The sequence below is a fragment of the Agrobacterium sp. 22-209-1 genome, from assembly GCF_053522485.1.
This window is the reverse complement of record NZ_JBNWCH010000011.1, coordinates 57,672-113,970: the sequence shown is the minus strand read 5'-3', so window position 1 is coordinate 113,970 and position 56,299 is coordinate 57,672. Positions and strand designations below refer to the sequence as shown.

The following is a 56,299-nucleotide window of genomic DNA, read 5'->3' as shown; positions in this document are numbered from 1 at the left end:
CCTCGCTCATCCAGCCGGCGAAGGCCAATGGATCATCGACGACAAGGCGGAAGCCACCTTGCGTGAACTGGGCGAGCGCGGCGACATCATCAAGCGCATCCACCGCGGCCTCACCGAAAGCGGGATCGAACGGGCGACGGCAGACTATGTTCTGGCCGGGGAGGGGACCGAAAAGATTGTCGGGCGGCTGGTCGCGCGCGGGCTGGATGATGAGCTTTCCGGTTCTGCCTATGCCGTGATCGACGGTGTTGACGGCCGCACCCATCATGTGCGCCTGCCCGATCTCGACGCGGCCGGCGATAGCGCCTCCGGCTCGATTGTCGAACTGCGTTCCTATGAGGACCGCATCGGCCGCCGTCGCATGGCGCTGGCCGTCCGCTCCGATCTGTCGATAGAAAGCCAGATACACGCCGATGGTGCGACCTGGCTCGACCGCCAGCTTGTCGGCAATCCGACCGCCGAACTGGCTGAAGGCGGTTTCGGCGGCGAAGTGAAAGCTGCGCTGGAGGCGCGCACCGAACGTCTCGTTGAGGAAGGGCTTGCAAGACATGACACCGAAGGCGTTACCTTCCAGCGCAATCTTCTTGCGACCTTGCGTCGAAGAGAGCTTGAGCGCGTTGCTGGAAACCTGTCAGCCGATACTGGCCTGTCATGGCAGAGAAGCGAAGCAGGCGAGCATGTCTCGGGCATCTATCGCCAGCGCGTGACACTGGCCTCCGGCCGCTTCGCCATGATCGATGATGGTTTGGGTTTCCAGCTCGTACCCTGGACGCCTTCGATCGAACCGCATCTGGGCCGTCAGGTCAACGGCATTGCCCAAAACGGCGGCGGTGTTGATTGGTCGTTCGGGCGCAAAAGAGGAATCGGTCTGTGAGAGCAATGTGTGAAATCCGGTGATGATGGTGAGCTCTTTGAGACGCAGCATGGACTCGACCTGGATGAACAGGTAATGGATCAGGAGAAAATTACCTACCGGTAGGTGCGAAGCATCCGACGCGTTGAGGTGTCCACTGCGGCTTCTTCATCAAGCAGAAGAAAGGCCGATGAAATCGGAGGCGCAACGCGGTGCACAGTGTATGGAAATGTTCTGCAACACGCCAGTTCGCTTCATGAATTTTTCTGCGGATTGACGTGATGTGCGCACGGGAGACCGCATGATATAGGTATAGTGCTATCCTTGGTGTGATCTGTACACTGCTTGACACAGGAAGGTGTTGCGATGGAACATGAGCTTTGCCCATTTCGCGAGGATCATAGAGATCGACGCAGCGCTAGCTTGTGCTCAGCAAGAGAGTTTGCGGATGAAGTCATCGCCATTTAGGGACGATTGGTGAGGAAGTCTGGCTTCCACATCAAGAATTATTGCATGTCGGTCGTCGCCATAGCAGTCTGGCCAACAAACCTGAGACATGTTCCCCGTGAATATGAATCGTGTGCCTGGCGGCAGCAATATTTCATGCTCCCAGCCACCGATGAAGAGAGCAGGGAAACCACCCGGCAAGCGAACGCGCGCGATGTATGATGGACTGTACAGTTGGTGACCGTGATATAGTGCGACTGCGGAGCTGAGAGATGTAGCTGTAAAACTGAGATGCGGCTTGAGCTCTTGGCCTGCAGTTAGTTTGGCGTAGTGCAGGTGCGGGGCATTACCGAAGCCGTGCCAGACAGTAATAGGAAGCATCGTTCGGTTGGACCAGGATGCACGCGCGAGACACAACATGTTCTGCCAATCGTCTGGATTTCTTTCGCGGGCTTCCGGACAGGCAAAGAGACTCGAGTGTTTTGCGCTTGGGCCGCTCCAATGCGACGCTGCGTTACGAACAGCTCCGGTTGGGAGGTCCCCTAAATGAGGAAGCGCTAAATAATGTGCTACTTTTAACTGTGCTTGACGAGTTGTGTGAGGCTGATGGATTAGCTTGGTGAGATCCTGTCCGCTTTTCCAGTCGTGATCGTGAATTCCGAGGTCGCGCTCGATACGGTGGGAAACGTAGTGTTCGGCGGCGCTGACAAGAGCGACGTCGGCCATTTCGAGTTCACTATTCACATAGCGGGCACTAAATTCTTCGAATTCACGGCGTACACTGAAAATGATTCCGCGCTGAGCCATCCATTGTGGATCAATCGAAAGATGCGGGTCATCGTACCAGTGCCGGTCTCTGCGTGTCGCTTTGAAACAATCAAAAAAGTCGGCGACAGGCATATCCAGCCAGCGCAGCGCTGATTCACGCTGCGCTCTGGTGCCATTTTTTGACAAAACCTCTATAGCAGAGTGGATGACTCGCTCGGGGTGACTTCCCCACGCTTGTACTCGCGGACCGGGTGTTGGCGTTGGCAACGCTTCAATACGTGCGAGTGTTTTGTGAAAATCATCCGATGGTCGGCTGCGGGCTAATCCGAGAACCCTTTCGAGAAAACTGCCCTGAAAAATGTGCGCGTATGTCGCTACTAGCGGAATATAACGACGATGGCTGTCATCTCGGTCAAATCGCTTTACTCCCGCGACGTACTCCAAACCATCCGTGTCGCGCTCGACTTCGACGACGTAACCGTTTGACAATGATCTGATTTCAATGGGTCTTTGGTTCCAGACATAAAAGTCTCGTAACACCATTAGGTTACTCTCAAATGCGACTTTGGATCAGAGAAACCTAGCTCGTGGTTGTCTTTGAACGTATGGCCCGCCCCGTCTGCAAGGGGTAATTTGAAGATCGCTCTGCTCAGTCTGCGTCAACGTATCCGGTCTCGGGATCAAGTCCCGGCCAAGATGGAGATTCGCGCAGTCTGGTCCTCATAATCACACCGGCCTCGATCGGCCGTTCAATGGTTCAGGTTTCCAGGCTGCCGTTCGACTGTCAGGCCATCTTCTTCTCACCACGCGCAGATTTCCGCGACCATCAGATCAGCATCCGATGATCTCCTGTTTCTACGCCGCTGCGATTGCCGGATCGAAGCTACGCTCCTTGCGCAGCACCGCCCAGACAATGCGCGCGAGTTTGGCGGCCAGCGCGACGACGACGATGTTCTTGTGCGCCCGCTCCAACAAACCTCGAGCCCAGCGGCCCAGGGGTGTATCCTGAGCCATGATGCGCGGCAGGACCGCGCGAGCACCATGGATCAGGTTTGCTCGCAGGTAGCGGTTGCCGCGCTTGGATATGCCCAGCAGCCGGGGCTTGCCTCCGGTGGTCGCCTGCCGGGGCGTGAGGCCCAGCCAGGCGGCAAGATCACGCCCGCGCCCGAAGCTTGCTGCATCGCCGACCGCGGCAACAAGCGCGGTGGCGTTGACGACCCCGATACCGGGGATCGTCGAAAGGCGACGGGCCGTGTCGTCGTCACGCGCCATGCGCACGAACTCAGCATCGAAGGCAGCAATCCGTTCGTCGAGGCTGCGCCACTCGGCGCGCAGGTCCTCGACCAGAAGGCGCATGCGTGATGACAGCCGAGGATCGTCCTCATCGGCGAAAACCCCAAGCAGATCTTCCAGCTTGCGGCGACCCTGGGCAACGACGATCCCGCGCTCCAGCAACAAGGCGCGCAGGTGATTGATCAGCGCCGTCCGCTCCGCCACCAGGCGCGAGCGCGCTCGATGCAGCGCCTGGATGTCGGATTGCGCTTCGCTCTTCACCGGCACGAACCGCATCGTCGGCCGCGTTGCGGCTTCCGCGATTGCCTCGGCATCGTGGTCGTCGTTCTTGTTCGCCTTCACATAGGGTCGCACATACTCCGGCGACATCAGCCGGATTGTGTGGCCCCTGGAACCCAATACCCGCCCAAGGTGATGCGCGCCGCAGCAGGCTTCCATCGCCACGATGCAAGGCTCTATCTTGCCGACAAAGTCCAAAACGCCATCGCGACGAAGGCGACGGCGCAGAACCACAGCGCCGGTCCCATCGAGACCGACAAGGCTGCAGACGTTCTTGCCAAGATCAATTCCGAGCACAAATATCGACATTGTCCGTTCCTCTCTCTTTCCAAAGCGGAGCAATCCTAACCGATTGCTCCGGAGAGGGGCGGGCCATCCCATAATCACAGTTCATCCTTTACTTGGCGTACTGAACCAAAGAGAAAAGAGCTAGCCCCTTATTGCGCATCGAGCAAATTTGAGGGCGTTGTCGATTACGCAAGAAATATGGTCGAGGCGTGTGTGTCCACCGTTCATGGACACTACCTGATTTTTTACGCCGAACGCGATGCAGGTGTTGCGGTGATCGCCGCCCGCATCTTGATTGGCTCGACCTGTAAGGCTGACAACGAAAATCGCCTGTCTTTTTAGGTCGGAGCGCGAAGCACAATAAAAGCTCCTTGAAAGGGTGTCCGTTAGCCATCTTCTATTTCTCCCGTCATTTTTGCGGGAGAAGCCTTGTCTGCTACCAAGATCCTTTGGGGTCCAATCCTGACCGTTCTGTTCATCGTGTTCGCCTCCATCTGGAGCGCGACGCAATGGACCGCGTGGCAGCTTGGCTTTCAACCCCAATTGGGCGAGCCGTGGTTCCAAATAGCCGGTATGCCGGTCTATCCACCACACGCAATTATCTGGTGGTGGTTCTTCTACGACGTCTATGCGCCGGACGTCTTCATGACGGGCGGGATCATCGCGGCGTCCGGCGGTATCATCGCCATTGTCTTTGCCATCGGCATGTCCGTATGGCGGGCGCGGGAGGCCAAGGATCTCGCCACCTACGGTTCGGCCCGATGGGCGACCGAACCGGAAATCCGCTCCGCTGGATTGCTTGGTCCGGATGGTGTAGTGCTTGGCCGCTACGACGGTGAATATCTTCGTCACGATGGTGTCGAGCACATACTCTGTTTCGCCCCAACGCGATCCGGCAAAGGCGTCGGTCTGGTCGTTCCCACGTTGTTGACATGGCCGGGTAGTTGCATCGTCCACGATATCAAGGGCGAGAATTGGGAACTGACGGCAGGTTGGCGTTCCCGCTTCGGTCGCGTCCTGTTGTTCGATCCCACCAATCCGGCTTCCGCGGCCTACAATCCGCTGCTGGAAGTGCGCCCGGGAGACGCGGAAGTCCGCGACGTGCAGAACATCGCCGATATTCTCGTTGATCCCGAAGGCATGTTGGAGCGCCGCTCCCATTGGGAGAAGACATCCCATTCGCTGCTGGTCGGCGCGATCCTGCATGTTCTCTATGCGGAACAGGACAAGACGCTGGCAGGTGTCGCTTCCTTCCTTTCCGACCCGAAACGGCCTATCGAATCCGCTTTGCACGCCATGATGCTGACCAATCATCTCGGCGAAGCCGGTCCGCATCCTGTCGTCGCATCGGCGGCGCGCGAATTACTGAACAAAAGCGAGAACGAACGGTCGGGTGTCTTGAGCACCGCCATGTCGTTTCTCGGGCTTTATCGTGATCCTGTTGTGGCGAAGGTAACGTCTCGCTGCGACTGGCGCATTGCCGATCTCGTATCGTCCGATAAACCGGTCACGCTCTACCTCGTCGTGCCGCCATCCGATATCAGCCGCACCAAGCCGCTCATCCGCCTGGTGCTCAACCAGATCGGGCGTCGGTTGACGGAGGACCTGCATGCGAAAGATCGCCGCCACCGTATGCTGATGATGCTCGACGAGTTTCCGGCCTTGGGGCGGCTGGACTTTTTTGAATCCGCTCTCGCCTTCATGGCAGGCTATGGCATCCGGGCATTCCTCATCACCCAGAGCCTTAATCAAGTGGAAAAGGCATATGGGGCGAACAACAGCATCCTCGACAACTGCCACATCCGCGTCGCCTTTTCCACGAATGACGAGCGGACGGCGAAGAGGCTCAGCGACGCGCTCGGCACAGCCACCGAAATGCGGGCCATGAAGAACTATGCCGGCCACCGGCTTTCGCCCTGGCTTGGGCATTTGATGGTTTCGCGGCAGGAAACCGCTCGCGCTCTATTGACGCCCGGAGAAGTCATGCAGCTTCCGCCAACCGACGAAATCGTGCTGGTGTCCGGCCTGTTTCCGATCCGCGCCAACAAGGCGCGGTATTTCGAGGACAGGCGCTTGTCGGAGCGTGTTCTTCCACCGCCCGTGGTTTCATCATGCACTCCCGGTAACGTTAGTGTCGGCGATTGGGCCGGACGCATTGCCGTTGCGCCGCCCGATCCCCCTAAACCACTCTTCGGCACGGCGCTGCTGTCGACGCTGGACGAGAGCGATACCGCAAACTCCGGTATTCGCCGGGAGCCGGATTTGCCGGAGCATCAGGACGTCGCCCCATCCAAAGAGCCGGTCAATGAGTTCGAACTGTTGGAAGACGATCCCGATGACGAGGCGATCCGCTCTCGCACTTTGCGCCGCCAGATGTTTGGCGTGGCGCGTCAGGTTTCGCTCGATCCGGATGATGGGCTGGAGTTGTGACCGTCATGAAAGAGCAGCTTTCCATTTATCTCGAACCCGATCTTCTCCGCGCCGTGATCGCTCATGCTGATCGGCATAAGGTTTCGAAATCAGTCGTTGCGGAAGCGGCCATCGCATCTTTCCTGTCGCCGGATGCGGCGGAGCGGCAGGAAGCGGCGATCACCCGTCGCCTTGACCGGCTAACTCGCCAGCTTCAGCGCTGCGAGCGCGACATTGGTATTTCCGTCGAGACGATGGCGCTGTTTGTCCGCTTCTGGTTGATGGCCACGCCGGCGCTTCCCGAAGCCTCACAAGCCGCCGCCCGAGCCAAGGGGCTGGAGCGATACGAGGGCTTTGTCGAGGCGCTCGGTCGGCGTGTCGCAAACGGCAACTCCTTCTTGCGAGAGGTTTCAGAAGATCGGGGCGAAGCAATCGAGAAAAATTCAGAGTAATAGGTGAAGCGCGTTACGCGGCTTCTTTGCCCACTACGTTTTTCGAGGAGCATGGAAGCGGAAGCGCATTGCTGATCGAAGCAGCGTTGCTGGACTGCGATTGTCGCGCGCGTCGTTCAAAAGCGAAAATCCCCTGTCTTTGTAGGTCGGAGCGCGATTAGCACCTTTGCCTTGTTGCAAAAGGCAGTTTCCTGTCTCTTCTAATCATCCCCGTTAGCGGCACGAGAAACCTCGCCGCGAGAAACGGGGACCAGCGTGGCACACCATCTCCATCATGACAGGGGCGTCATCTCTCGCAGTGTGCGGATGTTGCGCACTGCGCTTGGACCTTCGATCGTTCCCTACCTTGAAGATCCCACCGTTGTCGAGGTGATGCTGAACCCGGACGGCCGCTTGTGGGTGGACCGGCTGAAGGAAGGGCTTGCCGATACCGGCGAGATGCTGTCGCCGGAAGACGGCGAGCGCATCGTGCGGCTGGTCGCCCATCATGTCGGCGCGGAAGTCCATGCCGGCAATCCCCGCGTTTCGGCCGAACTTCCGGAAACCGGCGAACGGTTCGAGGGGCTGTTGCCGCCCGTCGTTGTGGCCGCGACCTTTGCGATCCGCAAGCCCGCCGTCGCCGTGTTCACCCTGTCGGATTACGTGGCGGGCGGGATCATGACGCAAGCGCAGGCCGACGTGCTGCGCATCGCCGTCGAAAAGCGAAAGAACATCCTTGTCGCCGGCGGCACCAGCACCGGCAAAACCACCTTAACGAATGCACTTCTGGCTGAAGTCGCCAAAACCGCAGACCGCGTGGTGCTGATCGAGGACACGCGGGAACTGCAATGCGCTGCGCCGAACCTTGTCGCCATGCGCACCAAGGACGGCGTGGCCTCGCTCTCCGATCTGGTGAAGTCGTCGCTGCGCCTGCGCCCCGACCGCATTCCTGTCGGCGAGGTGCGCGGCGCGGAAGCGCTCGATCTCCTGAAAGCATGGGGCACCGGCCATCCCGGCGGGATCGGCACGATCCACGCCAATACCGCCATCGGCGCGCTGCGCCGCCTCGAACAGCTCGTGCAGGAAGTGGTGATGACGGTACCGCGTGCGCTGATCGCCGACACCATCGATCTCATTGCCTTTCTCTCCGGCCGTGGCTCCGCCCGCCGCCTATCCGAAATCGCCCTCGTGGACGGGATCGATCCCGTCACCGGCGATTACCGCACCTTGTCCGCTCAACTTCCTTCCGACCGCCAACCCCTCCCGAAAGGAGAAGACGCATGAACACGCTTGCCCTTTCCGTACCTTCCGCCCTTCGCCGTCTCCGCGGCCGCCTTGTCCACGCGACGGCGCTGGTGTCCGTTGTGTCCGTCACGCTGCTGGTGGTGGCACCCGCCCACGCTTCCGGTTCCTCAATGCCATGGGAGGAGCCGCTTCAGCAGATCCTCGAATCCATCGAGGGGCCGGTCGCCAAGATCGTCGCGGTCATCATCATCATCGCCACCGGCCTTGCACTGGCCTTCGGCGACACCTCGGGCGGGTTCCGCAAGCTGATACAGATCGTCTTCGGCCTGTCCATCGCCTTCGCAGCCAGTTCCTTCTTCCTGTCCTTCTTCAGCTTCGGCGGCGGGGTGTTGGTCTGATGGAGGACGTTCGCGGCTTCTTCGCGCCGGTCCACCGGTCGCTCACCGAACACATCCTGCTCGGCGGCGCTCCCCGCACTGTGGCCATCGTCAACGGCACTTTGGCCGGGGCCGTCGGTCTTGGCCTGCGGCTCTGGATCGCCGGTCTGGTGATCTGGGCCATCGGGCATTTCTTGGCAGTCTGGGCGGCACGGCGCGACGCGCAATTCGTGGACGTCGGCCGCCGACACCTGCGCTATCCGGCGCGCATGGGCGTGTGAGGGGAGATAGCCGATGCTGAACCTCTCCGAATACAGAAACAAGAACGCGGCGCTTTCCGACTTCCTGCCGTGGGCGGCGCTGATCGCACCGGGCGTCGTTTTGAACAAGGACGGCAGCTTTCAGAGGACGGCACGGTTTCGCGGTCCCGATCTCGACAGTGCAACGCCGTCCGAACTGGTGGGCACCACGGCCCGGCTCAACGGGGCGCTGCGCCGTCTCGGTTCCGGCTGGGCGATATTCGTCGAGGCGCAGCGCAATCCGGCCACCGAATATCCCGAGAGCCTGTTCGCCGATTCCGCATCGGCCCTGCTCGACGTGGAGCGCCGGGAGCAGTTTGAAGAAAGCGGCCTTCTCTTTGAGAGCAGCTATTTCCTCACCTTCGTCTGGCTGCCGCCCGCCGAAGAAGCCTCGCGCATGGAAGGCTGGCTCTACGAGGGCCGCGAGCGCTCCGGCGTTGATCCGTGGGAATTGCTGAAGGGCTTTATCGATCGCACTGACCGCGTATTGCATCTGGTCGAAGGGTTCGTGCCGGAAACCGGCTGGCTCGATGACACGGAGACGCTGACCTATCTGCATTCGACCATTTCCGCGAAACGCCATCGCGTCCGTGTTCCGGAAACGCCGATGCACCTCGACGCGCTTCTGGCCGATCAGCCGCTTGCCGGCGGGCTGGAGCCCCGTCTTGGCGATTTCCACCTGCGCACGCTGACCGTGATCGGGTTCCCGACCGTGACCTTTCCGGGGATACTGGACGACCTCAACAGGATCGCCTTTCCATATCGGTGGAGCACGCGGGCGATCATGCTCGACAAGACCGACGCCACCAGACTGGTGACGAGGATCAGGCGGCAATGGTTCGCCAAGCGGAAGTCGGTCGCGGCCATCCTCAAGGAAGTGCTGACCAACGAGCAATCCGTTCTTCTGGATTCGGATGCGGCCAACAAGGCAGCGGATGCCGATGCCGCGCTTCAGAATCTCGGTTCCGATCAGGTGGGCGCAGCCTATGTCACCGCAACCGTCACCGTGTGGGACGCCGATCCGCGCATTGCCGACGAAAAGCTTCGCCTCGCGGAAAAGGTCGTCCAGTCCCATGACTTCACGGCCATCGTGGAGACAGTGAATGCGATCGAGGCATGGATGGGCAGTATTCCCGGCCATGTCTATGCCAATGTCCGCCAGCCGCCCATCTCGACCCTGAACCTTGCGCACATGATGCCGTTGTCGGCGGTCTGGGCGGGGCCGGAGAAAGACGAACATCTCGACGCGCCGCCGCTGTTCTATGCGAAGACCGAAGGGGCGACGCCGTTCCGGTTTTCATTGCATGTCGGGGATGTGGGGCACACGATGGTCGTTGGTCCCACAGGTGCCGGCAAGTCGGTCCTGCTGGCGCTAATGGCCCTCCAGTTCCGCCGTTACGAACGCTCGCAGGTGTTCGCCTTCGATTTCGGCGGTTCGATCCGCGCCGCCACGCTTGCCATGCGCGGCGACTGGCAGGATTTGGGCGGCTCGCTCTCCGATGATACGGCGATGATGAACACCGTGTCGCTCCAGCCGCTTGGCCTCATCCACGACACGTCGGAACGGGCATGGGCCGCCGACTGGCTGGTGGATATTCTGATCCGCGAAGGCATCATCATCACCCCGGACGTCAAGGAGCATCTCTGGACGGCGTTGACATCGCTGGCATCCGCTCCGATCGTGGAACGCACGATCACCGGCCTGACGGTCCTTTTGCAATCGTCGGCGCTCAAGCAGGCCTTGCGCCCGTACTGCATCGGCGGTCCCTATGGCCGCTTGCTCGACGCGGAAATGGAATGGCTTGGCGACGCGTCGGTTCAAGCCTTCGAGACCGAAGGGCTGATCGGCACGGGTGCCGCCCTGGCCGTGCTGTCCTATCTCTTCCACCGCATCGAATCCCGTTTCGATGGTCGCCCGTCATTGCTCATCATCGACGAAGGCTGGCGAGCCCTGGACGATGGCGGCTTCGCCCAGAAAATCAAGGAATGGCTGAAGACGCTGCGCAAGAAGAACGTCGCCGTTGTCTTCTCTTCGCAATCGCTGGCCGACATCGAGGCGTCACCGATAGCGCCGGTCATTGTCGAAAGCTGCCCGACGCGCATCTTCCTCGCCAATGAACGGGCCATCGAACCGCAGATCGCATCCGTCTATCGGCAATTCGGCCTCAATGACCGGCAGATTGAGATTGTCGCTCGCGCCACGCCTAAGCGGGACTATTACTGCCAGTCGCGCAGAGGCAACCGGCTGTTCGAGCTTGGCCTTGGTTCCATCGCTCTCGCGCTCTGCGCATCGTCGGACAAGGCCGCCCATGCCCTGATCGACGAACTCATGAAGGACGGCGCAAAGCCGTATTTCCTCGAAGCATGGCTTGAGGCCAACGCGCTTCGCTGGGCCGCCGATCTTGTCCCCGATCTCACCAATGTCATCGACCTGTCCGCTGCCAGTGCGACTGGTGCGACTCGGCCGGCGGGCCAGTCTCCCATTTCCCCAACATCCGAAGAGGAGATTGCTCCATGACGAACATCGCCCGTCCCCCGCGTGCCCATGTTCTCGCCTGCGCCGTCAGCGCGTCCGCCATCCTGTTTCCCGTCACCTTGCCGCTTGCCGTGATCGCGTTCACGTCGTCTCCGGCACTGGCATGGCGCATTGTCTATGACCCGACGAACTACAGTCAGAATCTGCTTTCCGCCGCCCGCGCGCTGGAGCAGATCAACAATCAGGTGACGTCTCTCGCCAACGAGGCGCAGATGCTCATCAACCAGGCCAAAAACCTGACCAGCCTGCCGACCTCGCTCCTGTCGAAGATCGAAGGCAACTTTTCCGAGATGTCGTCGCTTCTCAACGAGGCGGACCAGCTCGCCTACAATGTCCAGAATATCGAAACGCAGTTCAACGCCACCTATCGCGATTTTGCGTCTGGCGACCGCACCGCGGCGCAACTGGTCTCTTCGGCGCAACAGCGCTGGCAGCAATCGGTATCGGCCTTCGAGCATTCGCTGAAGGCCGGAGCCGTCGCGGTAGGCAATATCGAAGGTACGCAGCAGCAGACCAGCGAGCTTGTCACCGCCAGCCAGTCGGCCGTGGGCGTGCTTCAGGCGACACAGGCAGGCAACCAGCTTCTCGCTGTGCAGGCGAAACAGATTTCCGACCTGACCGCCATGCTGGCCGCACAGGGCCGGGCCAATGCGCTCGAACAATCCCGGCAGGCCGCAGCGCAGGAGCAGGCTCGCGAGCAGTTTTCCCGTTTCATGACCGGGACTGCCTACAGTTCGTCCAGCGTTCGCATGTTCCACGATTGAGGAGCTTGCAACGATGGACCTGAAGATCGCCGCTCGGATGATCGCCGTCTTCGCAATTGGTGCAGGGCTGATCGCCGCAATCACGGCCTTGCATGACGATGAAGACAGGCCCGATGCCGACGCCCCCCGCATCGAGCGTCCGGGCGGCGACCCTGCTCGAAAAAGCGAGCTTGTCCGTTGCCGTGACCTCGGCACGGCCGCGCTCGAAGACACCGCCTGCCGCAAGGCATGGGCGGAGAACCGCCGCCGCTTCTTCCACATGGACAAGCCGGACCGGTCGACGCCGCCGAAACAGAACGCCGTCGAGGGAGAAACCCGATGAACAATGTCGGTGTTATCGACCGTTTCCTCGAAACCTTCACCAGTTATATCGACAGCGGTTTCGGACTGTTGTCCGGCGAGGTTGCCTTCCTGACCTCAACGCTGATCGTCATCGACATTGTGCTGGCCGGCCTGTTTTGGGCATGGGGCGCGGATGAGGACATTATCCAGAGGCTCGTGAAGAAGACCCTTTATATCGGCTTCTTCTCTTTCATCATCGGCAATTTCAACAACCTCGCCAAGATCGTCTTCGAGAGCTTTTCCGGGCTTGGCCTGAAGGCCGGTGGATCGTCGCTATCCGGCTCCGAGCTTCTTCAACCCGGCCGGGTCGCTCAGGTCGGCCTTGACGCCGGTTATCCGATCCTCAGTTCCATTGCCGATCTCACCGGCTACATCGCCTTCTTCGACAACTTCATCCAGATATTCATTCTGCTCGTGGCGTGGGTGATCGTGCTGATCGCCTTCTTCATCCTCGCCATCCAGATTTTTGTCACCCTGATCGAGTTCAAATTGACGGCGCTCGCCGGCTTCGTGCTGATCCCGTTCGCGCTGTTCAACAAGACGTCCTTCCTTGCCGAAAAGGTGCTCGGCAACATCGTCGCCTCTGGTGTGAAGATATTGGTTCTCGCCGTGATCGTCGGCATCGGCTCCGGCCTGTTCAGCGAGTTCACTGCCGGCTTCTCGGATCAACCGACGATCAGCGAAGCCCTGTCGCTGGTTCTCGGCGCGCTCGCCCTCATGGGCCTGTCGATCTTCGGCACTGGCATCGCTACCGGCCTTGTCTCGGGTGCGCCGCAGCTTGGCGCGGGTGCGGCGGTCGGAACCGGCCTTGCCGCCGCCGGCATCGCTGCCGGTGGGTTCATGACGGCGAAGGCCGGACTGGGGGCGGCAGGCGGGGCGATTGCCGGTAGCGTACGCGGCGGTGCTGCCTTGGCCGGTGGTGCCAGGACCGCCTACGGTCTCGGCGATGCTTCCGTGGGATCGACCGGGACCGGCGGCGGAGCGGCCGGCTTCGCTGCAGTCGTCCATGCAGGAGCCGGCCTTGCCATGAACAAGGGCAGGGATGCGGCCTCGCGCGCCGGGGAATCCATGCGCTCCAGCTATCGTTCCGGACAAGCCGCCGCGTGGAAGGCGACGGGCGGCAAGAACGACGTCAATCCCGGCGGCGCTGGCGGCGGCAAGGCTGCCAACGATCCGGTCTATGCCGCCTCGCAGCCCGCCAAGACCGTTTCCGGTTCCGACATTTCCCCGCAATCCGCATCCGCACCCGATTGGGCGCAGCGGATGAAGCGCAACAGCACCATTCACCACGGCGTGAGCACCGCAGCCCACACGATCCGCTCCGGTGATCATGGCGGCGGCTCCATGTCCGTCTCTCTCAATCAGGATGACAGCAAATGAATATCTTCAAGCGTCCTTCCGTGCGCTATGCCCGCACGCCAGAACCCGAAACGCCCTACCAGCGCGCCGGACAGGCATGGGACGAACGGATCGGCTCGGCCCGCGTCCAGGCAAGGAACTGGCGGCTCATGGCATTCGGTTCCCTCTTCCTTGCCGGTGGTTTCGCATCCGCCCTTGTCTGGCAGTCCACGCGCGGCACCGTGGTTCCGTGGGTGGTGCAGATCGACCGCTTCGGCGAGGCGCAGGCCGTGGCTCCCGCCGTGGCCGATTATCGGCCGACCGACCCGCAGATCGCATGGCACCTTGCCCGCTTCATCGAGCAGGTCCGCTCCATCCCCGTCGATGCGGTCATTGTGCGGCAGAACTGGCTTCGCGCCTATGAGTTCACCACGGATCGCGGCGCGATCGCGCTCAACGATTATGCGCGGTCGAACGATCCGTTCACCAAGGTCGGCAAGACGCAGATCTCGGTGGAGATTTCCAGCGTCATCCGAGCCTCTCCGGACAGCTTCCGTATCGCATGGGTGGAGCGTTCCTATGACAACGGCCAACTTTCCGGCACCGAGCGCTGGACGGCGATCCTGACCGTCGTGATCCAGCAGGCGCGCACCGCCGAAAAACTCCGGGCCAATCCACTCGGTGTCTATGTCAACGCAATCAACTGGTCGAAGGAAATGGGGCAATGAAGACGAATGAATCACGCATGAAGTCGCGCTACGCATCCGGAATGGTTCTGGCGCTGGTATCGGCAACCGTGCTGGCAGGTTGCGCCAAAAAATACATTCCGCCGGAAATCGACTATGACGACGCGGCTCCCGCCATGCTCAGGGCCGATCCGGTTCTTCCGGTCAAGGTGGTCGAGGTGCCGAAGACGTTGCCGCTGCCCGGACAGTTGAAGCCGGTCGATGGCGGGAAGAAGACCCCGGAATCTACCGATCCAAAGGTCCGGATCAGCGCGGCCAACGAGGCGGCACGGATGCAGCCGGTCCGTGACGGCTTCATCAACGCCGTGCAGGTCTATCCGTTCTCGGCCGGCGCGCTCTATCAGGTCTATGCCGCCCCCGGTCAGGTGACGGATGTTGCTCTTCAGCCGGGAGAAACCCTTGTCGGTTCCGGCCCGGTCGCCGCCGGTGACACCGTGCGGTGGATCATCGGCGATACGGAGAGCGGCGCGGGTGCGACGAAACAGGTTCATATCCTCGTCAAGCCGACACGGCCGGATATTCAGACCAACCTTGTCATCAACACCAACCTGCGCACCTATCATCTGGAATTGCGCTCGACGGAAAAGACCTACATGGCGTCCGTCTCGTGGCAATATCCCACCGACCAGCTCATTGCGCTCCGCCGTCAGAACGCCAAGGCAGCGGAAACGCAAGCCGTCGCGTCCGGCGTGGACATCTCGAAGATCAACTTCCGCTATCGCATCGAGGGCGACAGCGCGCCGTGGCGGCCGCTGCGCGCCTTCGATGATGGCGCGAAAGTCTATATCGAGTTTCCGTCCGGCATCGGACAGGGAGAAATGCCGCCGCTCTTCGTCATCGGCGGATCGGGCAATTCCGAACTGGTCAACTACCGCGCCCGCCAGAACTATTATGTCGTGGATAGGCTGTTCGCCGCCGCGGAACTCCGGCTTGGCGACAAGGACACGCAGAAGCGCGTTCGGATCGTCCGCACGGATGGCCGGCCGGCGACGGCCAAGCGCACGGCGCTGTTTTCCTCTGGGGGCGACCGATGAGCGGACAGGGACAATCACCGCAAAGGGATATTGCCGCGCAATTGCGCCTTCGCCCCGAACCGGCGCGTGTCACGCGGCTTTCCCGCAAGGTCCTGATCGGAGCCGGCGGTGTTGCGGGCATCGCCATTGCCGGCGCTCTGCTTTGGGCGCTCGACACCAGCCGGCGCGGCAACCAGTCCGCGACGGAGCTTTACAACGTGGACAATAAGACGCCGGCCGATGGGCTGGCCGGTCTGCCGAAGGATTACACCAATATCCCAAAGCTCGGTCCAGCCCTTCCGGGCGACCTCGGCCGGCCGATCCTGCGGGCGCAGGAACAGGGCAAGCCGGTTGTCGCGCCGAATATCCAGACGCCGCGCGTCGACGCGCAAGAGCAGCGCCGCCTTGCCGAGATCGAGGCTGCGCGGCTGGCGAAACTCTTCACCGACAGCCGGGGAGAGCGGACGACCGGCAATCAGCAGGTCGCATCCGTAGCCGGAACGAACGCCGATACGGCCAACGCTCTCAACCTGCCCGCTGAAACGCCACCGCTCGATTCCGGTTCGGCGCAGAACATGCAGGATCGGAAACTGGCCTTCGTCAACGCGGAGACTGACCGCCGCACCGTCAGCGCCGACCGCGTGCAGGAGAGGGCGTCGCCCTATATCGTGCAGGCTGGCACCGTCATTGCCGCCGCGCTCATCACCGGGATCAAGTCCGATCTTCCCGGCCAGATCACCGCGCAGGTCACGGAGCACGTCTATGACAGTCCAACCGGATCGCATCTGCTGATCCCGCAAGGCTCCCGCCTGATCGGCCAGTACGACAGCCAGGTCGCGTTCGGACAGTCCCGCGTGTTGCTGGTATGGAACCGGCTCATTATGCCTGACGGCACATCCATCGTGCTCGAACGCCTTCAGGGTGCCGATCCCCAAGGCTTCTCCGGTCTGCAGGATGGCGTCGATTATCATTGGGGCCAATTATTCAGGGCCGCCGCCCTCTCGACGCTGCTTGGCATCGGCACCGAGATTGGCTCCAGCAATGACGAGAACGAAATCGCCAAGGCGATCCGTGAAAGCGCGCAGGACACCGCTTCCGACGTCGGCCAGCAGATCGTGCGCCGACAGCTCAACATCCAGCCGACACTCACGATCCGGCCGGGGTTCCCGGTGCGCGTGATCGTTCAGCGGGATTTACTCATGCAGGCATATGGTGCTGCGAAGGAGCCGACATGACCAAGTTGAAACTCTCCGCCATTCCCGACGACCGACCGGTAAAAATCACCGTCGAGCTTCCGGCAGAGGTGTTTCGGGACTTGCAGGCTTACAGCCAATTTCGCATGGGCCCCTTGCAGATTTACAGCCGCAAGCGTTAACCGCGTAGCCTGCCTAATGGGAATAAGACGTAAAACCGCAACATAATGCAACATACCCGAATAAAGTTTTGCAGGAGATAATATAGAGGTAAGGCAGAACGCGGCGCGTAGGCCGCGGACAAATCAGCACCCGAACAGGTCCGACCTACAACAGTTGACAGCCATGGCACTATCCCCGCAGCCGCGGAAACACCGTTGCTCACAAAACGGCCTCACAGACCCAGGCGTGCATTCTGATCGTTGAAGACGACGAAGCTATTGCCAGCATGCTGGTCGATCTTGTCACCGCCCACGGCTTCCAGGCCGCATCGGCGGCGAATGGCAGAGAGATGGACAATACGCTATCACGTCATGACTTTGATCTGATCCTCCTTGATGGCATGCTTCCTGGGGAAGGCGGCTTTAGTATTTGCCGACGCCTGCGGGCGGCAGGAGAGACGCCGATCCTGATGCTAACGGCCTTGCGGGGAGATATCGATCGCATCCCTGGTCTTGAACTTGGTGCGGATGATTATGTCACGAAGCCGTTCAATTCTCGTGAGTTGTTGGCCCGCATCAAGAACATTCTTCGGCGAGCCGCGGATCGACAGCAAGAGCCCGAGGCCGAGCTTGAACCAATGACGTTTTCGGGTTGGACCATCGACCCGCGCAGCCGGCAATTATTCGATGCCGATGGCGCACAGGTTTCCATGACAACGGCCGAGTTCGACCTGCTGTGGGCTTTTTGCTCCCATCCTAACAAAGTTCTCACATGCGAGCAGCTTCTGGCCATGACTCATGCGGGTTCGGCGGGGCCGATCGAGCGTAGTATCGATGCCCATATCAGCCGCGTTCGCCAGAAGATCGAGCCAAATCTGAAGGATCCGACGTTTATCAAGACCGTCCGGTTGGGCGGATACCTGTTTGCCTCGAAAGTGGAACGTGTTCCATGAGGGGGTTGCGCAGCACCTCGATCCGCAAACAGCTCTTTTTCCTTGCCCTCTTGCTCGTCGTTCTTGTGTCGACGGTCGCGGCAATGTCAGAACCTTTTATCTATGGGCGCCACGATAAGGGCATCGAAATTGGTCTCTTTGCGGGTCGCGTGGAGACAATCCTCGAGCAGTTTGGACGCAGCCGAGACCCAGCAGAAGAAGATGCCGTAATTCACCTTGCCGAGCGGATGGGCATTTCGGTACATCGCGCTTCGTCCTCCCAAGCCACCATTTCCTACCAGGCAGGCACGCCGACGCCGCAAGTTCTGGAGCACGTCAAAGAGCTTATCAACGATGGGATCTGGACTTCGATTCGGAATGCGTTTCGCTCAAATAGCGGCCCACCAGTATTGACCGTCAAGGTTGACGACAACAGAGCTCTCTCGTTTGCTATGCCGCAATTTCCTAGCAGCGTCTGGCTGGCACCGGCAATGGCGAGCGGCCTCCTGAAAATCGTCATCCCTCTCATTTTGCTCGCCTATATCGGCAGCTGGCTGATAACAGAACCTCTCGTCCGCTTCGCGGCCGCCGCGCAAAGGGTGAGCATGGACGACCACTCGGAGGAGCCCTTCAAAGCCGAGGGCGCATCCGAAATTCGCAGCCTCGCAGCCTCCCTCAATGTCATGCAAGGCCGAATCCAGACGATGCTGCGAGAGCGAACGAGGGTCCTTCGCGCCATAAGCCACGACCTTCGAACCCCGCTGACAAGATTGCGGATGCGGATCGACCGTTCGTCCGAACCTGAACTCAAAGAGCTCATGCTGGCTGACGTCACCACGCTGTCGTCGCTGATTGACGCGAGCCTGAGCTTCCTGGACAACAGGTTCGAACCACCACGCAAAGTCGACCTGTCGAGTTTGCTCCAGACGATCTCCAACGACTTTGCGGATACAGGCGTCGAAGTCCGCTTCGTCGGTCCGCGCAGGCTCAAATACGCTTGCATGCCGCAGGGCCTGACGCGAGCAGTCTCAAATCTGGTCGATAACGCTTCAAGATTTGCCGAGCACATCGAAATCGAACTGATAAGCAACCAGGACGGCGGCGTGCTGATCCGCGTTTCGGATGACGGGCCGGGGTTGCCTGACGAATTGAAGCATCGTGTTCTTGAGCCGTTCTTCAAGGCAGATGAATCCCGCCAGACAGGGGGGAGGAGTGGCGGCTTCGGACTGGGGCTTTCCATTGCTCAGGGCATCGTAACCATAGGCCACAAGGGTGCGTTCCGGTTGCTCGACCGGGAGCCTAACGGACTTGTGGTAGAGATCGCGCTACCTCCTGTCGAAGGCGTGCAAGCTTCAGCATCGCAAATCGATGTGGTCAAGGCATAGAGCGTTCACGTCCACGCGAACATTTCCCAACATTACTGAAAACACAATAACGTCGCAGTCGGCTATCGCTCGTCCAGCCACATTCGCCACTCGGCGTAACCACCGGCTGGAGCAAAAACGTGAAGATCTTTTCCAAAGCCAGCGCATCCCTTCTCGCTGCCATCTGCGCTCTCGCCAGTTGCACCACTGCTGATCCAACAGCTTATGCCGGGCTTGCGTCCGCGCAGCACCTTAAGGCCGACCCGAGTGACAGAAGCGGCCGCGTTCCTTACCGATACAATAGCGGCGCCAACTGGAAGCAGTATGACAAGGTCATCATCGACCCGGTGACCGTCTATCGAGGTCAGGACAATCAGTTCGTCAAAGTCAGTGAGCAGGACAAGGCCTCGCTGGCCAGCTACATGCAGTCCCAGTTCACGCAGAAACTTCGTACGCGGTTTTCGGTCGTAAATGCGCCTGCACCTGGAACGCTGCGCATCCACTTGACCCTGACGGGTGCAAAAACAACAACGCCAGTCCTTGGGCCATTCTCGCACCTTGATGTTGGCGGTGGCGTCTACAACGCCGTGCAGGCCGCGAGAGACAAGGAGGGTTCGATGACCGGTTCAGTTGCCTACGCTGTCGAGATCTACGACGCGACGAGCAATACTTTGCTGCTCTCCTATGTGACCAAGCAGTATCCGAACGCGATGAACGTGGGAGCCAGCTTTGGCGCTCTGAAGGCCTCCCAGGTGGCGATTGATAAGGGTGCTGACGCGCTTCTAGCGCAGTTGCGCTAGCGGGAACAGTCGCAACATATCTCAATATCAAACGACACACCGCAACAGCGAACAGATGCATGGTGTCATTGTCCAGGGTCAATTTGGCGAGACAGGCCGTGTTCTGCAAGTCGCCCAAGGAATAGCTGCGCACGAACGGCGAACTGAACATCACGGCCTACGGGCGTAGCCAAGGAGGAAGCAAATGAAACGCAATGCAATAGCTTTGGGTGTGGCGGCCATTCTTACCGTTGCTGCTGTGGGACCTGCCCTCTCGCAGGCCGTCAACTATGATGACCGGTTTTCAGATCCCTACGAAGTCGATGGCAATACGGAATCGCGCTTCCTGCATGCGTGGAACCGCCATCACGACGCCGAGAACAGATGGTCCGGTCGCAGGAGCTTTGGTCCCGACGACGTCATCACCTTGCTCGAGGATCGTGGCTACCGGGTGCGGGATGTTCAGGACGTCGGTGAGCGCTATCTGGTCAAGGCGACGCGCGGCAGCGATAACCTGCTTGTCAGTGTCTCGCGTGGCGGCGAGATCATGGGTGTCGTTCACGACAGATATTAGCAAGTCGGCAACTCAACATCTAGGCACGTTCGTCGCAACGCTTGAACCGAGCTGACGCGGTTGAGGCACGCCGCAGTGAGGTGCAGCAAGAATTCTCACTTTGGTCCTCACGAAAGGCAACCCATGTCCGGTCATTTTGAAGGCGACATCATCTCTCCTCCCGAAGCGCCCAGCGCGAGTGTCATCCGTATCGAGCGTGTTTGGCAACACCGCCATGACCTCGAGCTCCCTGTCCCGAAGCCTCGGCACAACCGCGCACGGTTTATGGCTCTGGGAGCCGGGGGGCTTCTACTCGGTGCAACCTGTGTTTTCTCCTACAGCGATCTGGTGCCGACAAACGGTCTCGATCCGAAAGAGGCAATGGCTTCTCATCCCGTCGACCAGGAAATTGTGGCCGCTTCACCCAAGCTGCGAGACGTTGTCGACGCCGCACCCGCAACCGTCCACATCAACGAGACGCAAGTCGCGTCGCTTCCATACGTCGCGATACCAACGAAGCGTCCGTTCTACGAACACGTACAATCCGGAAAACCTGAGCATTCGACATCGACCACGAACTCCTCGGATGTCGTGCATTTCGACAGATGCAAGCCGAGCTGTGAATCCCGGGATCCGCTAGTTGTCAGGATGACGCCGGCCGCGGTCCAGGCTGAACAGGCTACGATCACTAATGAAGCCGCAAAGTTCGACAGCCCAAATCGCGCAATGGAAGTCGGTGCATCCGCTCTGAACGGGGCAGGTTATTTGTTGACCCAAACCGCGGCTCTACCCTTCACGACGCTGAGGCTAGGTCGGGATGCAGTGATCAAAGTGTCTGGATTGGATTGATTTCAACTTGAGCCCGTTGCCGCCGGCAGATCGCCGCGACGCAACTGCGGGCGTGCAATTCCCAAGGATGACCAGAATGAGAACATGGACGGCCATATTGCTGTGTTCACTCGCTATACCAGTCCTGTCCGGCTGCGTAAGCGACGACTACCCCTACGATCGACGATCCGATTATTCGCGGGATTTCTATGGGACCCCAGAGCAACGCGACCGTGCTCGAGAGGCCTGGCAGCGCCAGCAAGTTCGGCGTGACGAGATAAATCGGCGAGACGAGGCCGGTTATCGGGAAACCAGAGAGCACCGCCAATTTTGTCGAAATTCTCCTTCGTCAGTGTTTTGCAGATACGACTAGCGAAATCGATACGCACGGCTAGGCTGGAAGCCGATCCGAACTTCTGGGCTCAAACGGGTTGTTTTGTTGGCAGAGACCGTCATCACTGCGTGTAACAATCATAGCCAAGAGGAAGACCGCGGTGATCCGGCATACAGTTGCATTTAGGTTGAGACATCTTGCCGGATCCGATGCGGAACGGCGGTTTTTGACGAAGCGATGGTGCTGGCCAAGATACCCGGTGTCAGGAACTTTCAGCAGCTACGACAGATAAGTTCGAAGAACACCTTTCACTTTCTGTTTTCTATGGAATTCGACGATCAAGCGGCCTACGACTACTATAATCAGCACCCTGTCCACACTGCATTTGTGCGTGAAAAATGGCAGGCCGAAGTGGCCGAGTTCCTCGAAGGAGACTACATCGATCTTAGATTGATGAAACCACCATTGGCACAACAACTGATGCAAATTGGCCTCCAGCCATACCGGGAGCACCAGCAACTATGTCGCCTCGCCTCGCGCGTATCGAGCTGGTATTTCGGTAGCGCCGATCGCCAGATCCAGATTGGCGTCAAGCGTACTCCGGATTAACCGCGATCATCAACAACAACCGCGTCCAAGCTGCAGAAACATTGCCACACCGTATTTGAACGATGGAGCCTTTTCGCGACCTTTTTCGTCATCAGGTCGATGAATCCCAATTTTGCTGCCAAGATCGTGCCTGGTTGTATGGTCAAAAATTTATATTGCAGTCCGAATTTCTACAATGCTACTGACCCGATCCCATGTCTTGGCGCACCTCTGGTACGCTCGTCACACGTCGCAATCTAATCGAACATATCGCCTTGGTATTGGCTTGGTTTTGACATCGCCAGGTTGTTTGGGTCGTCCATAAGTCATCCAAATAAAGGAAACGACAATGTTCAAAGGCGAATTGACAATCGAAGATGTTCTCAATGACCCGCTTATCCGTCAGGTGATGCATGCTGACGGTGTATCTTCCCAGCAACTTCGGCACCTGCTGCGCAATGCACGCGAGAGATACCTGACCGCGAGCCAACAAGATGGACCAAGGCCTGCCTCTGCGATTGCTTCTTTAGTGTTGATAGAAAGAACTCCATGGTGTCCATCCCGCAGAAGTGCCGCATCGCAACAAAACATAATCTGAAAAGACACTCTGCAACAGACCCTTGCGCCATAGTCGAGTGCATGAGCAGGGCCGAGCCGACCGGCGCGAACTTCGCTCTGCACATTTAACATAGGGACGTTGACATGCAGTTCAGACTTTTGGCCTTCGCAGCGCTGGCGCTATCTTCCGCCGTTCCCGTTCTAGCGGCCGATCTCGTTTACGAGCAACCTGCACCTCCGAGCGAGCAGCAGGTCTACTCCGCTTATGACTGGTCTGGTTTTTATCTCGGTGCACAGGGCGGATACAACTGGAATCAGGCCACCATTCTTGGCTCCAACGTTGATCTCGACAGTGGCTCGTTCGGCGCCCATGCCGGCTACAATTTCCAACATGGAAATATTGTTTTTGGTATCGAAAACGACTTCAACTACAATTTTGAAGATGGCAGCGACGCAACTGTGGAGTGGGATGCGTCGGGTCGGGGTCGTTTCGGCTATGCCTGGGACAGGACCTTGTTCTTCGCGACGGCAGGTGTCGCTGCGGCAGGTGCCAAAGTCGATGTTCCAGGAGCCGGGACGAAGGACGAGATCCTCATCGGCTGGACTGCAGGTGGCGGTTTAGAGCATGCCTTTACCGACAACATCCTGGTGCGCGGAGAATATCGCTATTCGGACTTCGGTAGCAAAGACTTCGGCTCGAGCATTGGAGACTTCAGCGCCACGCAGCATAAGGTACTCTTCGGTGCCAGCTACAAGTTCTGACAAGTAGCGGTCCGATCACCCGATAGCCACTTTTCGGACTGCCATCCTCGCTATTACCCCCGGCGAGGATGGCAGTTCCCCAATAATAGCTCCGCGCAACATATTGCAACAAATTCGAACATAAAATCATACAAATATCAGGTATCGTTCCACCAGAGTTACGGGGGACAGTCTTGATGAGCTCAGAATTCCATGACAGCGGCAAACGCGAAGCCGATTTTCTCAAGCAGCTTGCAAATCCAAAGAGACTTCTGATCGGTTCACACCTGATTTATCACGAGGAAGATGTGAACAGTTTAGCTCGAAAAGTCGACCTTTCACAGTCTGCGTTGAGCCAGCACCTAGCCGGCCTCCACAATTCAGGCCTTATCACTTTCAGGAGACAGGCCCAGTTCCGGTATTACCGCTGCGATCGCCGACCGATATGATCCCCACGCTGGATGAAGCCAATCGTCCCAAAGCGCCGGAGATCGAAGGCGTTACCTCTGAGCAGCACCACCACGGGCGGCGACTCGCCGTGACCCATAGGCTGCATCTGCAACAGGTCGCGCAGGTGGAAGATGTTATCCGCCAGACTGCGGCAGGCCATGCCGATCTGATACGTGCCAGCGAGGCGGTGGCCGATCTGAAGACGACCGCCAACTATCGCCTGTTCAGCAATCTGTGCGGGCGGGAATTTCTGCATCTGACGTTCCACCATACCAGCGACGATGAACATATCTTCCCCGCCCTGATGTGCGGCAGTGAAGGTCTGCGCCGGGTCATCCAGCGGCTGCCCGAGCAGCACGCGGTCATCCACGCTTTGCTGGAGCGGTTGGAAGCCCAGGCGATCGCCCTGCTTGATGCGCCTGAGCAGGAGAGTTTCGTCCGTCTCAAGGAAACTTTTGGGCAGCTCGCCAGCACGGTCCGCTTGCATTTCGGCTATGAGAAGCCCCATGTAACCGCCGTTCGTCTCTCACCACCGCGCTCCCGATGGGGGCGAGCCTGCTTATCATCCCGGCATCGGCGCAAGAGAAGCTCGGAGCTGCGGCCAAGGGTGACCACGCGCGCCGCGATCATTTCACTTCCGAACGGTGCCACCTCGATCAACGAGAACCGCAGACAATTACCACATCGCTCAACGGCTTTACCCGCCGCAATGAACAAGGTGACGAAACTCGCAAGTTAGCGAACACGATGGGAGGGCGGAATTTTTGATCCGGCTTGAAATCAGGGAAAATCCACGACTTTGCCATTCTCTCTCGGCGGCGGCTGGCCTCGCACGGCACCAAATTTGAACGATCGCATTCATGCGGCCGATTCTCAACTACGTTCAGCTCGTGCAACTTCGTCAGGCGTTGATCGTCGCGGAGGAAGGCAGCTTCATTCGCGCCGGCAGGAGACTCAATACGCACTACTCCCATGTGAGCCGGAAGATTCGGGAGCTGGAAGGGTCGGTCGGCATCACGATATTCACCCGCAACGGAAACGGCGTGATGCCCACGCCCGAAGGAGGGGATTTCCTTCGAGGCATTCGCCGAGTCATCGCCGACCTCGAAAGCGTTCTCAATCTCGCCGATACGGCACGCAGAGGAGCGGCCGGAAGCCTCTCCATCGGTTTTTATGTATCGATACTGGATGGGGAACTCTGCGACATCGTTTGTCAGTTCATCCGCGAGCACCCCGACGTGTCCCTGCAATTCCTTGAGGCGCCACGCGCCACGCTGGCCGTCGCCATAAACAACCACACCATCGACGTGAAAATTTCGACATCGCAGGCGCGTACCAGCGATTCCACCATTCCACTATGGACGGAGTGTGTTCTTGCGGCCCTTCGGACCGACCATCAACTTGCTGCCAAAGAGATCATCGACTGGCAGGATCTCGCTACGGAAACGGTCCTCCTTCGTCGCCATGAGCCTGGAGTGGAATTGCGCAATCTCCTGCTGTCGAACATCGGCGATACGTCCCGAATGAGCATCGTTCATCAAGACGTGGAGCGGGACTCCCTGCTGGGGCTTGTCCGCAAAGGCGACGGGCTCGCCCTTGTCTATGAGACGGACGCCGGAATCAGCCATTCGGAGATCGTCTATCGCGAAATAAAGGGCAAATGCTATTCGGCCCGCGTCCGCTACCACGCGCATTGGCGTTCCGATAATACCAATCCGGCACTGAAGAGTTTTCTTTGCCTGCTCCGCAAGCGATACGCTACGGTGGAATGCGGCGGGCAGCGATAGAATTTACGATCCGGCTTGTCCCGATCGCTTCGCTTTGCTGAAACCTTTGTCAGTCGTCATGAGGCGCTGAGCATCGGTGCAACGAGCTTGGCCGGATCGGGCAGCGTGGTTTCTCCCGGCGGTTTTGGCGAGGATGGCCGCATAAGCCCGCAAGTCACTGAATACCGGCGCGGGCAACTCGACGGTGATCTTCACCGGCCGGTCATCGGGAATGCGGAAAGCTTCAGCTTGGTCATGTCGGCTCCTTTGCTGCATTCCACGGCTGCATGAGTAGATCCTTTTGAACGATGATTCGGATCGGTAAGCCCGGCCGGACGGTGAGAGTTGGCTGGATGTTGAGTTGGCGGCGCACGATCTGCTGGCCGACGTCCTCCACGCCGTCCTGCGCGCTTTCGCGGATTGCCTTGGCGATCTCGGTTTCGTCGTTGTCGCTGCCGATGGACGCGCCGATGCCGAGAGGAGAGAGCAGCGGCCTTGAACGGTTGGCCCCAATGGTAGTCGACGCCATCCTCAAGGCCGGAGAAGCCCTGCGGGTCGGTGCCTTGCAACCGTTCAAGCACGATGGATGTGCCGTCCGGCATGATGAGGCGGTTCCAGACCAGCAGCACGCGCGACTGGCCGAACGCGACCTGGCTGTTATACTGGCCGATCAGGCGAGAGCCTTGCGGGATCAGGAGATGCGCGCCGGTCGGGCTGTCATAGACGTGTTCCGTCACTTGCGCCGTGACCTGTCCCGGCAGATCGGACTTGATGCCGGTGATCAGCGACCCGGGAATGACCGTGCCGGCCTGCACGATATAGGGCGAGGCTTTTTCCTGCATGCAGTCGGGACTGACGGTGCGCTTATCGCTCTCCGCGTTGACGAAAGCCAGCTTGCGATCCTGCATGTTCTGCACAGAACCGGCGTCGAGCGGCGGGGTTTCGGCCGGCAGCGTCAGGCCGGTCGTGGGATCGACAGTGGCGCCCGCGCGCGTGGTATCGATCTGATTGCCGGCCGTTCGCTCACCACGGCTGTCCGTGAACAGCTTCGCCAGCCGGGCGGCTTCCATCTCGGCAAGCCGTCGCTCTTCTTCCGGATCGGCGCGCGGCGTCTGGATATTGGGCGTGACCACCGGCCGACCTTCCTCCTGCGCGCGCAGGATCGGCCGGCCGAGGTCGCCGGGAAGCGCGGGACCGAGCTTCGGGATGTTGAGTCTCGCGGCAGGCCCGCCAGCCCATCGGCGATACATCATAGCCTGGAAGCTGTGCACGACCATGAAGGTCGAGGACGTCACCGACACGCTCGACCTGGCGCTTGCCGCATCAGGCTGCGACCGCGTCAAGGTCGAACACCGGCCGCGCCTGCTGTCGGACAACGGCCCGTGTTATGTCGCCTCCGATCTCGGCGAATGGCTGGAGAAATATGCCATCGAGCAGGTCCATGGTGCTCCTGGCCATCCGCAAACGCAGGGAAAGATCGAGCGCTGGCACCAGACGCTTAAGAACCGCATCCTGCTCGAAAACTACTTCTTCCAGGAGGACCTGGAAGCGCAGATCGCGGCCTTCGTCGAGCATTATAACCATCGCCGACACCACGAGAGCCTCGACAATCTCACTCCGGCCGACGTCTACTTCGGGCGTGGACAGACCATCCTGCTTGAACGCGAAAGGATCAAACGAGACACAATCAGACTGCGCCGCTTGAACCACCAAGCCAAAGCGGCTTAAATCAACACGCAAAACGAGCCGCAAACTCCAATCTTCCAAAGCCCGAAAGTCACAAATCATTCGACGACGGACAATCGTGGAGCACACTCAGCACATGCGGATTGGATACTCCCGGTACCATGGTCGATGGCTCGGCCTTTCATTGATGCGAATGGCGCATCTGCCTCGGCGTCGTTCCGTACGTGGTCCTAAATGCCCTGTTGAAATAGCTGATGTCATTGAAGCCCCAGCTCAAGGCAATCTCTGTGACGGACCGCCTCTTGTTGATATCGAGCGCGAAGCTGTCTCTCGCGCCCTGCAATCTCGTTCTGAGAATAAGGCCGCCGGGTGAAATGCCGTTTTCCGCGCAAAGCCGCCTGAGAGACCTTGGGGACATTCCGGCCAGGACCGCCATATCTGTTTGATTGAACGAAGGGTCCCGCACTTTCTCGATGAGACGATCACGCAACCGCTCAAAAAGCACGCGCCGTGGTGAAAGATCTCCGGTCGACGACAGAACGCCGGTGGCAATAAGATCGAAGGCAGTGCGCTCCATCGGCGAAAGGCTGCCTTCGTCGATCTGGCTTCCACGCGCCGCGAGACTCTGGAGGAAGTCCAGCGCGACGGCGCCAGCACCCTGTCTTGCGTCGAACGTCCTGGCTGTCATATTGCCGACGCATGGCATCGTCGAGATCATCCGCTCTCGATCGACTCTCAGCACCAATTGCTTGAATGGCCCGTCAAAACCCAGGGAATAGGGGCGCATGCTTTCGTAAAGGACGAATTCGCCTGGAGCCGTCCGTGCCTGTCGCTCGTCCTGGACGACAAGCCCGTATCCTGATAGCTGAAACGCAACGAGCACCACCTCCTGTTGATCGGCCCGGATATGTCGCCGCGTTCTCTCGGTGAGCTGGGCCGTCGAATCCACCAGGCTCAGGCTATGGCTGTGCGGAAGAAACTCCTGGACCGCGCCATAAAATCCGTCTGTTTCGGCTTTGCTTTCGAGACGTACATAGGTCGACCAAAGCTGTTCCTTCCAAAGCGAAAGTGTATCGGATTTCGCAGACATCATTCGCTTTGCTTTCAATCATCCGGTTCAATGTGTGCATTTTCTTGCGGATTATAACGCAAGAATCGTGCCGCGCATATCAAATGGCCGTCTCCGACAAGAATGGAGGCCAGCCAGCCCAAGTGCGAGGACTTGCGCTGTGGCACCACTGTTCCCTGAGTTAGAACAGAGGGAACCGTCATGCTCACCAAATACAAAGTTGCGGCTGTGCAGGCCGCACCGGAATTTCTCGATATCGAAAAGGGTGTCGACAAGGCGATCGGCCTCATTGAGCAGGCCGCTTCGCAAGGCGCGTCACTCATCGCTTTCCCGGAAGTCTGGCTGCCCGGCTATCCCTGGTGGATCTGGCTCGATTCACCGGCCTCGGGGATGCAGTTTGTCGGCAAATACTTTGCCAATGCCATGGAGATTGGCGATGTCCACTATGAACGGCTGAGGGCTGCGGCGGCAAGGAATTCTATCCACGTCGTGATGGGCTTTACGGAACGGGCAGGCGGCAGTCTTTATCTCGCGCAGGCGCTTTTCAGCGACAGCGGCGAGGTCATCGCCAATCGCCGCAAGCTCAAGCCGACCCATGCCGAGCGCACGGTCTTTGGCGAGGGCGATGGATCGCATATCGCGGTGCATTCGACAAAGCTGGGTCGGCTGGGCGCGCTGTGCTGTGCCGAACACATTCAGCCGCTGTCAAAATATGCAATGTACTCACAAAACGAGCAGATCCATGTCGCAAGCTGGCCAAGCTTCTCCGTCTACCGCGGTGCAGCGTTTCAGCTGAGTGCCGAGGCCAATCTTGCTGCCAGTCAGGTCTATGCGCTTGAAGGCCAATGTTATGTGCTTGCGCCCTGTGCCTTGGTTTCGAAGCCGATGATCGAGATGCTGGTGGACACGCTGGCAAAACAGAACTTGCTGCTTGAAGGCGGTGGCTTCACGATGATTTTCGGGCCGGACGGCTCACCTCTGGCAGACGCTATCCCGGAAACCGAGGAGGGGATAATGTATGCGGATATTGACCTCGGCTTCATTGGGGTCGCCAAGGCGGCCTATGATCCTACCGGCCACTATTCCCGTCCCGATGTCCTGCGCCTTCTGTTCAACAAACGAGAACAGCCACGCGTTCAGTCTTTTGATCCGGATCTTAATGAAATCGAATGAGGACGCTGTTCGGTGCTGGTTCGGAAACGACGCCGGCTTTGGACTTCAAAAAGGAGAAAACCATGAGTAACAAACCTGCTATTATTCTGGTGCACGGCTTCTGGGGTGGAGCGGCGCATTGGGGAAAAGTGGTGCTCGAGTTGGCGCGCAAGGGGCATCAGTCCATTCACGCCGTCGAACTGCCGTTGACGTCTCTGGCCGAGGATGCAGAGCGTACGCGTAAAATGGTGGCCCAACAGAAAGGGCCTGTCTTGCTCGTAGGCCATTCCTACGGCGGCGCGGTCATAACGGAAGTCGGAGATCAGCCGAATGTGGCGGGGCTTGTCTATATCGCCGCCTTTGCGCCCGATGCCGGTGAAAGTCCGGGCGGCATCACCCAGCAGCACCCTCCCGCGGCAATAGCCAATATCGAGCCGGACAGCGATGGCTACCTCTGGCTCAAGGCCGATAGGCTCCATGAAAGCTTCTGCCAGGATATGACGCCCGAAGAGGGTTTCGTTATGGCGGCAACCCAAAAGGCGCCGCTGGCCAGTACCTTTGGAGATGCCGTCACCACCCCGGCCTGGAAGAAGAAGTCGTCCTGGTATCAAATATCCAGCGAAGACCGGATGATTGCGCCTGAAAATCAGGCGGCGATGTCGGCACGCCTGAATGCCCGGAAGGTCATTACGTTAAAGGCAAGTCATGCGTCGCTTATGTCGAAGTCTTTCGAGGTCGCGGGCCTTATCGATGAGGCGGCGGTCGAGTTGGCTCAATAAGAGCAACGAGTTTTCGCGAGAACCATGACCCTACGTCGAAGCCAATTGCTTACACCGTCGTCGTGCGGGGTATGTCAGGACTGGCCATTATTTTCGCTCGGATGTTGTCCGGGTGCTGTTCAACTGGCGTGAACAACAAGACGTCCGTCCCTTCGAGCCGGGCAACTTAGAAATCGAACAATGCGACGACTCCGGATTGGTTGACACAAACGCCGTTAATCCGAGTTCGCTTCCCCAGAACGGAGAAAGCAGATGGATATTTCAAGACGACAAATACTTGGGGCATCCGCTGCTGCCCTTTATCTTTCTCGTCTAGCACAGGATGTGCACGCCGCGGACGCAACGCAATCCGCATCCGGACATGCTTTGCCGGGAAGTCGCCTGACGGAGGAGTTCAAGGTTGCCGCCGTGCAGGCAGAAACCGTCTACCTTGATCTCAAAGGCGGCGTCGACAAGACGATCCGCTTGATTGGAGAAGCTGCAATTGCCGGAGCCAAACTTGTTGCCTTCCCGGAGCTATGGCTACCCGGGTACCCGTTCGGTCATGAATCCGAGCAATGGAAGAAGGCCTATTTGAAGCAATACGTTGCCAACTCGCTTCAGATAGGCAGCGGCGAATGGCGATTACTTTTGGAGGCTGCCGCACGCGAGAAAATTTTCGTGTCGCTTGGGTATAGCGAATTGGACGGCGATTACCTCTATATGGGGCAGGCGTTGATCGGGGCAGATGGCAAGCCTGTACAACTCCGTCGCAAGCTTCGTCCATCTGGCAGCGAAAGAACTGTATGGAGCGATAGCGATGCATCTGGCCTGAAGGTCTACGAGACGGAAATCGGTCGCGTCGGCTCGCTGAGTTGCTGGGAGCATATGCACCCGCAAATGACTTATATCCTGCAGTCACAGATGGAACACATCCATATCGGTGCTTGGCCCATATTACCGGAAGCTAACGGGTTCAATTGGGCAGGTCCTGCAGTCAATCTTGCCGCAGCGCGCTATTATGCAACAATCACCGGTGCCATCACAATCGTGCCCTGCGGTGTCGTTGGCGATGAAGCATATTCGAAATTTCAAGAAATCCCTGCTAGCAGATGGGTCCCCAAGGGAGGAGGGCACGCCAGAATATTTGGAGGCAACGGTGCCGAGATTGGAAACATCTTGCCTCCAGATAAGGAAGGGCTCTCAATTGCCACAGTCGATCCCAAAACGTTTTCGCTGAAGACGGAGGATCCCGATGGCGAATTTTCCTTCGGAGTTCTGCAGTTCATCCTTGATAATTATCCTGGACAGCGTGTTCCCGACAAGGAGCATGGCAACAGAAACCTAGTGCTGATAGACACGTTCTGAAGACGATGTCCAACCTTGCTCAGTAGCATTGACCCTGTCACTGAACTTTCATCCAGCGGCGACTAGAGTCCCGGCGGTTACTCGCGCTGTGGTCTAACTTCGGATAAAGTGCTGTGGCAGGCAAACGCTTTGGCCGGTGGGAATGCGTTGCGCTTTGACCAACCAACACCGGGACCTCCGAGAAACAATGTCTTCCAACCGACCGGGAAACCCACGCACTCCTGTTTATGAGCCGATCATTCCGCATCCGAGCGAATTTTTCGTTTGGCGTAACGATGATTATCCCATGTCGTGGAGTGTCTGGAACGCCCATCCAGAATGTGAAATTCATCTGATCTGTCGTGGCGAGGGAAGCTGCCATATAGGCGATTACATCGGCGGTTTTCGCGAGGGTGATCTGTTTCTTGTTGGCCGTGACCTGCCGCACAACTGGGTGACGCCGTTGGATGGGAGCGACGTGGTGAAGGGTCGCGATACAGTCATTCAGTTTGACGAGGATCGGCTTGCCAAGGCGGAGGCTTTCATTCCTGAGCTGGGCAGGCTCTCAGCGCTTTTACGCGATGCTCGCAGAGGGATCATGTTTCAGGGAGAAACCCGGCGCAAGGGTCGGGAACTCGTGATCGAGATTGGGAAGGCCACCGGCGTTAAGCGGTTTGCAAAGTTTTTGGAACTCCTGCACATGCTCTCGTCAAGTAGTGAGCGCGTGCTCCTGTCGTCGGAGGGTTTTTCTCCGAGTGCCAATGCCGTTGCCAATCGAATAGTCAGCGGGGTCCTTCAGCATATCAATGCGAACGTCAACAACGACATCCGCCTGGCGGACTGCGCCGCACTTGCGGGTATGACCGAAAGCTCGTTTTCCCGCCTCTTCAAGAAGCACACCGGCAATACCTTCATCCGGTATCTGAGCGAGCTTCGGATGGCGAAAGCATGTGAACTTCTCGCACATACCGACCTGCCGGTGACCCAAGTCTGCGACCGGGTCGGATATGACAACTTGTCGAATTTCAATCGAACGTTCCGGCTTTTGCGCGGAATGCCGCCACGAAACTATCGTCAATTGGAAAAGCAGAGAAGGTAACTTATTATCCCTATATTCTCAAAATCGGGGATTATGAGCGCAAAATATGACAAAATATCATCGGTTTTGCGCATGTTGAACGCTAGTTGATTCCCCCCATTTCCTTATCTTTCCACCAGGAAATGAGGGAGGATGTGAGATGGTTTACAATGTAGCGGTCGATAGCAACGCTCTCTACGAGCGCGCACAGACCTCTGAAATCGCCGTTCACCTTAAGAGCGCCACCATCTTTCCAACGAATGTCTTCGGGTGTCCTGATACCGCAGGCTTCGATGTGGTGTTGCGACGGCAATCCCAGCTGATAGTCATTGATCTCCCTAGCTTGGATCCAGACAGTACCCCTTCACAATGCTGGACGGAACTTGCTGAACAGTTCAACTCAATCTCCCTCGGCCTGATCTTTGAGGCGGATACAGGCGGTGATGCCGCGGCGGGCATCATGGCTGATGGAATTGCTGGTGGTGCATTACCCGCTGCAATCGCTGTCATGGGATATGATCCATCATTCGCAATAATGTTCGAATGCGCGGCACGACGCATCGGCGATCCCGCAAATTGGGCGGTCACATCATTGGCATATGGCATCCCGTTCGAATGGCCAGTCATTGCTTTTTTTCTGATGCCGGACGACCCGCAATTACTGGATTGCGTAAAAGCATGCCGTTCATTGGAGAATATTGGCGTCCCGGTGCAGATGCAGATTGTGGCGGCGGGCAGTGAAGCCGGGGGGCGAAGCATAGTTTTTGCCGGTGAGCGCGACCGCTTCTTTCGAGAGCATCTGGTCTCCCATTTCCCGAAAATGTTTTAGCGGCCGACCGCTTCTGATTTTGCAATTCATCATGACACCCAGGGAGGGAAAAATGTCATCACAACGACTAGCCGGGAAATGTGCGATGATTACCGGGGCTGCCCGCGGTATCGGCTTGGCCTTTGCCAAGGCATATGTCGCCCAAGGGGCCAGGGTCGCCATCTGCGATATCGATATGGCACGCGCCGAAGAGGCCGCGAGGGACATCGGCTGCGAAGCAATAGCGATCAAGCTCGACGTCACACAGAAAGATAGCATTGAGGCTGCGGTCAACGGCGTTGTCGACACGCTCGGGCGTATCGATATTCTCATCAATAACGCCGCGCTGTTTACGGCCGCACCGTTGGTGGAGATATCGGAGGCCGATTATCGTCGCGTGTTCGATGTCAATGTCTACGGGCCGCTGTTCACAATGCAGGCTGTCGCAAAGCATATGATCAGTCGTGGCAAAGGCGGCAAGATCATCAACATGGCCTCTCAGGCCGGTCGCCGTGGCGAGCCCCTGGTCGCCGTCTATTGTGCGACCAAGGCAGCTGTGATCAGTCTGACCCAATCTGCCGGTCTCAATCTGATCGAGCACGGTATCAACGTGAATGCGATTGCTCCCGGTGTCGTCGACGGTGAGCACTGGGACGGCGTCGATGCTTTCTTTGCCAAGTACGAAGGCAAGGCGCCCGGACAGAAGAAAAAAGAGGTCGGGGAAGCCGTTCCCTACGGTCGAATGGGCACGGCCGGCGATCTTGTCGGCATGGCGGTCTTTCTCGCTTCGAATGAATCCGACTACGTGGTGTCGCAATGCTACAATGTCGACGGCGGACAGTGGATGAGCTGATGGATCTCTATCTCAAAGACAAAGTCGCGGTCATTACCGGCGGCTCGAAGGGTATTGGCCTTGGGCTGGCGCAAGCCTTTGCACGGGAAGGCTGCCACATCGTTATCACGGCACGCACGGCGGCGGAGGTCGAAAATGCCGCTGAAGCTATCGCCAGCGAGTTTGGCGTAATTGCTCACGCCGTTGCGTCGGACGTCTCGTCGGCCGATGGTTGCCAGGCGATCATCGAGGCTGCGGCTGCGCTGGGCGGCGCCGATATTTTCGTATCCAATGCGGGCACAGGATCCAACGAAACCGTTGCCGAAGCGCCTGACGAGAAGTGGTATTCCTACTGGGATCTCCACGTCATGGCGGCGGTGCGCCTCAGCCGGGGTCTGGCCGACCAGATGGAAGCCAAGGGCGGCGGCGTCATCCTGATGAACGCATCAATCTGCGCAGTGCAGCCGCTCTGGTATGAACCGATCTATAACGTCACGAAGGCGGCTTTGCTGATGTTCGGCAAATGCCTGTCCGTGGAGATGATCAAACGCAATATCCGCGTCAACACCGTTAATCCCGGACTGATCCGCACACCGGACTGGGAAAAAACAGCCCGGGAATTGGCAGGAGATGGCTGGGAGGATTATCTGCAGAAGGTTGCGGATGACAATGCGGATATCCGACGTTTCGGCACGATTGAAGAGCTTGCGGATTTCTGCGTCTTCCTCTGCTCGCCTCGCGCATCTTACAGTGTTGGTTCCGCCTATCACGTTGATGGCGGAATGCTCAAAACTGTTTGAAGACTGCCTGAGCGGGATTTCGCCTTGGTGCGCGCGCCGTTCGCATCTGTGGCAGCCCGAGAGACATTCCAAATGTCTGATGCCGATCTGTATGGCTTTGGAAGCCATACACTCACTTCGAAAACTACATGTTTGACGCAGGTGGTTCTTGCCAGCCGATAGAGCGGCCGAGATCGGTGGTGTGGCATCCGGCAAGGGACAGCGAGGCGACAAATAGCAACGCGAAGCGGATCATAGTCATTCCTTTACTTTTGATGGCGGTATCTTTGCCCGAAGGCGACGAAGAACAATTCATGCCGGCGATGAAAACTGCCACGGTAAAACCATTGAAGATATCGAGTTTGTTTTGAAGAACACGTTCAGCTAATTTGATAGGCATGGATTCGCTGACGATCGATCAATTGCTGGTTTTCACGAGGGCCGTCGACGCTGGCAGTTTCTCCGGCGCTGCTCGGGCGCTGAATCGTGCTCAGTCTGCGATCACCTATTCGATCCAAAAGCTGGAGGACCAGATTGGCACGCCACTGTTTGATCGAAACGAGTATCGTCCAACGTTGACCGCATCCGGCAAGGCGCTTTTACCGAGAGCGCGGCGGATATTGGCGGACGTCAACGAGTTTCGCGGCCAAGCCAAGGCCATGGTTCGTGGGTTGGAAGCTGAAGTGCGCCTTGGACTTTCCGAACTGCTGCCCGTTGCCCAGCTTGCTCCATATTTAAAGACATTCCGTGCGCAGTTTCCTACAGTCGCGCTGCGGATTGTCCGGGAATCCTTTGGACTGTCCGAGATGCTGATCGAAGGCACGCTGGATATTGCGTTGCTTGTTGATCTCGAATTGCCAAATGTCCTTGATAGAACACATCATTCGACCGTCGATCTTGTTGCCGTTGCAGCTCCCGATCATCCATTTGCTCAGACGTCGAGACCGATCACAAGTGACATGCTTCGCGAGGAATTGCAGATCGTATTGACGGATCCGCGCCAACACTCGATGTCCCCAGAATACGGGGTCGCAGCGCTCGATAGCTGGCGGGTCACCGACCTGACGACCAAGCACACTCTTCTGCGTGAGGGGTTGGGATGGGGCAGTATGCCCGAGCCACTGGTATCTGCGGATATTGCAGCGGGACGACTGGTCTTGCTGCAGGTCGAGCGCTGGGATGGGAGCGATCATTTGCCCCGTTTCGACATTGTCGCCGCCCATTATCGACAACGCCCGCCGGGTCCCGCCGGTGCCGAACTGCTTGCAGCGTTAGGTGAGGGCGTTTTTACGCCAGTTTAATCGCCGTCTTACCTGTAGGTCAGACGGCAGATCATGCTCTGGGGAACAAACTGAAGGTTCGATCTCCATCGAGTTTCCCGATGATCATCATCAAAACTATGCCGATTTTTTTGTTTGATCGGCTTTTGTAGTCTTCCGACATCGTTCCCCAACCTGCGGAGACCACAATGTCGACCCTCCAAATGAAAGATCATTCTCTCTCCCCTGCGGGCAAGCCGCTGCGCATCGGCATCTGGCTGGCCCAGATCGTTGCGGCCGGACTGTTCTGCATGTCTGGTGTGATGAAGCTCACCACGCCCATTCCGGAGCTCTCGGCGATGATGCCCTGGACCGGTGAACTGTCACCGGTCTTCGTGCGAGTAATCGGCCTCATCGATCTCGCGGGAGGCTTCGGTCTGATCTTGCCGTCCCTTACGCGCATCCTGCCGCGTCTGACTGTGGTCGCCGCCCTGTGCTGCATTGTGCTTCAGATTTTTGCCGCCGGCTTTCACAGCTATCGCGGAGAGTTCCCGGTTCTCCCGTTGAATGCACTGCTGCTTGGTCTTGTGATCTTCATCTTCTGGGGGCGTTCGAAGAAAGCGCCGATCGCGTCTCGGAGCTGAGCGCTGCCGACCGCCGTCCTCATATCTCAGGAGCGTTCCATGATTTCGACAGAGAGCTTGCAAATGGCCGAGGCAAGACGCGATGATATTGTTGCATGCGCGCCAATCGGAATAGGTGGCGTCACCCTCGTGGTCCGGGATCTGGATCGCATGACCCGCTTCTATCGCGAGGTCGTGGGCCTGGAGCCGATCGTTCAGGAGGGAGCCACGCTCCATCTTGGTGTCGATGGTCGCATCCTCATCTCTCTGCGACACGACCCTAACGCGTTGCCCAATTCACCGCGTAGCGCCGGGCTTTACCATATCGCATTCCTGCTTCCCTCGCGCTACGATCTCGGTGCATGGGTCCGTCATGTGCTCCGGTTGCGAGTCCGCCTGACCGGGGCATCGGATCATCTTGTCAGTGAAGCCATCTACTTGACAGATCCCGAAGACAACGGCGTCGAAATCTACGCCGACCGGCCAAGTTCGACATGGACACGGATCCAGCAAGTCATCCAGATGGGTGCAGGTCCCCTCGATCTAGGCGAATTGTCACGATCGACGACATCCGTCTGGAATGGCATGCCGGCGGGTGCCACGGTTGGCCATGTTCATCTGCAAGTCGGCGATGTCGGTTCTGCTGATGCCTTCTATGGCAAGCTTCTTGGCTTCAAGATCAACGCGGCAGCGCCGACGGTCAGCTTTTACAGTACCGGTGGTTATCATCACCAGCTTGCGGGCAACATCTGGCAGAGCGCCGGAGCCGGCATACGCCGTGAGGGCACGACGGGGCTTGCCGAGGTGGAGCTCCTCCTGCGAGATTCCGAAACATTGGCATCGGTCACCTCGCACCTGACGGATGCCGGCAAACCGCCGCAGGACGAGGAGGGGCACCTGGTCATCTTCGATCCCTGGAATGTCCGGTTCCGCCTGACCTCCGTCGCTGCGGCTCCGGTGACGCGATGAAACTGATCTTCCCTATAGCGATTTCGCCCCTTTTGCCGCTGGCGCGCTGGTCTGGCGAGGTCTGATCCATGTGGACCCTCCTCGAAACGGCCGGCCGCAGACTTCTCTCCCTTTTTCACCCTCCCGAAAGGATAAAACCCATGAACATCCTCCACCTCGATTCCAGCATTTTGGGCGCCTACTCGGCCAGTCGTGACCTGTCGGCTGCCATCGTAGAGCGTCTCGTCGTCCTGAACCCCGATGCCGAGGTCACCTATCATGATCTCGACGCGCAATCGCCGTTGCATCTCTCGAGCGCCCATATGGCCGTGTTTCAGGGCGCGCCTGTTGAGGACGCCTATCTTGGAGCCGACCTGGGCAAAGGCGGGGCCTATATCGAGGAGTTGTTTGCTGCCGACATCATCGTGATTGGTGCGCCAATGTACAATTTTACGATCTCGACCCAACTCAAATCCTGGGTCGACCGCGTTGTTGTTGCCGGAAAGACGTTCCAGTACGGCGCCAACGGTCCCGAAAGCCTGCTTCCCTCCGGCAAGATGGTCTTCCTCGCGTCCACCCGTGGCGGAGTCTATGGCGAAGGTAGCCCAGCGGCTCCGCTGGAGCATCACGAATCCTACCTGCTTGGTGTGCTCGGCTTCATCGGACTGACCGATGTCACGGTTGTGCGGGCCGAAGGCCTCGCGATGGGTGATGATGCCAAAGTAGCAGAGATCACCAAGGCGAAGGGTCAGATCGCAGCCTTTGCGTGACGTCGCCATCGGCCGGAGGTCGTCGCGATGCGACCTCCGGCCAGTTTTATTATTCCGTCGATCTCATCCTCTGTGGCTCTACCGCCGCCTCGTTACCTCTCCCGCACTGACCGTCTTAATCAGCGCGATGATATGTTTTCGGACTTTCGGGTCCTCAATTTTTACGAAAGCACGGTTCAACTGCTGTCCCTCTACCGAAGATACGAACTGAACGAATTCGGGAAGGTCGAATGCGGTGGTTTGGGTTGCCTTTGAGGTAATTTGCTCACTAGGCATGTCCTCGAAAAAATACCGCACAGGGACACCAAGGGCGGAGGCAATATTCTGTAGCCGGCTTGCGCTCACCCTGTTGGCACCTCGTTCATACTTCTGGATTTGCTGGAAGGTAACTCCGAGCTGTTGGCCCAGAGTTTCCATGCTGATGCCAAGCGCTCTGCGGCGCGAACGGATTTTGCTTCCGACATGAACGTCAACAGGGTTTGGTATGGTTTTGCTTTTCATCACGCGGTCCCGACAACGAAGTTAGGGATGTCAAATTTATTTCCGAGCTAGGTCCCAGTGACAGGCGAAGCGTTCATCATTGGCCCTTCTCCATTGCAGAGGTCCGGAACGGCAGCACGAACCGCACTGCCGTCCAGCCATTTACGGTCCAGTGCTTACGGAGGGCGCAGCGCTCTCGCTGGAAATTGCCTGTGCAGTTTTGCCTCTCTGCGTGAGGCCGAGCACGAATACGAAGAACACCGGCACGAAGAAGATCGCGAGGACCGTGGCCGAGATCATGCCACCCATGACGCCGGTCCCGATTGCCGTCTGGCTTCCTGAGCCGGCGCCGCTTGCGATCACCAATGGAACGACGCCAAGCGTAAAGGCGAGCGAGGTCATGAGGATCGGGCGGAAGCGGAGATGAGCTGCCTCCACCGCCGCGTCGAAGAGCGACTTGCCTTCGGCCCTCAGATCTTTCGCGAACTCGATGATCAGGATGGCATTCTTGGCGGACAATCCGATGATCGTGATCAAGCCGACCTTGAAGTAGACGTCATTTGGCATGTCACGCAGCATGACCGCGGCAAGAGAGCCGATGATTCCGAGCGGAATGACGAGCATCACCGAAAGCGGGATGGCCCAGCTTTCGTAGAGTGCGGCGAGGCACAGAAACACGAGCAGGCAGGAAAGACCGAGCAACATCGGAACCTGTGATCCGGACTGGATTTCCTGGAGAGACTGACCGCTCCATTCATATCCAAAGCCTGCCGGCAGCAATCCGGCGATGCGCTCCACTTCTGCAATTGCATCACCGGAGGAATAGCCTTGCGCAGCCTGCCCGCTGAGACGGATTGCCGGGAAACCATTGTAGCCTACCAGCTGAGTGGCGCCCTTTGACCAGCTATAGGTGGCAAATGCCGAAATCGGGACCATGCCACCATCGGTGTTGCGCACATTCATGGTCATGATGTCGAAGATATCGCCGCGCTTGTCGGGCTCGGCCTGGACTGTCACCCTTTGCATGCGTCCCGAGTTGGGGAAGTCATTGGCATAAGAGGAACCGATATTGGTGCTGATCGTCTGGTTTATTTCGGCAAAGGTGACACCAAAGGCGTTGGCCTTCTCCCGATCTATGGTCAGCACCATCTGAGGAGCATCCGCCAGACCTTCTTCGCGCACGCCTGAAAGAACAGGGCTCTTGCGTGCTTCAGAGAGAAATTGATCGCGAGCCGCAGTGAGCGCGGCGGTCCCTCTTTGACCACGGTCCTGGAGACGAAAGGCGAAGCCGTTGGTGGTCCCGAGGCCTGAAATGGCCGGTGGCGAGGTTGCAAACGCCATCGCGTCCTTGATGGATTGGAACGCGCCGTTGAACTTCTGCGCAAGGGCAGGGGCGGCCTGTTCGGCGGTGCGTTCGCTCCAGTCCTTGAGTGTCATGAAGACAAGGGCCGCATTTTCGCCGGCGCCTGCAAAGCTGAAGCCATTGATGGCAACGACACGGGTGACAGCCTCGTCATCCATGACGATCTTCTCCATCGTCGCGACAGATTCGGCCGTGCGTGCTGCTGTAGCGTCCGCTGGCGCCTGGACCTGTGCGAGCAACGTGCCCTGGTCCTCTACCGGCAGGAAGTCGGCCGGAAGCCGCAGGAACATATATGCCGTAGCGCCCACCACGACGAGATAGACGAGCATCACTCGCCCACTCTTGCGTAGCAGGCTTCCAACCCAGTTGCTGTAGCCGCGGGACGATGCATCGAATTTGCGGTTGAACCAGCCGAAGAAGCCTTTCTTCGCGTGTCCATGACCTTTCTCGACGGGTTTGAGAAACGTGGCGCATAGGGCGGGTGTGAGTGACAGTGCCAGAAACGCAGAGAACAGGATCGACGCGACCATGGTCAGTGCGAATTGCTTGTAGATGACGCCGACCGCACCGGGGAAAAACGCCATGGGGATGAAGACCGATGTCAGCACCAGCGTGATGCCAATAACCGCACCCGTGATTTGCGTCATGGCTTTCTTTGTCGCGTCCTTGGGAGAAAGACCTTCCTCCATCATGATGCGCTCGACGTTTTCCACCACGACGATCGCGTCATCGACGAGAATGCCGATCGCCAGGACCATGCCGAACATGGTCAGCACATTGATGGAAAAGCCGAGAACCAGCATGACGGCGCAGGCGCCAAGAAGTGCGATTGGGACGACGATCGTCGGGATGATGGTGTAGCGGACGTTCTGCAGGAAAAGAAACATCACCGCGAATACGAGAACGACGGCCTCAAGCAGCGTATACAAGACCTTCTCGATGGAAATCGAGACAAATGGCGTCGTGTCGTAAGGAATGGAGTATTCGATGTCCTGGGGGAATGACGGCGCTAGCTCATCCATCCGCTCGCGGATGGCGGTCGCCGCTGAAAGCGCGTTGCCGCCCGGGGCGAGTTCGATCGACGCGCCGGAGGCCGGCTTGCCATTGATTCTGACCGAGGTGTTATAGCTCTCGGCGCCCACCTCGATGCGGGCAACGTCGCGCAAGCGGACCGTAGAACCGTCCGGCTGCGCGCGAAGGACGATCATTCCAAATTCGTCAGGGGAGGTGAGCTGGCCCTTGATAAGCAGCGAACCCGTGGTCCGACGTTCGGCGCCAACCGGAGCGGCGCCGATACGGCCGGCGGCAACTTGCGCATTCTGTGCTCTGATCGCCGCTGTTACATCGTTCGGTGACAGGTTGAACCCGAGCAACTTGTCGGGATCGACCCAGACACGCATCGCGCGCTCGCTGCCGAATTGCTGGACATTGCCGACACCGGGAATACGACGCAGCTCGCTGGCGATGTTGCGGCTCATATAGTCGCCGAGCGCGATGCCGTCGGTCGACCCGGACTTCGAGGTCAGGGCAACAAGCAGGAGTGTACCGGAGCTGGCTGCATCGACGCTGATGCCCTGCTGCACGATGGACGCAGGAAGCCTCGCCTCGACGCGGCGAACGCGGTTCTGGACTTCGACGGCTGCCGTGTCGACGTTGATTCCGGCCTCGAACGTGACATTGATGGTGATTGTCCCGGAGGCATCCGAAGTCGACTCGTAATAGAGCAAGCCCGGTATGCCGTTGAGCTCGTCCTCGATAAGACGGGTGACGCCTTCATAGGTGTCTTCCGGAGAGGCGCCGGGATAGGTGGCGGCGATCCTGATCTGCGGTGGCGCAACGTTCGGATATTGCGAGATCGGCAGCATTGTGACGGAGATAGCACCGGCCAGCATGATGGCGATGGCGAGAACCCAGGCAAAGACCGGGCGGTCGATGAAAAAAGCAGCCATAGGAGATCAGCCCCCGTTTGCAGTTTGAGGGGCAAGGGCAGGATTGCTCCAGGGTTCAGGCTGCACCTGCGCACCCGGCGCTATCCGCTGGAAACCTTCGACAATGACACGATCGCCAGCGCTGATACCTTGAAGTACGACCCATCTGCCATCGAGAATCCAGCCGAGCGAGACCGGGCGGATCTCGACCTTGTTATCCGCTCCAACGATGTAGGCCTGGGCAATCCCGGCGGTATCGCGCTGGATTGCTTGCTCGGGTACCGCAAGAGCACCGTCAAGGGCGGCCTGCTCGATCCGGCCGCGCACATACATGCCGGGAAGCAGGTTCGTCTCCGGATTGGGAAACTCGCCCCGAAGGATCACCTGGCCGGTTGCCGCGTTCGCGGTCGCTTCCGAAAACAGAAGTTTCCCGTCGTGCGGATAGGGTCGTCCTTCGGCAGACACCAGCTTGAGGAGCGCGCTGCCGGAGGCATCGGCCTCCAGTTTACCCTCGGCGACGGCATTTTTCAGCCTGATCAAATTGTCTGCAGGTTGAGTAAAATCGGCGTATACAGGATCGATCTGCTGGATCGTGGCCATGACGCCCGATGTCGGACTGACCAGCGAACCTTCGGTCACCAGCGCCCGGCCAATGCTGCCGCTGATTGGCGCGCGAATCTCCGTATATTGCAGTTCGAGCTGGCCTGTTCTCAGATCAGCGCGGGCACGTTCGACATCAGCGTTGCTCTGCGCCAGTTCGGCGACGGCAGTATCTCTGTTCTCGAGACTTGCGACACCATTCTGGGAGAGCTGTATCTGGCGATCGGCCTTCTGTTGCGCCAGTTTTTGCCCGGCGATAGCGGAGTCAAGTGCGGCCTGCGCCGATGCAACCTTCGCCTTGAACGGTTCCGGATCGATAATGTAGAGGACATCTCCCTCACGGACCGACGTGCCCTGCTGGAACACCCGCTTCAGCACCATTCCCGTTACGCGGGGACGAACGTCGGCGGTGACCATGGGTGCCACCCGCCCCGGAAGCTCCGTTACCACAGGTAGTTTTTCTGCCTTGATGTCGACGACGGAAACCTTGGCCGGCGGTGCGGCTGCCTGTTTTTTCGGCTCATCCGAGCAGCTTGCTAGCACCACACACGCGCTGGCAATAAGAAGGGATGTAACGGGTCTCAAACGACGGGACATCAAGCGTTCCTTAATGGTTTCAAGCTCGGTGTCAGGAAATGACGTTCCGAGTATTTTGTTAGGCAAACTCAGGGAAAAAGGGGTGTGGCTCTAGCCCGGCGAGCGCTGCTTCATCGTTCCATGCGAGGGGCTGTAGGGCATGAATTCGAGATTATTCGTTGCCATTCGCCTGGCATCGAATTGCCTGTTTGGCAGTTGCATCATGCCGATCCAGGCAAGAGGATATCTGAACAAGGAAGGCAGCCCTGTCGAACCTGAGTTGCTGATCCCCTTCGGAACCGCGGCGGACATATTCCTGCAGATTGATGATTGGCAGCGTGGTCAATTGACCGATCGCCGCAACCCATTCTCCCGCGGTGACGACTGCATGATGGTCGCGGATCGCGAGTTCAGCTACCAGCTCACGCGGGTCTCCTGTGGTGACCACCGCGAATCCGGCTGCGGCTTAGAATTTCATTGACCAGGACAAGGCCTCGCTGGTTCTGGAGGCAGACAACAATATGTCGTCGTGCCGATTGCACAGTGTGAAGAATCATCGTGCCTCCTGCGTGAGTGGAGCGGTCATTCCAAGGTGGTTGAGGGTGTAAGAACTCGCGCCTCGGCCTAACGTCTTACGGCGATGAAGCAGCTTCCTTGAAGGAAGGTCATCGCCTCGAATGCAGATGGTTTGAGCGTTGTGCTCTTCTGTCGCCAGTCATCCAGGAGACACTGAATGTCGATGATCGGCAGCTCCGACAATTTTCGGATTTCGGGTATCCAAGACGACACGGTGACGATCGCGCTGTAGTGACGATGCCGGATCTTGTTCTCGAATTCGGCGAAGCTTGTTGCGCTCTCCGAGGAAAGACCTTCCGCGACCACTGCACGTTCCAGCAATTTGACGGTGTGCGTGTCCGGCAGATAAATGCAAATCCGTCTCAGCGCCGAGAAGGCAATCAGGTTGAACATCGATAACCTCCTTGGTTGCAACCACAATAGATCCAACCCCTGTGGAGTATTATTCGATTTTGTTGTGTTTTGTTGCGAATCCGTTGGCAACGGCCCTAAGAGCGGTGCATCGGAGCGATGTCGGTTGGCTGCAACAAAAACGCATAAAACCAAACACACCGCTGCACCGGGTAGCTTTAGACTTTCTCATCGACGTTATGAGGAAAGTCTCGTGTCCGCTGAACCGACACCCGCAAAGAAAATTCTTGTCTTCCTTTCTCGACCGGCCGCCGATGTGATCGTTACCAAACTCGCCGAACGGGGCTATGCCTCCGATGCAGTATCGACGGTGCCGGAGGCCTTCGACGCTCTTCGTTCGGACGGCTACTCCGTTGCCATCACCACGCGGCCGGAGATCGACATTCTACGCACGATCCGTCCCATACCCGTGGTCAATCTTGAGATTTTCTTTCATTCGGTACCTTCGGGTGAACGTCAGCCGTTGACGTCAAAACGTTTTGACGGAAGGGCATTTATGGAAAGGATCGATTTTCTCGTTCAAACCACCTCCACGAAAGGTGAGCACTTACGCGTTGAGGCAATAAACCCGCCGGACACAACGAGCCATGCGCTCTTGCGATGGTGGACCAAAGCCAAAAGACTATTGGGCCTGCCTCGCCATAGCGAAGGATTGGGAGATGCACGGTCCTGAAGGCTTGCAGGAGCCGCCCGTACCAGTCGCGCCTATTCTCCCAGCGCCGAGCGCTCCTCAGTTGTCGGATACAAAGTCGGAGGCTGTGTGCACCGGGCTGCCAAGGCAACGCTATAGTCTTCGGCCCGGCAATCTCTTTCAAATAGCAGTCCCTAAACAGGAACGGCTCTTCTTCGGAGGATGTCTTTTGTTTTTCTGGCTGATTAACGCCGCATCGCTGAGCGGCTATGTCATTCTGGCAATGTTTCTGCTTGTCGCACTAGGACGATTTGTGCGGCATGTCGCAACCGCATTCATAGCAAATCTGCCCAAGCGATCGCAGCTCAGGCATTATCTTGTGCTGGGCACGTCGCTCGCGTTCTTTTCACTGCTTGTCGTTCGTGCCTGTTACATTGCAACAGTGATTGTTGACGCCGAGTTCCGCTCTGACCCGTTCGTAGACAATAGTAGCCTCATCGAACATTGAAAGAAGATGCCGTTGGCCGCGCGGTCTTTCACCGTCTAACGTGGGATAAACTGCAGCTCGAAGGGCTCTGCAACATTTTGCAACATTTTCGAATAAAGTTTTGCGTGAGATCAGATAAGGCTACAATCCCCTGAGCTTGAATGGCAGCTCCCAAGCTCGCCGCTTACCCAGTTATAGTCCAGTGAGATGGTAGATCGACATGGCAACGCTCCACCCGCAGCCGAGGAACACCGCGACAAACGACCTGGCCGTACCTGCGCAAGCCCGTATTCTAATCGTTGAGGACGATGGCGATATTGCGGGCATGCTGGTCGACCTCGTTAACGCCTATGGTTTCCACGCATCGGCGGTGGCAAACGGCACAGAAATGGACAGAATGCTCGCTCGCCGTGAGTTCGACCTGATCCTGTTGGACGGGATGTTGCCGGGAGAGGATGGCTTCAGTATTTGCAGGCGGCTGCGTTCGTCGGGCAAAACGCCCATCCTCATGTTGACGGCATTGCGAGAGGATATTGACCGCATCCTTGGCCTGGAACTTGGGGCGGATGACTATGTGACAAAGCCCTTCAACTCCCGTGAGCTGATGGCGCGTATCAAGAATATCCTTCGCAGAAGCGCCGGTCGCAGCGAACCGGAGCCGGAACTTTTTCCTGTGACATTCTCGGGATGGAAGATCGACCCACGAAGCCGTCAGCTGTTTGACGCCGACGGTGCCCAGGTCTCCATGACGACAGCGGAATTCGATCTTCTATGGGCCTTTTGCTGTCACCCAAACAAAGTCCTGACGCGTGAGCAGCTTCTGGCGATGACGCACGCAGGATCGGCTGGACCTGTCGAGCGCAGCATTGATGCACATATCAGCCGTGTAAGGCAGAAAATCGAACCAAACCTGAAGGAACCGACCTTTATCAAGACCGTTCGTCTCGGTGGATATCTGTTCGCATCCAAAGTCGAGCCCATACCGTGAAGGGGCTCAGAACGGCCTCTATTCGCCAGCAACTCTTCTTCCTTGCACTCCTGCTGGTCGTGCTGGTGTCAACAGTCGCAGCCGTGTCGGAGCCATTTATTTATGGCAGACATGACAAGGGGATCGAGATCGGACTGTTTTCCGGCCGGGTGGAAATGGTGCTTGAGCAGTTCAGCCGCAGTCGCACCGTCGAGCAGGAGGATGAGGCACTCCGGTTTTCCGAGCGCCTTGGCGTGTCGGCGCGGCGAGCCCCTTTGTCCGAGGCGTCAATGTTCTACCAGCCGGAAACACCCACGAACGAAGTTGTTCTGCGGGTGAAAGAGCTGATCAATGATGGAATCTTGACCTCGATCAGAAACGCGATGAGCCTACAGAGCAAGCGCGTTCACTTGGTCGTCAAGGTCGATGACAATCGTGCATTGTCTTTTGAGATGCCGCAGTTTCCGAGCAGCGTCTGGTTAGCGCCGGCAGTCGCAAGCGGCTTTCTGAAGATTGTCATTCCGCTCATATTGCTCGCCTATGTCGGTAGTTGGCTGATCACCGATCCGTTGGTCCGATTTGCGGCGGCGGCACAAAGGGTGAGCATGGACGATCACTCCGGGCAGCCGTTCAAAGCGGAGGGGGCCTCTGAGATCCGGAGCCTGGCCACATCGCTTAATATCATGCAAAGCCGGATACAGACGATGCTACGTGATCGGACAAGGGTCCTTCGCGCCATCAGTCACGATCTGAGGACCCCTCTGACGCGATTACGAATGCGTATCGATCGTTCCAACGAACCGGAACTGAAGGAACTAATGCTGGCCGATGTTACCGCACTGTCGTCGCTGATCGACGCGAGCCTCGTGTTCCTCGACAACAAGTTTGAACCCTTCCGCAATGTGGATCTCTCCAGCCTCCTCCAAACGATAACGAACGATTTTGCTGACACCGGGATCAATGTTCATTTTTCCGGTCCACGCAGGCTCACGTATATCTGCATGCCTCAAGGTTTGACCCGTGCGATTTCCAATCTCGTCGACAATGCCTCCAGATACGCCCGGCAAATCGAAATCGAGCTGCTGCGCGACGACAACGGCGGTGTAACGATCAGGGTATCCGACGATGGGCCTGGCCTGCCAAATGATCTTAAGTTGAAAGTCATCGAGCCCTTTTTCAAAGGCGATGAGGCACGACAATCCGGAGGCAAGGGTGGAGGTTTTGGGCTCGGGCTAACCATTGCCCAGGGTATCGTGACAACAGGACACAAAGGGCAGTTCAGGTTGCTTGACCGCGAACCGAGTGGGCTCGTTGTGGAGATGCGGCTGCCGCCTGTAAACTCCACGGAACTTGCCGCAAACCAAGGCGGCGCTCCCAGTTTTTAGCTACAGCCGTGAACATTTCCCAACATTATCTATCGAACTGTATGCGCGCCGTCATTATTTTATACGATTTTTAATTGATTTATGTGATCCTGTGTGATTGTATCCATTTTGGTTGACCCTGAGTGTCCGACGGGCGGGACCCGGGCCAGCTTCAACTCAAAAAATGGGGAACAAGAGAATGAACAGACGCACACTTCTTGCAGCGGTCATTGCGACCGTAACTTTGGCTCATTCAGCTTTGGCGCGGGACAAGACCATCGTTGTCGGCACAAGTATTGATTCAAAACCGTTCGACTTTGTTCAGAACGAAAAATTCGTCGGTTTTGACCAGGATCTATTAGCTGAAATCGCAAAGGATGCCGGCTTCAAATACGAAGTAAACCCTATGGACTTTGGCGCCCTTATTCCGGCCCTGCAGACAGCCAATATCGACCTCGCGATTTCCAGCATCTTCATGACCGATGCTCGCAAGAAGGTCGTGGACTTCTCCGACGCCTACTTCACCAGTTCGCTCGGCGTTCTCGTGGCGACTGACAATACCACCATCAAGTCCGGCGAAGACCTTGCGGGTAAGAAAGTCGCCTCCGTGACAGGAGCTGCTTCAACGGCCTGGCTCAAGGAGAACGCTCCGACTGCCAACGTAACGCTGTTCCCGCAGGTCACCAACATGTTCATGGAGTTGCAGGCAGGCCGCGCCGATGCGGTCGTCTACGATTATCCGTTCCTGGCCTACTACGCGCAGACCGAAGGCGACAACAAGGTGAAAGTTCTCGAAAAACCGGTCGGCGACGGCATTCCGGTAGGCATCGCATTCCCGAAGGGAAGCGAGCTCGTCGCCAAGGTCAACGCAGCGCTGAAGACCATCAAATCTGATGGCCGCTACGATGCCATCCACACAAAGTGGTTTGGCAAGTCTGCGAAGTGAGAACTCACTAACATCGATGTAAGCTACACTGAAGGGGAGCTGTCATGACCTTCGAATGGTCGGCAATCTACGACGCTCTTCCCGCATTGCTACGCGGCGCGGCTGTAACCGTTATGGTTGCCGCCGCGTCGCTTCTGGCGGGAATGATCCTGGGAACGGTGATCGGTGTCACAAGGACCTATGCGCCAAAATACATCTCTTTCATCATGCAGGTGTATGTCGGCTTAATCCGCGGCACGCCGATGGTGGTGCAGATCATGTTCATCTATTTCGCGCTACCTTCATTGCTCGATATCAAGCTGACGGCGCTGACCGCCGGTATGATCGCGCTGACGGTCAACTCGTCCGCGTATCTCTCGGAAATCGTGCGTGGGGGCTTCCTGGCCGTCCCCCATGGCCTTCGCGAGGCCGGCCTGGCAATGGGACTGCCTTTGCGCAAGGTGTTGCTATACATCATTGGTCCGGTGGCGTTTCGCCGGATGGTACCAGCCCTCGGCAACCAGTTCATCATCGGTCTGAAGGATACGTCGCTATTGATCGTAATCGGCGTCGCCGAACTGACCCGAACGGGACAGGAGATCATGACTGAGAACTACCGCGCCGTAGAAATCTGGACGGCGGTTGGTGGGATCTATCTTGTGATTATCAGCATCATGGCGATCGCATTTCGTCTGATCGAAAAGCGAGCGCAACTGTCATGAGTATCGTCCAATTCAAAAAGGTCGTGAAAAGCTTCGGCAACCTCGAAGTGCTGAAGGGCGTTGATCTCTCAATCGATCCGGGCGAGATTGTTTTCCTTATTGGTCCTTCCGGGTCTGGAAAATCGACACTTCTCCGGTGCATCAACGCCCTTGAAACGATCCAGGGAGGCGACCTAATCGTCGATGGGATCAGTGCCAAAGGAACCGCGGCAGAGATACGCCAAATCCGACTGGAAGCTGGAATGGTTTTCCAGCAGTTCAACCTGTTTCCGCATATGACGGCACTTGAGAACGTTATGTTCGGACCGAGAAAGGTTCGCGGTGCGAGTAGAGCTGAGTCCGAATCCATCGCCCGTGATTTGCTGGAGAAGGTGGGCCTCAAGGAAAGAGCTGACTATTATCCCAGCCAACTTTCCGGCGGGCAACAGCAGCGTGTGGCCATCGCGCGGTCGCTTGCCATTAAACCGAAGCTAATGCTTTTCGACGAACCCACGTCTGCTTTGGACCCGGAACTTCGACACGAAGTACTTCAAGTCATGAGGCAACTTGCGATCGAGGGAATGACGATGGTCGTCGTCACTCATGAAATCGGATTTGCAAGGGACGTCGGCAGCCGATTGCTGTTCATTGACAAAGGTCACATCCTTCATGACGGTGACCCCAAGGAATTGCTGTCAAACCCGCCAAGCGATCGCCTCTCGACCTTCCTTCAGCACATCCGATAGGATGACATATCTTACAGAAGCTGGACTTCCTTTTCCGTGGTGGCCCTTTTCAAACTGGGCCGCCATCCGGTCAAATAAAATGCTCGCCGCCACCAGTGCGCGCCTCTTCTGTGGACGCACAGGAGATGCCGCTGTCGATATTGCGCTCGGTCGGGCGCCATTGCATCGAACGGGCTCCGGACATCGACCAGACCATTTTCAATCCGGCGCTCTCGACCGCCCTTTGTGCAATCTCAATCCGTTAAGTCTCGGAGGAACGACTTTGCGCACGGTACCTTGGTTTTCAGGGCTTGAAGTGCATCGGCCGACCTAACTGCTCCGAGCACTGTGTGCCCGGTATTCCGGCGTGCTCAACGAGCGCCGGCCAAAGCCCCGAGTTGCCTCTGATAGGAACGTCTTCCATTCGAAGGTCGTCTCCGATCCGCTTTGTGACTGGCGAGCGTTGTGGCTATTTGGACGCTGATCCCCGAAGATCGATCGAACGCGTTTTGGCTGCTCCGACGGCTTCCGTGAGCAGAGCTGTCAACCCGCTCTGTTCGCGCATAAGGATATTCAGGGCCGCCTCGGTGGTGCCTTTGGGGCTAGTCACCTGGCGACGTAGCTCGGACGGAGAGTTGGTACTCTCGATCATCAGCTTTGCCGCACCGAATACGGTCTGCTTGGCGAGCAAGGACGAAGTCTCGTCATCGAGTCCGGCCGCCCGAGCCGCAGCTGTCAGCGCCTCGACGAAGTGGAAAATATAGGCCGGACCGGAGCCCGAAACGGCGGTTACGGCATCCATCAATGTCTCGTCGTGGATGAAGATTGTCTTGCCGACGCACGACATCAATTCGTGGGCCAGCTCGCGTTGGGCTGCTGTTACGGCTTCCGCGCTACAGCAGACGATCATCCCCTCGCCGATAGCGGCGGGCGTATTCGGCATGGATCGGATGACGCCGATGTCGATAGTTCCGATAGCGGCTGTGATCGCCTGGATTGTCACGCCGGCGGCGACCGAGATCACCACCGCGCCATTGCTGGCAACGGCAGGGACTTTCGAGACGACCGTTGGAACGGCATCCGGCTTCGTGGCCACGATTATGGCATCGGCCGATGCGGGACCCGTCCAGTCGGCAAGGCTCGCAAGGACGCATACGCCTTGCGCAGCGGCGCGTTCGCGAAGGCGCTCGTCTGGCTCCACGACAGTAAACTCGTGGCGGGTTCCAGCTTTCCATCCGCCAAGCATGGCAAAGCCCATGTTCCCGGCTCCGACAAGTACGATGTGTGCCATGGGCTTTTCCAATTCCGGTTAGAGGGATCTCTCGAGTTCGGGCAGGATTTCGAAGAGGTCACCGACGAGACCATAGTCCGCAATTTGGAAGATCGGTGCTTCCTCGTCTTTGTTGATTGCGACGATAATCTTCGAGTCCTTCATCCCGGCTAGATGTTGGATCGCGCCGGAAATACCCACGGCGATGTACAGCTGCGGTGCGACCACCTTGCCGGTCTGGCCGACCTGCCAGTCGTTCGGCGCATATCCCGCATCGACCGCTGCCCGGCTCGCGCCAACGGCAGCGCCAAGCTTATCCGCTACGGGAAGAATGACTTCCTGGAATTTCTCGGCCGAGCCAAGAGCGCGGCCGCCCGAAATGATGATCTTCGCCGAAGTCAACTCGGGGCGATCTGATCTGGAAAGTTCGTCCGATACGTGACTGGAAAGATCGGAAGGAAAAGCAGCCGCCGACAACTCCTCAATGCTAGCCGGCGCGCCCTGTGGGGCGAGGGAGAACGAGGTCGCGCGGACCGTGATGACCTTCTTCTCGTCGGTGGATTGAACGGTCTGAATGGCGTTTCCGGCGTAGATCGGACGCTTGAAGGTATCTGCGGATATGACGTCCGTGATCTCCGAAATCTGCATGACGTCAAGCAAGGCGGCGACACGTGGGATGACGTTTTTTGCCGAGGCGGTCGCGGCGGCAATGATTGTGTCGTAGCCATCCGCCAGCGAGACGACAAGGGCGGCGAGCGGTTCCGCGAGGCCGTGCGCAAGGGATACGTCGTCCGCCAGAATGACCTTCGTGACACCGGTCAGCCTTGCGGCGCTCCCGGCGGCTGCTTTAGCACCTTTGCCTGCCACCAGGATATGGACGTCGCTGCCGATCTGGAGAGCGGCCTTCAGGGCCTTTGCCGTCTGGTCCGAAACGGTGGAGCCGTCGTGTTCTGCGAGAAGAAGGATAGTCATGTGTTAATACTCCTCAATTCGGCGGTTACAGAAGGCCGGCTTCGTTCTTCAGCTTGTCGACTAGCTCGGCAACACTGCTCAGCTTGATGCCGGCCTTGCGTCCGCTCGGCTCCTCGGTCTTGAGAACCTTGAGGCGTGCCGAGGTTTCGATGCCGAAGTCCGCCAGGGCCTTCTTGTCGAGCGGCTTCTTCTTTGCCTTCATGATGTTGGGCAGCGATGCGTAGCGTGGCTCATTGAGACGCAGGTCGGAGGTAACGATCGCAGGGAGCTTGACGTTGATGGTCTGGATGCCGCCGTCCACTTCGCGGCTGACGTCCACGGAACCTTCCTTCAGTTCGACCTTTGACGCAAATGTCGCCTGTGGCCAGCCCAGGAGTGCCGATACCATCTGTCCAGTCTGGTTAGAATCGTCGTCAATTGCCTGTTTTCCGACGATGACCAGGCCAGGCTGCTCCTGCTCGGCAATGGCCTTGACGACCTTGGCGACAGAGAGCGGCTCCAGATTATCTTCGGTCTCAACCAGGATGGCGCGGTCCGCGCCCATGGCAAGCGCGGTGCGAAGTGTTTCTTCCGCTTTTGCGGGGCCAATGGAAACGACGACAACCTCGTCGGCCTTTCCTGCCTCCTTGAGGCGAAGCGCTTCCTCGACGGAGATTTCGTCGAAGGGATTCATGGACATCTTCACGTTGCTAAGATCGACGCCCGAGCCATCAGGCTTGACGCGGATCTTCACATTGTAGTCGACGACCCGTTTGACGGTGACCAGAATTTTCATGTCGCGTGTCTCCGATGAGACGCCGGGGGCGCTCAGTTGGCAGATTGGTAATAGGTAGCGTTGGATGCGGGCAGTGGAGCCTTGTTAAGGATGCTGTCCGAAATCTTCTCAGCCATCATCATGATCGAGGCGCTGAGATTGGCGGTGACGATTTTCGGCATGATCGAGCCATCGACGACGCGCAGGCGTCGCACGGCGTTCACCCTGCCTTCACCGTCAACGACTGCATCGGCATCCATACCCATCCGGCACGTTCCAGCCGGGTGAAACGATGTGCCGACATTGGCGCGGATAAATGCTTCCAGTTCGCTATCCGTCTGGACGTCCGGACCAGGAGCAAGCTCGATGCCGCGGAACCTGTCGAAAGCTGGCTGCCTGATCATCTCACGCGCCATCCGGATACCGTCGATGATGTCCTTGATGTCCTGCCGTGTGCTCAGATGGTTGAAGACGATCGAAGGAGCGTCCTTGGAGTTTGCTGAGCGGAGCTTCACCTGGCCGCAGCTTTGGGGTCTTGAGAGATCCATCCAGAACTGGAAGCCCGGTATGGCGACCAGCTTGCCGTTCTTGAGCTGACGGGTCAGGGGCAGGAACTCAAACTGCATGTTCGGATAGGCGACATCGGGCCGTGTACGCAGGAAGGCGCCGGTCTCAAAGAAGTTCGAGGTGCCAAGACCCTTCTTGCGAAGCAGCCAGTCTGCTCCGAGTTTTACCTGCCCGAAGAGGTTAAGCTCGGAGACGAGGGAATCTTCGTAACCGGTCGTGTACTGCAAGTTGACGCCGGGATGATTTTCGAGGTTCCGTCCAACCTGCCTGGCTTCGGCTTTAAGCTCGATCCCGAGCGAGCGCAGATCGTCCGGATCGCCGACACCGGACAGCATCAGCAGTTGCGGGCTGTTAAACGCGCCGGCGCAGAGGATGACCTCGCGATTGCACGTAATCTGTCGCGTTCCGTTCTTATCCTCGACTTCGATGCCGATTGCCGCGCCATTCTCGATGACTACACGTCGGACGGATGCATTGGAGAGGAGCGTCAGGTTGCCACGCTTCAGGGCGGGGCGCAGGTAGCCGTCGGCTGGCGTCCACCGTGACCCCTGGTGGATGTAGGCCTGTGCAACGTGAAGGCCTTCTTGACGGCAGCCGTTGTGATCCGGCGTTACAGAGTAACCAGCCTGTTCGCCGCTTCGAAGGAAAACCTCGTGGAGCCTGTGGTCCGCCTTGCAGCGGCTGATCTTCATCGGGCCATCGCCACCTCGGAAATCGTCCGCGCCATCCTGGAAAGTCTCCATACGACGAAAATACGGAAGCACATGGGCGAAGCTCCAGTCCGTCAGGCCATCATGGGCCCAGCTGTCGAAGTCCAGCGGATTGCCGCGGTTGAACAACATGGCGTTGATGGAAGATGAGCCTCCGATCACCCGGCCCCGCTTCTCATCGATGGTTCGGCCGCCAAGATGCGGCTCCGGGCCGGATTGATAGCTCCAACCGAGTTTCTTGCTCTGATAGGCGAAGGGTAGGGCGGCCGGCATTGAGATGACGAGGCTACGGTCTGAGCCTCCGGCCTCGAGGAGCAATACCTTACTCCTGGGGTCTTCGGCAAGGCGTGCAGCCACGATACAGCCCGCCGAACCGGCGCCCACGACGATGTAATCATACTGCATGCGCTCACCCCGGGATCGGCCTATTCGTCAGAAAACATATTGGATACGATTTATATTTATTGTATAAATTATTGTCAAATCGAAACTGGCGACCTGAGGCGAATTCCGCAGGCGCTTGAAAAGAAAGGAAAAGCAATGCCTTGGATCACTATCGATCTTTCGGAAGGGCGCACTGTTGAGCAGAAGCAGCAAACCGCAAAGGCCGTTACCGATGCCCTCGTCGAGCACTGCGGCTGCACAGCTGAAACCGTGAGCATCGTCTTCAATGACGTCAGCGCCGACAACTGGGCTTTCGGCGGAACCTTGATCTCCCAGCGCGGCAAAAATGGCTGAACGGGGGTTGAGCGCCTAAAGGCGCTCAACCTCGTTGGCGTCGGCTGGCCCGGAAGGATTTCTGAGTTTGCTCGATATGAGTTTCGAGAAGCTTGACGGCTGCCTCGATCCGTCCTTCACGGCAGAGCTCCAGCAGTGTCTCATGTTCGCGCTGCGGCCGCTCCTTGCCCGCCGCCAGTGAGACCTGCATTCGCACGAAGCGGTTCACGTGTCCGTTGTTGGCCTCGATCATCTGCAAGAGCTTCGGCCGGTGGCACGGCGCGTACAACGTCGAGTGAAAACTCCAGTTGACCATACCCCAGTTCCCGGGGTCCGGGTCGGAATTGTAAGCGTCGAGGATGCTTGCCGCATGGTCCAGGTCTTCCTCCGCCGTATTCGGTATAGCCAGGCGAAGGGCATGGCACTCTAAAGCTATGCGGATGTCCAGCATTTCGAGGACATCGTCGAGCGAGAGGCTAGTCACCACCGCACCACGATTTGGCTCAATCCTGACGAGGCCTTCAGCCTCTAGCTGCCGGAGTGCCTCGCGCACCGGGATGCGGCTTGTGCCGTACTGCTCGGCAAGCTGATCCTGTCGAAGCTGTGTGCCCTCAGTCAGTTCTCCGCTGAAGATAGCCGTTCGGAGGCCGTCCCGTACCAGTTCAGGTGCGGGACGGCGAGTGTAATCGCTCTTTCCCAGGTCGCTGTCTGTCACAGCACGCGCTTTTCTGCGACGAACTTGGTGCGGAGGTAGGCGTCTAGCCCCTCCATGCCGCTTTCTGAACCGTAAC

General features: G+C 58.2%; 58 protein-coding genes and 4 pseudogenes (2 of these 62 only partly in view). 46 read left to right on the top strand and 16 right to left on the bottom strand.

All coding sequences use genetic code 11. From position 1 onward, the window contains the following. Nucleotides 1–874 carry the 3' portion of a relaxase/mobilization nuclease domain-containing protein gene (locus ACQZ48_RS20520; RefSeq protein ID WP_448729345.1) on the top strand. The gene continues 875 nt to the left of window position 1, outside the view, so only the last 874 of its 1,749 coding nucleotides appear in the window; the start codon falls outside the window, past its left edge; the stop codon is at nt 872–874. Nucleotides 875–1,282: 408 nt separating this feature from the next. Here the strand turns inward: ACQZ48_RS20520 and ACQZ48_RS20515 are convergent, their stop codons facing one another. Beyond that, complete coding sequence (locus ACQZ48_RS20515; RefSeq protein ID WP_448729344.1) at nt 1,283–2,611, bottom strand: hypothetical protein; 1,329 nt, start codon at nt 2,609–2,611, stop codon at nt 1,283–1,285. 312 nt (nt 2,612–2,923) lie between these two features. Then, nucleotides 2,924–3,949, bottom strand: a complete 1,026-nt coding sequence (locus ACQZ48_RS20510) for an IS110 family RNA-guided transposase (protein WP_448729287.1) — start codon at nt 3,947–3,949, stop codon at nt 2,924–2,926. A gap of 408 nt (nt 3,950–4,357) precedes the next feature. Here ACQZ48_RS20510 and ACQZ48_RS20505 point away from each other — a divergent pair, with 408 nt between their 5' ends. The 24 genes and pseudogenes from ACQZ48_RS20505 (at nt 4,358) to ACQZ48_RS20390 (ending at nt 25,696) form a co-directional block, all read left to right on the top strand. After that, nucleotides 4,358–6,358 (top strand): conjugal transfer protein TraG, encoded by a 2,001-nt coding sequence (locus ACQZ48_RS20505; protein ID WP_448729343.1) that lies wholly within the window; start codon nt 4,358–4,360, stop codon nt 6,356–6,358. Between the two features lie 5 nt (nt 6,359–6,363). Further along, nucleotides 6,364–6,789 carry a CopG family transcriptional regulator gene (locus ACQZ48_RS20500; protein ID WP_448729342.1) on the top strand — a complete coding sequence of 142 codons (426 nt, stop codon included), beginning with the start codon at nt 6,364–6,366 and terminating at the stop codon, nt 6,787–6,789. 306 nt (nt 6,790–7,095) lie between these two features. After that, nucleotides 7,096–8,052 (top strand): P-type conjugative transfer ATPase TrbB, encoded by a 957-nt coding sequence (trbB, locus tag ACQZ48_RS20495; protein WP_448729374.1) that lies wholly within the window; start codon nt 7,096–7,098, stop codon nt 8,050–8,052. Then, complete coding sequence (locus tag ACQZ48_RS20490; protein ID WP_448729341.1) at nt 8,049–8,411, top strand: TrbC/VirB2 family protein; 363 nt, start codon at nt 8,049–8,051, stop codon at nt 8,409–8,411. Before trbB ends, ACQZ48_RS20490 begins: the two co-directional genes overlap by 4 nt. Further along, entirely contained in the window at nt 8,411–8,671 is a 261-nt protein-coding gene (locus ACQZ48_RS20485; RefSeq protein WP_448729340.1) for a VirB3 family type IV secretion system protein, read from the top strand. Before ACQZ48_RS20490 ends, ACQZ48_RS20485 begins: the two co-directional genes overlap by 1 nt. Before the next feature lie 13 nt (nt 8,672–8,684). Beyond that, nucleotides 8,685–11,207: a conjugal transfer protein TrbE gene (gene trbE, locus ACQZ48_RS20480; RefSeq protein WP_448729339.1), complete on the top strand. Its 2,523-nt coding sequence runs from the start codon at nt 8,685–8,687 to the stop codon at nt 11,205–11,207. Then, entirely contained in the window at nt 11,204–11,989 is a 786-nt protein-coding gene (trbJ, locus tag ACQZ48_RS20475; protein ID WP_448729338.1) for a P-type conjugative transfer protein TrbJ, read from the top strand. The genes trbE and trbJ overlap by 4 nt, the downstream gene beginning before the upstream one ends. Before the next feature lie 13 nt (nt 11,990–12,002). After that, nucleotides 12,003–12,311, top strand: a complete 309-nt coding sequence (gene trbK-alt / locus ACQZ48_RS20470) for a putative entry exclusion protein TrbK-alt (protein ID WP_448729337.1) — start codon at nt 12,003–12,005, stop codon at nt 12,309–12,311. Then, nucleotides 12,308–13,711, top strand: coding sequence for a P-type conjugative transfer protein TrbL (gene trbL / locus ACQZ48_RS20465; protein WP_448729336.1), 1,404 nt, complete (start codon nt 12,308–12,310; stop codon nt 13,709–13,711). The genes trbK-alt and trbL overlap by 4 nt, the downstream gene beginning before the upstream one ends. Beyond that, nucleotides 13,708–14,397, top strand: a complete 690-nt coding sequence (gene trbF, locus ACQZ48_RS20460) for a conjugal transfer protein TrbF (RefSeq protein WP_448729335.1) — start codon at nt 13,708–13,710, stop codon at nt 14,395–14,397. Before trbL ends, trbF begins: the two co-directional genes overlap by 4 nt. A 17-nt stretch (nt 14,398–14,414) precedes the next feature. Then, the gene (gene trbG / locus ACQZ48_RS20455; RefSeq protein WP_448729373.1) at nt 14,415–15,449 is read left to right on the top strand and encodes a P-type conjugative transfer protein TrbG; all 1,035 of its coding nucleotides are present in this window, start codon (nt 14,415–14,417) and stop codon (nt 15,447–15,449) included. Continuing rightward, complete coding sequence (locus ACQZ48_RS20450; RefSeq protein ID WP_448729334.1) at nt 15,446–16,663, top strand: TrbI/VirB10 family protein; 1,218 nt, start codon at nt 15,446–15,448, stop codon at nt 16,661–16,663. The genes trbG and ACQZ48_RS20450 overlap by 4 nt, the downstream gene beginning before the upstream one ends. Next, a pseudogene (locus ACQZ48_RS20445) lies at nt 16,660–16,761 on the top strand (DUF2274 domain-containing protein); the annotation flags it as partial. The gene ACQZ48_RS20450 and the pseudogene ACQZ48_RS20445, both read left to right, overlap by 4 nt. A gap of 308 nt (nt 16,762–17,069) precedes the next feature. Then, nucleotides 17,070–17,735 carry a response regulator gene (locus ACQZ48_RS20440; protein ID WP_448729333.1) on the top strand — a complete coding sequence of 222 codons (666 nt, stop codon included), beginning with the start codon at nt 17,070–17,072 and terminating at the stop codon, nt 17,733–17,735. Continuing rightward, nucleotides 17,732–19,099, top strand: coding sequence for an ATP-binding protein (locus tag ACQZ48_RS20435; RefSeq protein ID WP_448729332.1), 1,368 nt, complete (start codon nt 17,732–17,734; stop codon nt 19,097–19,099). The genes ACQZ48_RS20440 and ACQZ48_RS20435 overlap by 4 nt, the downstream gene beginning before the upstream one ends. Before the next feature lie 119 nt (nt 19,100–19,218). Continuing rightward, on the top strand, nt 19,219–19,878 hold the full coding sequence (locus ACQZ48_RS20430; RefSeq protein WP_448729331.1) for a DUF3313 domain-containing protein: 660 nt from the start codon (nt 19,219–19,221) through the stop codon (nt 19,876–19,878). A gap of 184 nt (nt 19,879–20,062) precedes the next feature. Then, nucleotides 20,063–20,431, top strand: coding sequence for a hypothetical protein (locus ACQZ48_RS20425; protein ID WP_448729330.1), 369 nt, complete (start codon nt 20,063–20,065; stop codon nt 20,429–20,431). 123 nt (nt 20,432–20,554) lie between these two features. Beyond that, on the top strand, nt 20,555–21,259 hold the full coding sequence (locus ACQZ48_RS20420) for a hypothetical protein (RefSeq protein ID WP_448729329.1): 705 nt from the start codon (nt 20,555–20,557) through the stop codon (nt 21,257–21,259). A gap of 473 nt (nt 21,260–21,732) precedes the next feature. Then, nucleotides 21,733–22,019 (top strand): annotated as a pseudogene (locus ACQZ48_RS20415) (Dabb family protein); the annotation flags it as partial. Nucleotides 22,020–22,509: 490 nt separating this feature from the next. Next, complete coding sequence (locus ACQZ48_RS20410) at nt 22,510–22,758, top strand: hypothetical protein (RefSeq protein WP_448729328.1); 249 nt, start codon at nt 22,510–22,512, stop codon at nt 22,756–22,758. 104 nt (nt 22,759–22,862) lie between these two features. Continuing rightward, nucleotides 22,863–23,480 carry an outer membrane protein gene (locus ACQZ48_RS20405; RefSeq protein WP_448729327.1) on the top strand — a complete coding sequence of 206 codons (618 nt, stop codon included), beginning with the start codon at nt 22,863–22,865 and terminating at the stop codon, nt 23,478–23,480. Between the two features lie 176 nt (nt 23,481–23,656). After that, on the top strand, nt 23,657–23,908 hold the full coding sequence (locus ACQZ48_RS20400) for an ArsR/SmtB family transcription factor (protein ID WP_448729326.1): 252 nt from the start codon (nt 23,657–23,659) through the stop codon (nt 23,906–23,908). Next, complete coding sequence (locus ACQZ48_RS20395) at nt 23,905–24,648, top strand: hemerythrin domain-containing protein (protein ID WP_448729325.1); 744 nt, start codon at nt 23,905–23,907, stop codon at nt 24,646–24,648. The genes ACQZ48_RS20400 and ACQZ48_RS20395 overlap by 4 nt, the downstream gene beginning before the upstream one ends. 121 nt (nt 24,649–24,769) lie before the next feature. Then, complete coding sequence (locus ACQZ48_RS20390; RefSeq protein ID WP_448729324.1) at nt 24,770–25,696, top strand: LysR family transcriptional regulator; 927 nt, start codon at nt 24,770–24,772, stop codon at nt 25,694–25,696. Nucleotides 25,697–25,699: 3 nt separating this feature from the next. On the opposite strand, the gene ACQZ48_RS20385 is transcribed toward ACQZ48_RS20390, so the two are convergent. Both ACQZ48_RS20385 and ACQZ48_RS20380 read right to left on the bottom strand, forming a co-directional pair. Further along, nucleotides 25,700–25,951 (bottom strand): DUF2274 domain-containing protein, encoded by a 252-nt coding sequence (locus ACQZ48_RS20385; RefSeq protein WP_448729323.1) that lies wholly within the window; start codon nt 25,949–25,951, stop codon nt 25,700–25,702. Further along, nucleotides 25,929–26,918, bottom strand: a pseudogene (locus ACQZ48_RS20380) (TraB/TrbI/VirB10 family type IV secretion system protein); the annotation flags it as partial. The gene ACQZ48_RS20385 and the pseudogene ACQZ48_RS20380, both read right to left, overlap by 23 nt. Here ACQZ48_RS20380 and ACQZ48_RS20375 point away from each other — a divergent pair. Next, nucleotides 26,918–27,403, top strand: a pseudogene (locus tag ACQZ48_RS20375) (transposase); the annotation flags it as partial. The pseudogenes ACQZ48_RS20380 and ACQZ48_RS20375 sit on opposite strands and share 1 nt — an antisense overlap. Nucleotides 27,404–27,542: 139 nt before the next feature. Here ACQZ48_RS20375 and ACQZ48_RS20370 read toward each other — a convergent pair. After that, on the bottom strand, nt 27,543–28,454 hold the full coding sequence (locus ACQZ48_RS20370; protein WP_448729322.1) for an AraC-like ligand-binding domain-containing protein: 912 nt from the start codon (nt 28,452–28,454) through the stop codon (nt 27,543–27,545). Nucleotides 28,455–28,631: 177 nt separating this feature from the next. Between ACQZ48_RS20370 and ACQZ48_RS20365 the strand changes: the two genes are divergently transcribed. The 7 genes from ACQZ48_RS20365 (at nt 28,632) to ACQZ48_RS20335 (ending at nt 35,205) form a co-directional block, all read left to right on the top strand. Continuing rightward, nucleotides 28,632–29,603 (top strand): carbon-nitrogen hydrolase family protein, encoded by a 972-nt coding sequence (locus tag ACQZ48_RS20365; protein WP_448729321.1) that lies wholly within the window; start codon nt 28,632–28,634, stop codon nt 29,601–29,603. Between the two features lie 62 nt (nt 29,604–29,665). Further along, nucleotides 29,666–30,361 (top strand): alpha/beta hydrolase, encoded by a 696-nt coding sequence (locus ACQZ48_RS20360; protein ID WP_448729372.1) that lies wholly within the window; start codon nt 29,666–29,668, stop codon nt 30,359–30,361. 252 nt (nt 30,362–30,613) lie between these two features. Then, nucleotides 30,614–31,708, top strand: a complete 1,095-nt coding sequence (locus ACQZ48_RS20355; protein ID WP_448729320.1) for a nitrilase-related carbon-nitrogen hydrolase — start codon at nt 30,614–30,616, stop codon at nt 31,706–31,708. A 187-nt stretch (nt 31,709–31,895) separates the two neighbouring features. Further along, nucleotides 31,896–32,786, top strand: coding sequence for an AraC family transcriptional regulator (locus tag ACQZ48_RS20350; protein WP_448729319.1), 891 nt, complete (start codon nt 31,896–31,898; stop codon nt 32,784–32,786). A gap of 139 nt (nt 32,787–32,925) precedes the next feature. Next, nucleotides 32,926–33,594: a hypothetical protein gene (locus ACQZ48_RS20345; RefSeq protein ID WP_448729318.1), complete on the top strand. Its 669-nt coding sequence runs from the start codon at nt 32,926–32,928 to the stop codon at nt 33,592–33,594. Between the two features lie 52 nt (nt 33,595–33,646). Beyond that, a complete protein-coding gene (locus ACQZ48_RS20340; RefSeq protein ID WP_448729371.1) occupies nt 33,647–34,426 on the top strand; it encodes an L-iditol 2-dehydrogenase in 780 nt (259 codons plus the stop codon). Next, nucleotides 34,426–35,205 (top strand): SDR family NAD(P)-dependent oxidoreductase, encoded by a 780-nt coding sequence (locus ACQZ48_RS20335; RefSeq protein WP_448729317.1) that lies wholly within the window; start codon nt 34,426–34,428, stop codon nt 35,203–35,205. Before ACQZ48_RS20340 ends, ACQZ48_RS20335 begins: the two co-directional genes overlap by 1 nt. 124 nt (nt 35,206–35,329) lie before the next feature. Here the strand turns inward: ACQZ48_RS20335 and ACQZ48_RS20330 are convergent, their stop codons facing one another. Further along, complete coding sequence (locus ACQZ48_RS20330; protein ID WP_448729316.1) at nt 35,330–35,584, bottom strand: hypothetical protein; 255 nt, start codon at nt 35,582–35,584, stop codon at nt 35,330–35,332. On the opposite strand from ACQZ48_RS20330, the gene ACQZ48_RS20325 reads away from it, so the two are divergent. The 4 genes from ACQZ48_RS20325 (at nt 35,583) to ACQZ48_RS20310 (ending at nt 38,784) form a co-directional block, all read left to right on the top strand. Next, entirely contained in the window at nt 35,583–36,485 is a 903-nt protein-coding gene (locus ACQZ48_RS20325; protein WP_448729315.1) for a LysR family transcriptional regulator, read from the top strand. The two genes, ACQZ48_RS20330 and ACQZ48_RS20325, sit on opposite strands and share 2 nt — an antisense overlap. A 167-nt stretch (nt 36,486–36,652) precedes the next feature. Then, complete coding sequence (locus ACQZ48_RS20320) at nt 36,653–37,087, top strand: DoxX family protein (protein WP_448729314.1); 435 nt, start codon at nt 36,653–36,655, stop codon at nt 37,085–37,087. A gap of 39 nt (nt 37,088–37,126) precedes the next feature. Further along, on the top strand, nt 37,127–38,035 hold the full coding sequence (locus tag ACQZ48_RS20315) for a VOC family protein (protein WP_448729313.1): 909 nt from the start codon (nt 37,127–37,129) through the stop codon (nt 38,033–38,035). A 140-nt stretch (nt 38,036–38,175) separates the two neighbouring features. After that, a complete protein-coding gene (locus ACQZ48_RS20310) occupies nt 38,176–38,784 on the top strand; it encodes an FMN-dependent NADH-azoreductase (protein WP_448729312.1) in 609 nt (202 codons plus the stop codon). 78 nt (nt 38,785–38,862) lie between these two features. On the opposite strand, the gene ACQZ48_RS20305 is transcribed toward ACQZ48_RS20310, so the two are convergent. From ACQZ48_RS20305 to ACQZ48_RS20295, 3 genes are all read right to left on the bottom strand, one after another. After that, nucleotides 38,863–39,288 (bottom strand): helix-turn-helix domain-containing protein, encoded by a 426-nt coding sequence (locus ACQZ48_RS20305; RefSeq protein WP_448729311.1) that lies wholly within the window; start codon nt 39,286–39,288, stop codon nt 38,863–38,865. A gap of 138 nt (nt 39,289–39,426) precedes the next feature. Next, the gene (locus ACQZ48_RS20300) at nt 39,427–42,576 is read right to left on the bottom strand and encodes a multidrug efflux RND transporter permease subunit (protein ID WP_448729310.1); all 3,150 of its coding nucleotides are present in this window, start codon (nt 42,574–42,576) and stop codon (nt 39,427–39,429) included. 6 nt (nt 42,577–42,582) lie between these two features. Further along, nucleotides 42,583–43,752, bottom strand: a complete 1,170-nt coding sequence (locus tag ACQZ48_RS20295; protein WP_448729309.1) for an efflux RND transporter periplasmic adaptor subunit — start codon at nt 43,750–43,752, stop codon at nt 42,583–42,585. Between the two features lie 139 nt (nt 43,753–43,891). Between ACQZ48_RS20295 and ACQZ48_RS20290 the strand changes: the two genes are divergently transcribed. Further along, nucleotides 43,892–44,212, top strand: a complete 321-nt coding sequence (locus ACQZ48_RS20290; protein ID WP_448729308.1) for a hypothetical protein — start codon at nt 43,892–43,894, stop codon at nt 44,210–44,212. Nucleotides 44,213–44,355: 143 nt separating this feature from the next. Here ACQZ48_RS20290 and ACQZ48_RS20285 read toward each other — a convergent pair whose 3' ends face one another. Beyond that, entirely contained in the window at nt 44,356–44,700 is a 345-nt protein-coding gene (locus tag ACQZ48_RS20285; RefSeq protein ID WP_448729307.1) for a hypothetical protein, read from the bottom strand. Between the two features lie 211 nt (nt 44,701–44,911). On the opposite strand from ACQZ48_RS20285, the gene ACQZ48_RS20280 reads away from it, so the two are divergent. From ACQZ48_RS20280 to glnQ, 7 genes are all read left to right on the top strand, one after another. After that, nucleotides 44,912–45,391, top strand: coding sequence for a hypothetical protein (locus ACQZ48_RS20280; protein ID WP_448729306.1), 480 nt, complete (start codon nt 44,912–44,914; stop codon nt 45,389–45,391). Between the two features lie 187 nt (nt 45,392–45,578). Then, on the top strand, nt 45,579–45,857 hold the full coding sequence (locus ACQZ48_RS20275; protein WP_448729305.1) for a hypothetical protein: 279 nt from the start codon (nt 45,579–45,581) through the stop codon (nt 45,855–45,857). 199 nt (nt 45,858–46,056) lie between these two features. Beyond that, on the top strand, nt 46,057–46,824 hold the full coding sequence (locus ACQZ48_RS20270; protein ID WP_448729304.1) for a response regulator: 768 nt from the start codon (nt 46,057–46,059) through the stop codon (nt 46,822–46,824). Continuing rightward, the gene (locus ACQZ48_RS20265) at nt 46,821–48,188 is read left to right on the top strand and encodes an ATP-binding protein (RefSeq protein ID WP_448729303.1); all 1,368 of its coding nucleotides are present in this window, start codon (nt 46,821–46,823) and stop codon (nt 48,186–48,188) included. The genes ACQZ48_RS20270 and ACQZ48_RS20265 overlap by 4 nt, the downstream gene beginning before the upstream one ends. 178 nt (nt 48,189–48,366) lie before the next feature. After that, nucleotides 48,367–49,113 carry a transporter substrate-binding domain-containing protein gene (locus ACQZ48_RS20260; RefSeq protein ID WP_448729302.1) on the top strand — a complete coding sequence of 249 codons (747 nt, stop codon included), beginning with the start codon at nt 48,367–48,369 and terminating at the stop codon, nt 49,111–49,113. 44 nt (nt 49,114–49,157) lie between these two features. Continuing rightward, entirely contained in the window at nt 49,158–49,814 is a 657-nt protein-coding gene (locus ACQZ48_RS20255; RefSeq protein WP_448729301.1) for an ABC transporter permease subunit, read from the top strand. Beyond that, nucleotides 49,811–50,539, top strand: a complete 729-nt coding sequence (glnQ, locus tag ACQZ48_RS20250; protein ID WP_448729300.1) for a glutamine ABC transporter ATP-binding protein GlnQ — start codon at nt 49,811–49,813, stop codon at nt 50,537–50,539. Before ACQZ48_RS20255 ends, glnQ begins: the two co-directional genes overlap by 4 nt. Before the next feature lie 448 nt (nt 50,540–50,987). Here glnQ and proC read toward each other — a convergent pair whose 3' ends face one another. The 4 genes from proC to ACQZ48_RS20230 are packed head-to-tail and all read right to left on the bottom strand — an operon-like array spanning nt 50,988 to nt 55,196. After that, nucleotides 50,988–51,809: a pyrroline-5-carboxylate reductase gene (gene proC / locus ACQZ48_RS20245; RefSeq protein ID WP_448729299.1), complete on the bottom strand. Its 822-nt coding sequence runs from the start codon at nt 51,807–51,809 to the stop codon at nt 50,988–50,990. Between the two features lie 18 nt (nt 51,810–51,827). Beyond that, nucleotides 51,828–52,760 (bottom strand): electron transfer flavoprotein subunit alpha/FixB family protein, encoded by a 933-nt coding sequence (locus tag ACQZ48_RS20240; protein ID WP_448729298.1) that lies wholly within the window; start codon nt 52,758–52,760, stop codon nt 51,828–51,830. A gap of 25 nt (nt 52,761–52,785) precedes the next feature. Next, on the bottom strand, nt 52,786–53,535 hold the full coding sequence (locus tag ACQZ48_RS20235; RefSeq protein WP_448729297.1) for an electron transfer flavoprotein subunit beta/FixA family protein: 750 nt from the start codon (nt 53,533–53,535) through the stop codon (nt 52,786–52,788). Nucleotides 53,536–53,567: 32 nt separating this feature from the next. Beyond that, the gene (locus tag ACQZ48_RS20230) at nt 53,568–55,196 is read right to left on the bottom strand and encodes a choline dehydrogenase (protein ID WP_448729296.1); all 1,629 of its coding nucleotides are present in this window, start codon (nt 55,194–55,196) and stop codon (nt 53,568–53,570) included. A gap of 39 nt (nt 55,197–55,235) precedes the next feature. Here ACQZ48_RS20230 and ACQZ48_RS20225 point away from each other — a divergent pair, with 39 nt between their 5' ends. Beyond that, entirely contained in the window at nt 55,236–55,529 is a 294-nt protein-coding gene (locus ACQZ48_RS20225) for a 2-hydroxymuconate tautomerase (RefSeq protein WP_448729295.1), read from the top strand. Nucleotides 55,530–55,554: 25 nt separating this feature from the next. Here ACQZ48_RS20225 and ACQZ48_RS20220 read toward each other — a convergent pair whose 3' ends face one another. Together ACQZ48_RS20220 and ACQZ48_RS20215 are read right to left on the bottom strand one after the other, a co-directional pair. After that, nucleotides 55,555–56,223: a GntR family transcriptional regulator gene (locus ACQZ48_RS20220; RefSeq protein WP_448729294.1), complete on the bottom strand. Its 669-nt coding sequence runs from the start codon at nt 56,221–56,223 to the stop codon at nt 55,555–55,557. Then, a protein-coding gene (locus tag ACQZ48_RS20215) for an NAD-dependent succinate-semialdehyde dehydrogenase (protein ID WP_448729293.1) crosses the window boundary here: on the bottom strand, nt 56,220–56,299 show its 3' end. Its footprint extends 1,360 nt past the window's final position; 80 of the gene's 1,440 nt are visible here — the last part of the coding sequence; the start codon falls outside the window, past its right edge; its stop codon occupies nt 56,220–56,222. Before ACQZ48_RS20215 ends, ACQZ48_RS20220 begins: the two co-directional genes overlap by 4 nt.

Coding starts and splice junctions, on each gene's coding strand:
- ACQZ48_RS20420 (WP_448729329.1), top strand. CDS start 20,555: ATGTCCGGTCATTTTGAAGGCGACATCATCTCTCCTCCCGAAGCGCCC.
- ACQZ48_RS20390 (WP_448729324.1), top strand. CDS start 24,770: ATGCGGCCGATTCTCAACTACGTTCAGCTCGTGCAACTTCGTCAGGCG.
- trbJ (WP_448729338.1), top strand. CDS start 11,204: ATGACGAACATCGCCCGTCCCCCGCGTGCCCATGTTCTCGCCTGCGCC.
- ACQZ48_RS20490 (WP_448729341.1), top strand. CDS start 8,049: ATGAACACGCTTGCCCTTTCCGTACCTTCCGCCCTTCGCCGTCTCCGC.
- ACQZ48_RS20405 (WP_448729327.1), top strand. CDS start 22,863: ATGCAGTTCAGACTTTTGGCCTTCGCAGCGCTGGCGCTATCTTCCGCC.
- trbK-alt (WP_448729337.1), top strand. CDS start 12,003: ATGGACCTGAAGATCGCCGCTCGGATGATCGCCGTCTTCGCAATTGGT.
- ACQZ48_RS20350 (WP_448729319.1), top strand. CDS start 31,896: ATGTCTTCCAACCGACCGGGAAACCCACGCACTCCTGTTTATGAGCCG.
- trbL (WP_448729336.1), top strand. CDS start 12,308: ATGAACAATGTCGGTGTTATCGACCGTTTCCTCGAAACCTTCACCAGT.
- ACQZ48_RS20340 (WP_448729371.1), top strand. CDS start 33,647: ATGTCATCACAACGACTAGCCGGGAAATGTGCGATGATTACCGGGGCT.
- ACQZ48_RS20230 (WP_448729296.1), bottom strand. CDS start 55,196: ATGCAGTATGATTACATCGTCGTGGGCGCCGGTTCGGCGGGCTGTATC.
- proC (WP_448729299.1), bottom strand. CDS start 51,809: ATGGCACACATCGTACTTGTCGGAGCCGGGAACATGGGCTTTGCCATG.
- ACQZ48_RS20365 (WP_448729321.1), top strand. CDS start 28,632: ATGCTCACCAAATACAAAGTTGCGGCTGTGCAGGCCGCACCGGAATTT.
- ACQZ48_RS20310 (WP_448729312.1), top strand. CDS start 38,176: ATGAACATCCTCCACCTCGATTCCAGCATTTTGGGCGCCTACTCGGCC.
- ACQZ48_RS20410 (WP_448729328.1), top strand. CDS start 22,510: ATGTTCAAAGGCGAATTGACAATCGAAGATGTTCTCAATGACCCGCTT.
- trbF (WP_448729335.1), top strand. CDS start 13,708: ATGAATATCTTCAAGCGTCCTTCCGTGCGCTATGCCCGCACGCCAGAA.
- ACQZ48_RS20255 (WP_448729301.1), top strand. CDS start 49,158: ATGACCTTCGAATGGTCGGCAATCTACGACGCTCTTCCCGCATTGCTA.
- glnQ (WP_448729300.1), top strand. CDS start 49,811: ATGAGTATCGTCCAATTCAAAAAGGTCGTGAAAAGCTTCGGCAACCTC.
- ACQZ48_RS20315 (WP_448729313.1), top strand. CDS start 37,127: ATGATTTCGACAGAGAGCTTGCAAATGGCCGAGGCAAGACGCGATGAT.
- trbG (WP_448729373.1), top strand. CDS start 14,415: ATGAAGTCGCGCTACGCATCCGGAATGGTTCTGGCGCTGGTATCGGCA.
- ACQZ48_RS20510 (WP_448729287.1), bottom strand. CDS start 3,949: ATGTCGATATTTGTGCTCGGAATTGATCTTGGCAAGAACGTCTGCAGC.
- ACQZ48_RS20370 (WP_448729322.1), bottom strand. CDS start 28,454: ATGATGTCTGCGAAATCCGATACACTTTCGCTTTGGAAGGAACAGCTT.
- ACQZ48_RS20385 (WP_448729323.1), bottom strand. CDS start 25,951: ATGCAGCAAAGGAGCCGACATGACCAAGCTGAAGCTTTCCGCATTCCC.
- ACQZ48_RS20260 (WP_448729302.1), top strand. CDS start 48,367: ATGAACAGACGCACACTTCTTGCAGCGGTCATTGCGACCGTAACTTTG.
- ACQZ48_RS20240 (WP_448729298.1), bottom strand. CDS start 52,760: ATGACTATCCTTCTTCTCGCAGAACACGACGGCTCCACCGTTTCGGAC.
- ACQZ48_RS20270 (WP_448729304.1), top strand. CDS start 46,057: ATGGCAACGCTCCACCCGCAGCCGAGGAACACCGCGACAAACGACCTG.
- ACQZ48_RS20500 (WP_448729342.1), top strand. CDS start 6,364: ATGAAAGAGCAGCTTTCCATTTATCTCGAACCCGATCTTCTCCGCGCC.
- trbE (WP_448729339.1), top strand. CDS start 8,685: ATGCTGAACCTCTCCGAATACAGAAACAAGAACGCGGCGCTTTCCGAC.
- ACQZ48_RS20395 (WP_448729325.1), top strand. CDS start 23,905: ATGATCCCCACGCTGGATGAAGCCAATCGTCCCAAAGCGCCGGAGATC.
- ACQZ48_RS20290 (WP_448729308.1), top strand. CDS start 43,892: ATGAATTCGAGATTATTCGTTGCCATTCGCCTGGCATCGAATTGCCTG.
- ACQZ48_RS20330 (WP_448729316.1), bottom strand. CDS start 35,584: ATGCCTATCAAATTAGCTGAACGTGTTCTTCAAAACAAACTCGATATC.
- ACQZ48_RS20345 (WP_448729318.1), top strand. CDS start 32,926: ATGGTTTACAATGTAGCGGTCGATAGCAACGCTCTCTACGAGCGCGCA.
- ACQZ48_RS20300 (WP_448729310.1), bottom strand. CDS start 42,576: ATGGCTGCTTTTTTCATCGACCGCCCGGTCTTTGCCTGGGTTCTCGCC.
- ACQZ48_RS20320 (WP_448729314.1), top strand. CDS start 36,653: ATGTCGACCCTCCAAATGAAAGATCATTCTCTCTCCCCTGCGGGCAAG.
- ACQZ48_RS20450 (WP_448729334.1), top strand. CDS start 15,446: ATGAGCGGACAGGGACAATCACCGCAAAGGGATATTGCCGCGCAATTG.
- ACQZ48_RS20295 (WP_448729309.1), bottom strand. CDS start 43,752: ATGTCCCGTCGTTTGAGACCCGTTACATCCCTTCTTATTGCCAGCGCG.
- trbB (WP_448729374.1), top strand. CDS start 7,096: ATGTTGCGCACTGCGCTTGGACCTTCGATCGTTCCCTACCTTGAAGAT.
- ACQZ48_RS20515 (WP_448729344.1), bottom strand. CDS start 2,611: ATGGTGTTACGAGACTTTTATGTCTGGAACCAAAGACCCATTGAAATC.
- ACQZ48_RS20355 (WP_448729320.1), top strand. CDS start 30,614: ATGGATATTTCAAGACGACAAATACTTGGGGCATCCGCTGCTGCCCTT.
- ACQZ48_RS20485 (WP_448729340.1), top strand. CDS start 8,411: ATGGAGGACGTTCGCGGCTTCTTCGCGCCGGTCCACCGGTCGCTCACC.
- ACQZ48_RS20360 (WP_448729372.1), top strand. CDS start 29,666: ATGAGTAACAAACCTGCTATTATTCTGGTGCACGGCTTCTGGGGTGGA.
- ACQZ48_RS20400 (WP_448729326.1), top strand. CDS start 23,657: ATGAGCTCAGAATTCCATGACAGCGGCAAACGCGAAGCCGATTTTCTC.
- ACQZ48_RS20440 (WP_448729333.1), top strand. CDS start 17,070: ATGCTGGTCGATCTTGTCACCGCCCACGGCTTCCAGGCCGCATCGGCG.
- ACQZ48_RS20235 (WP_448729297.1), bottom strand. CDS start 53,535: ATGAAAATTCTGGTCACCGTCAAACGGGTCGTCGACTACAATGTGAAG.
- ACQZ48_RS20425 (WP_448729330.1), top strand. CDS start 20,063: ATGAAACGCAATGCAATAGCTTTGGGTGTGGCGGCCATTCTTACCGTT.
- ACQZ48_RS20285 (WP_448729307.1), bottom strand. CDS start 44,700: ATGTTCAACCTGATTGCCTTCTCGGCGCTGAGACGGATTTGCATTTAT.
- ACQZ48_RS20435 (WP_448729332.1), top strand. CDS start 17,732: ATGAGGGGGTTGCGCAGCACCTCGATCCGCAAACAGCTCTTTTTCCTT.
- ACQZ48_RS20335 (WP_448729317.1), top strand. CDS start 34,426: ATGGATCTCTATCTCAAAGACAAAGTCGCGGTCATTACCGGCGGCTCG.
- ACQZ48_RS20325 (WP_448729315.1), top strand. CDS start 35,583: ATGGATTCGCTGACGATCGATCAATTGCTGGTTTTCACGAGGGCCGTC.